The sequence below is a fragment of the Saccharibacillus deserti genome (genome assembly GCF_013618475.1).
Taxonomy (GTDB): domain Bacteria; phylum Bacillota; class Bacilli; order Paenibacillales; family Paenibacillaceae; genus Saccharibacillus; species Saccharibacillus deserti.
The window spans coordinates 57,672-115,342 of record NZ_JABJVN010000004.1 but is presented as its reverse complement, the minus strand read 5'-3'; the positions used below and the strand labels follow the sequence as shown (position 1 = coordinate 115,342).

The window sequence follows — 57,671 nt, the reverse complement described above, 5'->3', positions numbered from 1 at the left end:
AAGCGCGGTCACGTCTTCCGGCGTCAGCGTGAAGTCGAACAGATCGGCGTTTTCGATGATGCGGCTTTCTTTGACGGAGCGGGTCAGCACGACCACGCCTTTGTCGAGTACCCAGCGGAGCAGGATCTGCGCCGGGGATTTGCCGTATTTGTCGCCGAGGCCGGTCACGACTTCGTTGTCGAACAGCAGACCGCGTGCGAGCGGGGACCAGGCTTCGACCTGAATGCCTTTTTGCGCACAGTAGTTCAGCAGTTCGTTCTGGGTCAGCAGCGGGTGGAATTCCACCTGATTGACCGCAGGCACGACTTCCGCGTCCGCGAGCAGATCGTCCAGATGATGCGGCTGGAAGTTGCTGACGCCGATCGAACGGATCCGTCCGTCTTTGTACAGCTTTTCCATCGCGCGCCAAGTGTCTTTGTATTTGCCCTGTACCGGCCAGTGGATCAGATAGAGGTCGAGGACATCGAGTCCCAATTTCTCCATCGTGGCGTCGAAAGCGGCCAGCGTCTCCTCGTAGCCCTGGTCGCCGTTCCATACTTTGGACGTGATAAACAGATCGTCGCGGTTGGCGCCGGACTCCCGGATCGCTTCGCCCACGCTTTTCTCGTTCTTGTAAGCCGCCGCGGTGTCGATTCCGATATAACCGGCTTTGATTGCCGCTTTGACGGAATCCTTGGCTTCCTCGCCGTCTTGGACCTGCCATACACCCAGACCGAACCAAGGCATTTCCACGCCGTTGTTCAGTTTTACTTTTGCAGTCAAACTCGTCGTCATTTCAAATTCCTCCTCGTCGTCTATTCGGCGTATTCCGCAGGCAGCGGAACCGCTATACAGTTACTTATTATAACAAACTTTATTCTTTTAACAAAATCCGTGCCGTACGCAGGTGCCGACACTGGTTCGTCCACGTATAAAATACCCCCCGGGTACATATTCAATCGGATTCGGGCAAAAGAGATGCGAAAAAGCCGAAATCCGCAGCGAACCGGAGCGAATTTCGGCTTTTTCGAATACGTGAAACGATTGACGAAGAAGCAGGTTCGGCAGGCAAAGCTTCGAGCGTGGGCAATCCGGTTTTTCGTTCGCCGAACCGTTACGCTTCCGCTTCTTCCGAAGGTTTCGTGTACGGGACCCGCAGCAGCACGATCAATCCGATGGCGGCCATCACGACCAGTGACAGCAGCGCGGCCCGGCTCGCCAGCGTGCCGTAACCGGAGAGGGCCCAAGTCACGGAACCGTAGACGAGCGGCCCCAGTACGGAAGACAGTTTGCCGGAGAAAGCGAACAGTCCGAAGAACTGGCCTCTTTTGTCTTGGGGAGACAGTTCGACGATCATCGTGCGCGACGTCACCCAGAGCGAGCCCATCGCAACGCCGTACAGGCAGGCCGCAGCCCAGAAGACGGCATCGGAGAACGCGGCGGCGGCCAGAATCAGCGCAAGGATCAAGACGAGCGATACGAGTCCGGACGACTTTTTGCCGCCGATCCGCCGGGTGATCAAGCCGAACGCATACGAGCCGATGATCGCCCAGACCGTCGCCACCAGGTACAGCAGGATGAACTGTCCGGCACTGAAGCCCATGACGGCCGTAGCGTAGATGCTCATCATGGCGATGGCGGTCGCGACAGCGTCGTTGAAGAAGAAGTAGGCGACCATGAAGGTGAAGACGGCCCGGTGCCGCTTGGCTTCCTTGAACGTCGCGTAAATGTCCCGGTAGCCGCTGAAAAAGGACTTCTTCGCCCCCGCCGCCGAAGGAGCGGGCACCGGAGCTTTTTCTTTGTACAGAAGCATGATCGGCAGCGAGAAGAGCAGGAACAGCGCGGCGGTGAGCACAAAAGCGAGCGGGTAATCCCGGCTGCCCACGATCAGATAGACGACGAGGCCCATCAGCGTGCCGATATAACCGACCGCGACGCCGAATCCGGAGATCAGCGGCACCTGCGAACCGGTCGCGATATCGGGCAGCATATTATCGTAGAACAGCTGGCTGGAATTGTAGAAAAATTTGGCGGCCGTAAAGAAGATCAGGACGATCACGATCGACAGCGGCAGGCCGAGCAGCGACGACGGACTGTCCGTATACGCGGCAAAGCCCATCAAGAACGTGCAGGCAATCGCGGCCAGCGCAAACGGAACGAGAAACGCCTTTTTGCGGCCGGTCCGGTCCATCCAGACGCCGAGCAGCGGAGTGAAGATGACGAGCAGCAGGCCTGCCGCGGCGTTGGCGTAGCTGATAAACGTGCTTGCGATCTGATCCATGCGTGCGTCTCCGCCGAGGACCTGCTGCAAATACAGCGGGAAAAAGATGGTGACGATATTGGAGGAGAAGATTGTGTTCGCAAAATCGTACAGCGCCCAGGACAAAACCGGAAGCGACAGGAACAGCCCCGTGCCGGCTCCGCGTTTGCGGGTGCGGCGGGGCGGTTTGGAAGCGGCGAGCTGAGACATGGCAATCCCCTTTTCGATACAGAGTCTGAAGTCTTCTTAGACAGATCATACCATTATCGGAGCCCCGGCAAGAGGGGAAGCAGGCAAGATTTACGATCGGAAAATAATTTTGATCCTGGGTTTACGAAGCGCGCAAAGCGGCAGTCCATAAGATCGAATCCCTATCCGATAACTTGAGGTATTACCATTTATAGGATTTTTTCGAAAAGCGATGAAAGTCTTTGATCTCCGCGAAATTCGGTTTGCCGCGCAAATAGGCAGGGTATGTAACTACAGATTGGGTTCGAACGATTAAATGAAACTTAAACCGGGGAGGACGAAACGATGGAAAAGATGGCGATGGAAATGATGATGATGATGTGCATGGACGAAATGACGAGCAAGATGAATACGATGAAGATGTGTATGGAAAAAATGTCCGGCATGGAAGGCATGAACATGAAAGACATGGGTATGGATATGGACATGATGATGAGAAAAATGCAGGAGTGCGACGAGATGATGACTTCGTGCATGTCCATGATGCGCAAAGAAATGGAAATGTCCAAGTAAGATTTCCGAAGCGGGCTTAGGCAAGATCGGATCACAGAAAAGGCGGGCAGTTGAAGGCATGTTCGTACATGCCTTCAACTGCCCGCCTTTTCCCGCTGGAACGACGTAGACATCGGTAGAGGCTACACCCGCACATGACGGGAACGGATACGCTGCGAGATGATGATGCGTTCGATTTTGAGAGCCCAGACCTGCTCCTGCAGCCGATCCGCTTGAACGGAGCCGGTACGCATATCGATAAACAGGGTCTTCAGTTCTTCGTTGATCCGATCAAAACGTTCCCACAGCGCAGCCAAAGCGAGTTCTTCCTCGGACACGGGAGGGACGGCGAGCTTTTCGCTCAGGGAAGCGGCCAGGGACGCCTGCCACTGCGTATCGCCGAGCGAACCGGCGTAATTGTACAGATCCAGATAATCGTCTATCGACATTGAGAAAGTCAGCTCCTTCGATTTCCATTACCAAGTATTATACTGGGTTTTGTTTAATTTGCAATCCGTTTTTAATCTTATCGGTGTTTGAACGGGAGAAATGAACAGAAACAGCCGTGGGCGGTCTCGGTTTATCAAAAAAAGGCCCGGCGCTGAAGGCGCCGGGCCTGTCTTGCATGGGTCTGATCCAGAGCCGCGGAAGCGGCAATTTCACTTAAGGTTGAACGTTCTCTCCGCCTTCCGGCCGGAGGGTAAAGTTGTGGCTGCGCGAAGCTTCTTCGACCTCTTCGTAAGCCCAGTGGGAAGCCGGCACATCCGGCCAGCTTGGAGCCGAGACGCCGTAGAGCGGACCGCGGTCGAACAGGCGGTTGACGATCTTGACCGCTTCGCTGCGTGCCAGCTGGACATTCGGACGATAAGTGCCGTCGGTGTAGCCGTCCAGAAGGCCTGCCGTATAGGCTGCGGCGATCTCATTGGCTGCCCAGTGGCCTGCCGTGTCCTTGAATGATGCAGACGCTTTGGCGGAATCAAGCTTCTTGTAACGGGAAGCGATAGCCGCCATTTCTCCGCGGCTGATCGGAGCATCCGGGCGGAACAGGCCGTGTTGGTCACCGACCATCAGACCCGAGCTGCGGACGAAAGCGATCTCTCCCGCTGCCCAGTGCGAAGACTTGACGTCGGGATAACCGGAAGAAGCGCCGGCTGCCGAGTATCCGAGATTACGGGCCAAAATGGCGGCCATCTCGGAACGGCTGACGGTACGGTTCGGCTTGAACGTACCGTCGGTGAAGCCTTTGATATAAGCGGTGTGGGACTGAACGTTTCCGGCTGCGGAACCGTTCGATCCGTCCGCTGCCGTGCCGCCGGCAGGGCCGAGCAGGCTGTCCAGATCGGCGCCGTTCATATTCAGTACCGTAAACGTACTGAACTTGTTGACGCCGAATTCCAGACCTTTCAATCCCGGTTTGTAATCGACGACTTTGGCGCGGATCAGTTCTTTGTCTCCGTCGCTGTGTTCGATAAAGATCGCCAGATCGGCCAGGAATGATTCTCTTTCGGCGGCATTTGCCGGAAGAGTGACGCCGGTAAGCGGAAGTACAAGGGTAACCGGACGGCTCTGCATATTGGTCTCGATCGTCATCGGACGGGCGAGTACTTCAATCTGGTCGTTTTGGGCGACCTCACGGACGATCCGTTCCACTCGGGCCCGGTTCTCTACCGCAAGGCGTTCCGATTCGACTCTGATCGGAACCAGATGGAAGAAGACATCTTCGTCGAAAGCATCCATCGAAGTCTGCGGCACGATGATCTTGACGTTTTCCGTAAAGAGTTCCATATCTACGTCCGCACCGCCGAGTGCTTTGATCGCGGCTTTTGTCACGTTGAAACGCTGATCGGTGACTTCGTCCTTGTCATCGGGAATAACGACACGGGCGATTTTGCCGCCGGATTCGGCGAGCTTTTTCAAGGCTTCGGTGCTGTACTGCTCGTCGAGAGCTACGATGTCGCGGACGCTGCCCGCTTCTCTTGTACGATCGATCGGCAGTTGGGTCAGTACCGGCCCTTGATTCAAGACGCCGGTTTCTACCCGAACCGTGACTTTTTCCTTTACCGGAACCGGAGTCGGAACCGGGTTAGGTGCCGGAGCCAGAGCCGGAGTCGGGTCCGGGTTAGGCGTCGGAACCGGAGTCGGGTCCGGGTTAGGTGTCGGAACCGGCGCCGCGGCGCGGTTTACGACAAGGGTGTAGACTTTGATCGTCCCGTTTTCCGCCAGAACGACAATGTTGAATTCGCTTCTGCCTTCCGGCAGGCGGTCAAGCGACGCGCCGTCTTTGCCTACGATCTTGGATGCCGCAGTCTTGGGATCGGACAGTACCGCGTCCAATTCGATCGCTTCGACTTCATGGGCGACATCGAGCGTGTACTGCGTCTCTTCAGGCGTAAACCCTGGCTTCAGACTGCCCGTTCCCGGAGTCAACCGAATCAGATTGGCGTTCTTGGACGAGTAGTGGCGGAAAATATTCAGCGTGTAGAAACGCTCTGTTTTGCCATCCTGTGCCAATACGCGAATCTCGAACCGGTTGTCGCCTTCCGCCAGAAGGACTTCTTTTTCACCCGAAGCGGCAAGCCCGTTGATCGTCACTCTTGCCTGAAGATCGGTTGGCAGGGCTTCGATTACAGCTTTGGCTACCGGGTAAGGAACGTCTGCCCGGTACTCCTGCTGCTTGGCCGGGAACTCCGGTGCGAGCAGCTCGGTTCCGCGAACGGAGGTCACCTGAAGGGCATCCAGGGAAGCGTCTTTCGGCAGGACTTCGCGATATACGGTTACCGTGTAAGTCTTGGTTGTCAGGCCATCCGGCGCTGTAACGGTAACGACAAACTTGTTGTCGCCTTCCGCCAGTTCGGCGCTGTCGTTAACCGGCTGACCGTTTCTTGTAAGGGCATAAGCCGCTCCCGCAGCGTTGACTGTCGGGTTGAACACGAGATTCTCGATGTTATTGGCTACGTTTACCACATAATCGTCTGTATCCGGCGAGAAAGCCGGGGACAGGTCCGGAATATTCGGGCCGAGCTGCAGATTGCGCAGTGTAGCGTCCGTATTCGGATTTTTGATCAGATTGATCGTGTAGCGCTGCATGCTGCCATCCTGCGCAATCGCATACACTTCGATGACGTTCAATCCGATCTGCGGAGTCAGCACATAAGGTTTTTCAACCGGCATGCCGTTCACCAAGACGCTCTCTCCCGCATTTTCGTCCTGGACGGTTACGCCCAAGGTGACGGTGTTGACCCCGCTCTCAACCGAGGCGCCGTACAGGAAAGTATCCGGTGCGAAGTCCGGAGAAAGAGTGACCGTTTCTTCCTGGTCGTCCGTCAGCGACAGCTGAGCCAGATTTGCATTGCCGGAAGGGGCACGAACGATATTAACGGTATACGCCTTGCTCGTTTGGCCATCTTGGGCAAGGGTGACAAAGACGATCTCCGTCTTGCCGACGGCCAGATTGACCGGAGCCCGGCTGACCGATTGTCCGTCGATCGTGTAAGAGGCGTTCGGATCGGCGGTGACCGCCGAAGCGGACAGGGACGTGACGTTGTTGGCTACATATTCGTAGTAGGTCGAAGTGGACGGATCGAATCCTCCGCTCAGTGTTCGTCCGTTCAGGAAAATATTGGCCAGATCGGCATTGGACGAAGCTTTTCGTACAACCGTCACCGTGTACGTCTTGACCGTTCTTCCATCCTGGGCCGTGACGGTGACGTTGACCGTGTTGATGCCGGTTTGAAGTTGAACAGTCTGGACGGTGCCGTTTTCTACCGGCAGGCCGTTCAGGGAGAGCTGGGCATTGTCATCGTCGGCTGCCGGTATAAGACCCAGCTGCGACACTTCATTTTCCACCGTGACCGCGTATTGGGTCTGGCTGCGGTTGAATACAGGAGACAGGGTGCCTGCCGAGACATCCAGAGCTTTCAGATCGGCGTTGGAAGAAGCTTCCCGCATAATCGTGACCAGCGTCGTTTTCTCGCGGGTTTTGCTCTCCGAAGTGACTTTGACGGTGACCGTGTTCAAGCCGACCCGCAGCGTCTTGCCGTAAGGGGTACCGCTCTTATGCGGCGCTCCGTCGACGGTCAGAGAAGCCGAGGTATCGGACAGCATGGCGGTCAGATCGAGATGGGACACCGAATTCGGCACATGAACGCTGTAAGCCGTATTCGCATTCGTGAATGCGGGAGACAGTGTTCCCGGTTCGACGGCCAGGTTGGCCAGATCGGCGACGTCCGAAGGCGCTTTGACAATCAGCAGTTTGTACAGTCTCGAAGTGACGCCGTCCTGGGCCGTAACTTCGATATTGAAGTAATTGCTGCCGCTGATCAGATTCTCCGCCGTGAACGGCGTTCCGCTCGCATGCTCGATGCCGTTGACTCGGATCGAAGCTCCCTGCACGGCGGTCGGAGTGAAGACGGTACGAACCGAGCTGTAAGGCACACTCAGCGCGTAATCGCCTTTGTTGCTGTCAAAAGCGGGAGACAATCCTGCCGGCTGGGTCGTCAGGGAAGTCAGTCTCGCGTCGGCGGAAAGTTTGCGGATAACGATTACGGTATACGTCTTGACCGTTCTTCCGTCTTCCGCCGTGACTTGAACCGTCAGCGTGTTGCGGCCGGGCTTCAGCCCGACCGTTCCGCTCGCTTTGAGCTCGCCTGCCGAACCGATCGGGCTGCCGTTAAGCTGTACGCTTGAGAACGGGCCGGATTTTTCAATATCGACTTTGAGGCTTTCCACGCTGCCTTCGACTTCGGCCGTATAGTTCGGCGTATTGGCATTGTAGACCGGTGCCAGCGGAACGGGAATTGTTCCGTTGAACAGGGCAAGGCCATTTACGGTGGCAAGATCCGCATCATTGCCCGGGTAACGGATCAGATCCAGCACATATTCCTTGAAGCCCGAACCATTCTTGTCGGCCACGCGGATCGTGACCTTTTTGTACGTGCCGACGGCCAGACCGCTTACCGTGAAGGTCGGATAAGAACCGGTTACTTTCACGCCGCTGCCGTTAGCGGCGGAAGCCGTCACCCACACATCGTTCGGATTGGCCGCGGTTACGCCGACTGTAATATCGTTGTTGGGATTGCCGTTGGTTTTGTTGGGAACATGCACTTTGTTGTACGCGATCGTTCGGCTGAACGAAGGTTCCATGACACCGACCGAAGGCTTGACGGACAGCAGTTCGTATTTTCCGGCGACGACGTTGAATACGAAACTGCTTGTGCTTACGCTGTCTTTAAGTCCCCGGCCGTCGTCGAGGGTGACTATGATTTGCGCTGTACCGGACTTGTCGAGAGCCGGAGTCAGCAGCAGGCTTTTCTGCGGGCCGTCTCCGCTGATCGCCAGATTTCCGTCCGGGATCAACGTTTGATTCGAAGAAGCGATTTTAACGGTTACAGGTTCGCCGTCGACTTCGTTGGCCATGAAGATCTTGGTGACCGGCGCGTTCACTGTCGTAGCCACTCCGTAATTGAAGCCTTTGCTTGAATTCCATTTGCCGTTGATAATGCTGCCGTTTCTTCCGTTCGGGGAGTAATCCTTAGCGACAGCTTGGTCTGCCGGGTTATTGAACCGGTACAGCGCCGCAAGGTTCGACTCGCTGCCGCTCAGTTGAACGCCCATTTCGCCGGCGATTTCGCTTGCGCTCTTGGCTTTGTTCCAGAAGCGAACGTCTTTGATGCCGCCGGTATAGTTGGCATCCTGGCTCCAGGCGCTCTCGCCGATATAGTTGACCGGTCTCGGAGCTCCTCCGTTCTGGCTGGCGGCATTCGCCATTTGGGTCAGATCGGCCGGCCCCGAAGCTTTCAACACTCCGTCCCAATAAATGGAGGCCGTCTTCTGGACATGATTGTACACCAGGGATACATGCGTCCATTTGTTCAGGGAAAGGACTTCCTTGGTAATGACGTCGTACTGTTTCGTGCGTGTGCCTTTTTGGGGAAGAGCGGTAAAGATCACTCTGCCGCTGTTGCTTTCAAAACCGAAAAAGACGTTGAAGTTATCCGGGCCATAAGCACTTTCAAAAAAGCGCGCCCAGGTCGGGCTGCTGGTCGGATATACCCAGCTCTCGAACGTAAACGAATTGTCATACAGTCCGAGATCGGGAATGGTAGCGTAGCTGCCGCCGTCCAGATCGTAGTAGAACGAACCGCCGACTTCCGTTACGAACGGAGTGTCGTTGACCGGCGTGACCGTAATCTGCGCCGTTTTCACTTCGCTGCCGAAGTCGTTCGGCACCTGTTCGTACTTGGCATTTGGATCGGTCCAGTTCTGGTTGGTTCCGTCGGGATCGGCCAGCCAGTCCCGGTATTTGATCTGCGCCGTGCCGTTCCAATCGGCTTTCGGGACGAAGCGGATCGGGACATTACCGCCGAGCACGAAGATTGTATCCGGATTTTCGAGGGAATACCAGACTTGTCCGTTGAAATACTGCCACTGGCCGTTGGTATTGTCCATTTCCGTAACGCCGATTCCGCGAGCGTACAGATCGGAAGTCGGCTGCCCCGGAGATTCGAATTGGTCTTCCGCGATTGGATTAACGGAGTAGACGTTCTGCGTGACGCTCTGCGCCGAGAATCCGGGTTCGGAAGCTTTGGGTGCGGCTGCGGAAGATTCCGTTTCTTCCGCGCGAACGGAAGCCAAAGGGATATTCGAGGTACCCAACAGGAAAGAGAAGATTAATAGGCAGATCAATATTCTGGATAGTTTTGTTTGCTTCACGCGCTCATCTCCATTTTCTACGATGTCCGAACATTTGATACGAGGGTACTCGATCCGGCAAGTTCCGAGCGAAGGAACATGATCCGGCTTTCCGTTTATCCCAACCTCCCTTGAATTTGAATGGAATAAAATATTCACGTCGTCATTATCGTCAAAAAACAAGCAATTGTTTATGGGAATGCTTCAAGTCTTATTTATTTTTGCAGGAATGGGAGGTTTCGTGACACCATTTGAAGAGATTCGACAAATTCTGTCAATAATAATAGGATACGAAAGAGAATATACAAGAGGAGAGGATTCAAAATGGGATATGGAAGAGGCCCGAGCCGGTTCCGGCTTCGAACGGCCGGCACGGCGCTGCTGCTGGCGGGCAATCTGGCATCGCTGCTGTCAGGAGTCATTTACGGGTTTGCCGACGCTCCCGGAAGCGGATGGAATCTGTACGGAGTCCTGCTGCTGCTGACCCTGCTAGGAAATCTGCATATTGCAATGGGTCGGGGCGTACATAGAGGTTGGGAATACGGCTATCTGGCGCTGCACGTGCTTGGACTTGCGGCTGTGCCGGTATGGAATACGGTGTCTTCGTCTTCGCCGGGCGATACCGATTCGCGCAGCGTGATATCGACCGTGATTATGCTGGCGCTGTTCGCTTACGGAGCCGTCATCGCATTCCTGCGCCTGCAAAACGGAACTCTGGAAAAGGAAGACGGTCGTACGCGCGGATATTCGCCTTACGGAACCGGCGGAGGAGGCGGACGTCTGCGCCGTATACTCAAAGGCCTGCTGACCGTTTGGTTTCTGCTGAATCTTGTGCTTGGCCTGTATTTGTGCGCCATTTTGTTGGGCGGCGTCGATCCGGGCCTGCTGGAAGTCATTCTGCCGGAGTATGCCCTGTTCTTCGGATTGATGTTCCTGGGAGCGGCGGCGCTGCTGGTCAAGATGTACGGAAGCAAAAAAGGATTCTGGCGTTCGACATTTCGGGGCGCGGTCCGTCTTACAGGACTGCTGATTCTGCTCGTCTGTGCGCTTCCGCTCGCTTCCGCGCCCAAAATCGTCAACGAAGGGCAGGAAGCCTACACCCAGGCTTTCGGCGAAGATCCGACGAAGATGGAAGACGACGCAATGATGCGCAGTGCGTTTTTGCTGCCGGATTATTTCTATGGCGCCCGAACGGGCGATTACCGGGTGAAGACGGACATCGTCTACTATGAAGGAACCGAAGGCAAAGACGCCGGCAGGAAGCTGGCTTTCGACGTGTACATGCCGCCGGCCGACGCGAAGAATCTGCCGGGGCAAAACTCCGTGCTGATCCGCGTCCACGGCGGCGGCTGGACGATCGGAGATAAAGGGGCCGGCAACTATGCGCAGATGAACAAATACTTCGCCTCGCGCGGTTATGTCGTCTTCGACGTGCAGTACGGTCTGAGCAATACGAAGAAATTCGTGGAATCGGCGGTCGTGCCCGAGCAGGTGGTCGGCGATTTCGATATCGGCGACATGGTGCGGCATATCGGTCTGTTCACGACTTATATGGTTGAGCATGCGGACGAGTACGGAGCCAATACAAAGTCCGTGTTCTTCTCCGGAGGTTCGGCCGGCGGACAGCTCGCGGCCGCGGCGGGCCTCGCTCCGGCCAATCCGGAATTCAAAGCTCTGTTTGATCCCGGCATGACGGTCAAAGGCATCATTCCGTATTATCCGGCGAACGGACTGGCGAAAGATCTGGGCATTGGAGGAGCGGACGGATTGTCCGATCCGTCCCTGCTGGTGACTGCCGATAGTCCTCCCGCCCTGATCTACCAGGGTGTAAACGACGGGATCGTAGACGTCCAGGTGGCCCGCGATTTTGCCCAGGCTTACCGGGAAGCGGGCAGCGACAAGGTCGCCCTGGTCGAGATGCCGTTTGGTACCCACGGCAGCGATATATACTTCCCAAGCTACTACAACGAACCGTTTACGTATCTGATGGAGCGGTTTATGCGGCAGTATCGGTAAGCTGGAACATGCCGGTAGAAGATCCGACGCATAAAATAAACGATCAAACGCATATCAGCATGAATAAATATCAGCATGAATAAAAAAGCGTTCCGGGAACCAATCCCCGGAACGCTTTTTTGCAGCTGAAAAGCAAGAACGGGCCGCCCGGCGTGAATCGGCGGACGTGCCGGTGTCAGGAGCGGCCCGCTGCCGAATAAGGCCGTTCGGGCTGCGTGTTGTCGCCCGGAAGCCCGCTTGGCGATTCGGCGGCTGTGTCTGCCGGAGCTTCCGCGCCGGAGGCCGCTTCGAACGGATAGAGGATATCCGTCGGCACGACAAGTCCAAGGGTCTGCAGTTCGCCGAGAATACACGCGACGTGGTAGCGGTAGATAACCGCCTGCGACCCTGCGGACAAAGCGCTGTCGGCTTTCTGGTTCGAGGTCTGCAGCAGGCTCGTTCCGAGACTCGCCACGCCTTCCGGATCGTCATCGGTCAGCAGCCGGATCATGCGCATATGCGAATACGTATTGCGGTAAACGTCCAGTTCCTGTTCGATACGCGAGACCAGATTGTGATTTTTGTTTTGGACCAGATCGAATTCTTCTTTATAGGTGTCGCAAAATTTTTGCAGCTCGGCCAGGTCTTTTTTGAGCGGACTGATATGCACGCCTCCGCCCTGCCGCAGCAGTCGGTGCGCAAGGGTACTCAGATGCCGGCGTACCGCCAAGCGGGATCTTTCCAGATTGCGGTCGTGTTTGGGCGGAATCAGGAAATAGTTGACCAGAACCGCCACGCCGATCCCGAGCAGCGTATCGAGCACCCGGTGCAGCGCGTAGGCGAAAGCCGGTTCTCCGTCGCGCAGGTTCAGCATGATCGCCAGGAACACGATGCAGGCAATCGAGACGGATTTGTTCCATTTCAGCAGGTTGCAGACGGCGATGACGCAGACGATGCCAAGTGCCGACAGATAGGCGTTATGAGGCTCGATAAAAGCGAACAAAGCCCCGAAAGCGGCGCCGACCAGCGTGCCCATCGTGCGGTTTTTGCCTGCCGTGTAGGAGCTCGTGATCGAACTTTCCATGGCAATGACGGTGGCGATCGCCGCATAGAAAGGATATTCGAGTTTGAGGGCAAAAGAAATCAGTACGCAGAGAAGCACGGCAACGGCCGTTTTGATATTCCGCATCCCGATAGAAAATCTCATAAGGGTTTCAAGTCCTTCCCGATCGGATTTCAAATTTAAATAACCCATTTTCAAAACACTTACCCATGTGAAATATTATACGTACTGTATGGACCGAGGGCAATTGTCGAAACGATGAAGAATTTGCGAAAAGGGGAATCCCCGGTTAAGGTGGAAAGGAAGAGATGAGACGAGGAGGAGAAGAAGGATGATTGAAGCGTTTATTTTCGACATGGACGGCGTCATTATCGACAGCGAACCGCTGCATTTTGACGTAGACCGGCAGGTACTGGAGTATTACGGGTATTCGATTACGCAGGAACAGCTGGAAGGATACGTCGGGATGACCAATCCCGAATTCTGGTCTATCCTGCGCGGCGAATACGGGATGAGCCAGACGGTGGAAGAAATTATCGAATACCAGCTGGGGATCAAGATCGGTGTGCTGAAAGCCGCGCAGATGCAGCCGATCGAAGGGATCCGGGAGCTGATCGCCGAGCTTCAGAGCGGCGGCATTCCGCGCGCGATCGCGTCTTCTTCGCCGCGTGTGTTCATTGAAGCGGTGCTGGAGAAGTTCGGGCTGCAGGGCGAGTTCGACTTTGTCGTCAGCAGCGAAGAAGTGCCCCGGGGCAAGCCGTCGCCGGACGTCTATCTGCGTGCGGCCGAACTGCTCGGCGCCGATCCGTCGCGCTGCGTCGTGCTGGAAGATGCCCGGCACGGCATCGCCGCCGCGAAAGCGGCCGGTATGCACTGTATCGGATTCGTGAATCCGAATTCCGGCAACCAGGACCTGTCGCGCGCCGACTTGATCGTCAACGATATTCGGGATATCCGGCTGGCGGATCTGGCGAAAGTCGAAGAAAAGTAAGCGCAAAAGTGAGAGTGGAACAACATTCCGCCGCAGGGTAGGCAAAGCGCTGCGGGCGGCAAAAAGGTACAACAAAAAGCGGCAGGAACGCTAAGGCGTCCCTGCCGCTTTTTTTGTCGTAGTGTTTGCAGTTCTAAAAGGATACTTCAGGATATTTGGGCCTGGGATTCTTCCCTGCCGCCCAGACGGGTCAGATCGCGCAGCGCTTCGATCATGCCGTCGAGCTGCGTGACACTGTCGGAGATCTGCCGCACGGAATCGCGCTGGCGATAAACGCCGCTTGCGGCAAGTTCCACCGAGGCCGACGTCTGCTCGCTGATCGCCGAGAAGTCGGAGACCTGGCCGGCAATGCCTCCGTTGAATTCCTGCAGACTGTCGATATTGCCGCTGATTTCGGCCGATTTGGACAGCACGTTCGCCGCGTCCTGCGTGATCCGTTCGAACAGCTCGCCCGTCTCGTACGTCCGGCTCTCCAATTCTTCGATCGTCGATTCGTTCAGTCGGACAGAATCTGCTACGATGCCCGTCTGGCTGCGGATCTGCTGCAGCAGTCCGGCAATATCGGCAGCCGAAGTCTGCACGTTGCCCGACAGACTGCGGATTTCGCCGGCCACTACCGCAAAGCCCCGTCCCTGCTCGCCTGCACGAGCCGCTTCGATACTCGCGTTCAGCGACAAGAGATTGGTCTGGTTGGCAATTTCCGTGATAGCGGTCAGAATCGCCTGCGCTTCTTCGGCGTAGCGGTTCAGCAGACCGACCTGCGACGCCGTCTCGCTCATGCTGCCGCGCACACGCGACATGTCGCCCCGAAGTTCGTGGGCTTTGAGGCTGCCTTCTTCGGTCAGTCGGGTCGTGCTGAGCGACAATTCGTTCATTTCGTCCGTTTCCCGCCGGATCCGCGCGATATTGTCGCCCGACTGGATCATCGCTTCATTGATTTCCTGAATATTTTCGGCCTGGATTTCGATGCCTTTGGAGATTTCGGCGAAGCTGCCCGCGGCTTCTTCGGCGATCCGGCTCGTCTCGCCCGCTCCCGCTGCCACCGATTCGCCAAAGCTTTTCAATTCGTTCGAGGAACGGTCCACTTCGCCGAGCAGCTCTTCGATCATCCGCTGCTGCCGGGCCGATTCTTCCAGCATATTGCGGCCGAGCACGCATACCGCGTAGCTGCAGGCGCCGATCATGACCATGACGATATACATGACCGCATAATCGAACGCGCCGTAAGTCGGGACGTAAGGGTTAACGAACAGCTGGAATGTCAGAGATAGTACCCCGACAATCGTGGCCAGGACGACAACCGGTTTGGAGAGATAGACCAGCGACAGGGTCACATAGATAAACGGGGCCACCCAGATGACGCCGCTCGGGATAAAGAGGAACAGGATGCTGCCGACAACAAAGCAGCCCAGCACTAGCGTATATTTTCCCCATTCCCGTCCGGCCGTGCCTTTGTAGAGAGCGTAATAGGCGGGGATCAAAACAGAGTTGATTCCCAAGACGGCAAGCATGCTGGATAGGGACACAAGTCCGGTCAGCCACAGAATCACAAAGATCGGATACAAGGAGATAAGCAGCGATTCAAGCGTGTAAAAAATGAGCATGGAAGAATGTCTTTCGAATTTGGACGGCATAACAGTTTTTCCCTTCTTTCTCGGTGAGTGTAAAAAATCGCAAAGCGGTGAAGGCGCCGGAATTCCAGCTACCTATGTTATCGTCCGCTGCAGCGTTTTGTTTCACACCGATTAGGCGGGATTTGTGTTTTTCGCGTTTTCTTTTAGGGGGGATGAGGTAATGATTAGCGTGAAAAGGTCGACAAACGAAGGAGGATTTGGCGGATATGACGCAAAACGAACCAACCCCGCAGGAGCATACGCTGGATAACAGCCTCGCTCTGCTCAAAGACGGATACGACTTTATTTTCAAACGGCGCCGGGAAATGGACTCGGATATTTTCCAGACCCGACTGCTTGGGCAAAAAGCGATCTGCATCGGCGGCAAGGAAGCGGCCGAACTGTTCTACGATACTTCGAAATTCAAGCGTTCCGGCGCGATCCCCAAACGGATCCAGAAATCGCTGTTCGGCGTGGACGCGATCCAGACGCTGGACGGCGACGCGCACCGGCACCGCAAAGCGCTGTTCATGTCGCTGATGTCGCGGGAGCGCCTGGACGTCTTCATGGAGCTGTTGGCGCAGGAGTGGGAAGCGGCAGCCCACAGATGGGAACAGCTCGAAGAACTCGAACTGTTCGGCGAATCGCAGGAACTGCTGTACCGCGCGGCGTGCCGCTGGGCCGGGGTGCCGGTCGAAGAAGAGACGGCACGGCAGCGGGCCGACGATATGGGCGATATGGTGGAAGCGTTCGGAGCGGTCGGTCCCCGCCATGCGGCCGGACGCCGGGCGCGCAGGCGGACCGAAGACTGGCTCGAAGGCTACATTCTTGACCTGCGCGCCGGCGAGGTGAAGGCTCCGGAAGACACGGCCGCTTATGCGATGGCGTTCCACCGCGATCTGCAGGATCGCGAGCTGGACGCCCGGATGGCGGCGATCGAGCTGATTAACATCGTTCGTCCGATCGTGGCGATTGGACGCTACGTCGTGTTCAGCGCGATTGCGCTGCACGAACATCCGGAATACCGGGTCAAGCTTGCTGCGGACGAAGGGAAGTACCGGCAGTGGTTCGTGCAGGAAACGCGGCGGTATTATCCGTTTACGCCGTTCCTTGGCGCTTCGGTCATCCACGACTTTACGTGGCAGGGCCACGAGTTCGAGGAAGGCACGATGGTGCTGCTCGACATCTACGGTACGACGCATGATCCCAAGCTGTGGGAGGAGCCGGACACGTTCAGGCCGGAACGGTTCGAACATTGGAGCGGCAGCCCGTTCGATCTGATTCCGCAGGGCGGAGGCGACCACCGGGGCGGGCATCGCTGCGCGGGCGAATGGCTGACGATCGACGCCATGGCGGTAAGTCTGGAATTTATGGCGAACCGTCTGGAGTACGAGGTGCCGGAGCAGGATCTGGGCCTCAGCCTGTCACGGATGCCGGCCCTGCCGGAGAGCCGGTTCGTGATGAAGAATGTGCGGCGCAAACGCGGAGCGGGTGCCGTGTCGGGCGTGTGAGGATTGGGAAAAAGCTTCGGGCAAACAAGATGCCCGAAGCTTTTTGTTAGGCGCAAAGCAGGAGAAATATAGGGACAGGGAGAATTTCTTGAAGCTGCAAGAAAGTTAGCCAGTAAAATACGCAAAGGTATTAACGAGGGGAGAACCAGGATGAGAGCAAACGCAGGGGACAGGAAAGAACGGACCGGTAATCGGGGGATGATCGGCCGGAAATGGGCAGCGGCTCTCTTAGCGGCTCTGATCGCAGGAACGGCCGGCACGACGGCGTATCCGGTCAAGCCGGTATCGGCCGCCGAAATCCAGCAGGGGAGCTACACCCAAGATCAGCTGGACGGATTGGCTTACCTGAACGAGATTCGGGCAAAAGTGGGCGTAGGCCCGTTGGAATTGGATCCGAGACTGACCCAGGCATCGCAGTCGCATGCGGCCTACTACAATCGGCATCATTTTGAAGGCTTGTCGGCTCATAGCGAGACGCAGGGAACCGAGGGCTTCACGGGCAGTTCGTCCCAGGATCGTGCCAAGGCGGCCGGCTGGTCGGATGTGGGAATGTCATGGGGAATTGGAGAGGTTATGGCTTTCCAACAGGAGACGACCCGGGACGCGATCGACGCCTGGCTGGGTACCGCGTATCATCGCAAGATCATCTTGGACGGCAAATACAAAGTGGTCGGAATCGGTCTTCAGGAAGGCACGGCAGTCATGAACCCCGGATTTTCGGGATATCGCTCGGCCGATCCGGAAGTCAAAGTCTATCCGTACGACGGTATGACAGGTGCCGCCATCGGCTTCTACGGGCACGAAATTCCGAATCCGCTCGATCGTTTGGGAGTTGAATATTCCGGCGGCATCATCTCCGCTTCGTCCGGTCAGAAGATCGAGTCGTTCAAGGCGGATATTAGGAATTCCAAGGGACAAGAGGTTCCTTTTTACAGCGAACTTCAGTCCGACACGCTCTACCTGTATCCGAAAGATATTCTGGACGGGTACAGCCTCTACACCGTAAAGCTCGATTATACGGTGAAGGGCGAACCCCAGCCCCGCAGCGCAGCCTGGTCGTTCACAACCGGAAAAGGACGGACCATTGAAGGATTGTCGGCGCAGTACGACGAGCTGGTGCTTAATCCGGGCGGAAAGCTGCCTCTGCAGGTTACTGCCCGGTATAACGACGGAACATCCGGTTCGCCGAAGACTTCCGCTTCCTACTCCAGCAGTTCGCCTGCCGGGCTGAAAGTCTCTGCGGACGGCGTGCTTGAAGCGGTCAAACCCGGCAGCTATAAGGTGACACTGAGCTCGGGCTCGGTACGCGACACTGTGCCGGTCAAAGTATTCGAGCCGCTCAAAAGCAAAAGTTATCCGGCCATCGATCCGGTTAAAGTCAAAGACATTGCCGGACGCTCCGATCGGGAAGCGATCGAGTGGGCGCTGCGCAGGGGCGTTGCCTCGGCGGACGCAAACGGAAACTTCCGCCCGGAAGACTCCGTCACCGAAGCGCAGTTCCTGACCATGCTGATGCGCGCCTACAAAATCGACTACGAAGCGTATGCCTCCAAGAAGAAGACACACTGGGCAGAGGGAGCCTACCGGGTAGCGAAGGACCGCGGGCTGCTGCTGTTCAGCGCGCGTCCCGGCAAAAAGGATTTCCGGGACCAGCCGATCAACCGCTACCGTGCAGCCGGGTTGATCGCTTCGGGAGACGGAGTGAACTTCGATTTTCCTTATGCGGTGAACTACGTGCTGGTCCGGGATTACATGCGCGGAACGTTGGGCAATCAGAGCTGGAGCTTCGGCTCCAATGATCTTGTTACCCGCGCACAGGCGGCCGCCATTTTGATGAAGCTGCAGTCGGGAATGAAGCAGCTGACCGGCGCACCGTCTTCGGTCACGCCGAAGGAGAAACTGCCGGAAGATCTGTTCCCCGAAGTGTATGCGAAGCCGGAACTCGGCGAGAAAACGCTGATTGCCGAATTCCGGGCGGACGGGACGCTGCGGGTGGAAGGACAGTTCCGCGATCAAGCGAACCGGCAGTTGGACATTCAGGTAGACGAGCGCAGCGAAGAGGGGCAGAGCCTCGGCGAACTCGAGAAGATCCCGGTTCAAACCGATGAGACAGGCCGCTTCTCCGTAACGTCCTCGAGGATTTATACGGAAGAACAGCTTAATGTTTACTTCCGAACGGAAGGCGTATCCTACTTTATCCAAGTTAAAAAAGGTACCCTGAACGCGTCGGAGTTTTCGCATTGATTCGAAGATCCGGATGATATTTTCGTTTGGCCGAAACGCGGCGCAGAATGTCGATCAAGCTGCCGCCTCTGTGCAGAAAAAGCCTTTCCGATAATTCGGAAAGGCTTTTTTACTGCGAATCGGCGTCGGGGCTATAGGGACTCGACGCAAAACTTACTTCTTGCTCCGAAGCTCCGTTACCGCCGTTTTCAACTGCCCCATCGCCTGTTCCACGATCGAGCGCGAGCAGGCGACGTTCATGCGCATGAAGCCGGCGGCTTCGATGCCGAACATCGTGCCGTCGTTGAGGGCAAGGCCCGCTTCGTGCAGCAGGAACCGCATCAATTCTTTGGCATCCAGGTTCAGTCCGCGGAAGTCGATCCACAGCAGATAAGTCGCTTCCGGCAGATTAACCGACAGCTCGGGCAGGTGCTCCTGGATCTGGGCCTGTACGTATTCCATATTGCCGCGGACGTAGACCAGCAGTTCGTCGAGCCATTCGCCGCCGTGCGTGTAAGCCGCCTCGGTCGCGGTTGCGCCGAGTGTGCTGATCGATCCCAAGCCGTGCATCTTGGCGACCGTACGCTCGTACACCGTCCGAAGTTTGCGGTTCGGGATAATAATGTTCGACACCGACAATCCCGCCAGATTGAACGTCTTGCTCGGCGCGGTGCAGACGATACAGTTGTCGCGCGCAGCTTCGGATACCGAAGCGAACGGGATATGCGATTTCGGCTCGAAAATCAGATCGGCATGGATCTCGTCGGCCACCACCAGCACATCGTGCTTGAGGCAGATCTCCGCCAGCTTTTCCAGATCGGCGCGGGACCAGATCCGGCCGACCGGATTATGCGGGCTGCACAGGATCAACATTTTCACGTCGTCGGACAGCTTGCTCTCCAGATCGTCGAAGTCCATCGCATAATCGCCCGTTTCCGACAGGCTCAGCGGATTCGTGATCAGTTGGCGTCCGTTTTCGCGCACGATATTGTAGAACGGCGGATACACCGGGGTCTGGATCACGATCTTATCGCCCGGCTTGGTGAAAGCTTCTACGGCGAACGCCAGCGCGGGAACGACGCCCGGCGTGAATGTGATCCATTCGGGCTCGATCGTCCAGCCATGGCGGGTTTGCATCCAATTCACGACGGATTCGAAATACGCCGGCGTGCGGAACGTATAACCGAATATGCCGTGATCCACGCGTTTATGCAGCGCATCCAGCACTTCCTGAGGCGCGGCAAAATCCATATCGGCTACCCAAAGCGGCAAAGCGTTCGGCGCGCCGAAAATTTTTTCGCGACCGTCCCACTTTTCCGAAGCACTCTCCAATCGGTCGATTTGCGTATGGAAGTCGTAGCGGCTTTTTAGTGTCATATGAATAATTCCTCCTTGTTTCGGCAACCGGTTCTCTCGATTATTATCCGTTACGGCACCGTTTAAAGCAATGGCGGAAGAAGGTCTGACTGCGGGTAGATTTGTTCGTGCTTGGTCCGAAAACCGGGGGAAAACAAAGCCTCCGGTATAATCCGGTCACCGATTTTCGCTGCGGAAGAACGCCTGCTTGGCTGCTTTTGTGCAAGAAAGGGCGATCTTTCCTGTTTTGCATCCCAAGGCATTTTTTTGTAAGGTAATAGAGGGAATGATGGCTTTCTGGAGTGTACGCGAATGCGCCGATCCTATTCGGGCCCTGCGTATGCCCCGCAATCGACAGCCGCTTGATCCAACAGACTGAACGGCCCGTTGATCGAACCGGGCTGCACAAGGAGGAGAAATCGAACATGCACCAATCGACCACCCGCAAGGTACGCAAACGTATTCTGTTTCTCGCCGCGGCGGCACTGCTGCTCGCACCCTCGCTGAGCCTGCCAACCGCCAAGGCGGAAACAACCTCGGTATCCGGCACCGTGATAACGGCGGATCCCGCGCAGCCGGCTCCGCCCGCTTCGTCGCCGGCCCCGCAAACGCCGGCCGCTGCCGTGCCGGCTCCGCAGACCGGCATACCTACGCCTCCTGCTGCCGGACCGGAATCGCCGGACGGCGTTTCGTCCGCTTCGGAAGAACCGGTTGAATTCATCGGCGAACGACCGGCCGACTGGACGCCGGAGCAGGACGAAATGCCGGCAGACCCGGAACCGCCGGCCGATCCTGCCACTGCGGCTCCGGTACCGACGCAGCCCGGAACACCGACCAAACCCGGTACGCCAGCCAAGCCTCCCGTTCCCGCTGCCCCGGATCCGTTCTACGATATCGTAAAAGATCCGAACCGGGAAGCGATCTTGACCCTGTACAACGAGAAGATCGTCAAGCCGTCCAAAGACCGCAAGTTCCGTCCGTTGGCCGAAATCGGCCGTGCCGACTTCACGGTCATTCTCGGCCGTTCCATGAACGCGAACGGAAGCATATTCGACGTCTATTTCACGGATCCGATTCCCGATTGGGCGATTCGTTATGTCGGCGGCCTGTCCGCAGCAGGTATCTTTGACGGGTATCTGGAAGGCGAGATTTTCGGAGCGAAGAAACCGGTGACCCGCGCCGAAGCCGCGGCTATGGTTGCGCGCGCCGCGCATCTGGAATCGCAGCCGCTGCCCGAAGGACTGGGCGGCGTAGGCAATATTCCGACCTGGGCGCTCGACGACGTGGGCGCCGCGTATGCGGCGGGTCTGATCGAAGCGACAAATACCGGCACCTTGAATCCGAACAAAAAGGTCACTCGCAGCGAGATGGCCGCCATGATCGCACCGCTGCTTGAAGCGGATGCTTTCCTGACGCCGTTCGAAGTCGAAGAAGATATTACGCTGCCTTAACCGGGAGCTTGGACGCAAGGCCGCCTCTTCCGGAGGCGGTTTTTGCTTGCGCGTAGCTTTTTCCGAAAAGGTTTTATATAATGGACGCAGTGATTGAATGCGGTTACATGGTTGTCGGCTTAAGGCTTATTATCCAAAGGGGGCTCACCACCGAATGACGTACAAAGACGCATCCAGACCGACCGCGGAACGCCTGAACGATCTGATCGATCAGATGACGCTGGAGGAGAAGATCGCCCAGCTCACTTCCGCAAGAACCGGCAGCATGATCTCCGACGTGCAGAACTTTATTTTTTCCGCGGAACTGACGAACCGTAATGTTCCGCACGGGTGCGGCTATATCAGCCGGATCGGCGGGGCGACCGACCTGCTGCCGGCAGAGATGGCCCGCGCGATGAACACGATCCAGAAACATTTCGTGGAAGAGACGCGGCTCGGCATTCCGGTGCTGTTCATGACCGAAGCGACATCGGGCGTACTCAGCCGCAATCATACGCTGTTCCCGCAGAATATCGGAGCCGGCGCCATGTTCGACGAAGAACCGATCCGCCGGATGGCCGATGCCATGCGCCGCGAGATGATCGCGACCGGCGAACGTTGGGCGCTCGGTCCGGTTGTCGACGTGATCCGGGACCACCGCTACGGCCGCTACGAAGAATCGTTCGGCGAAGATGCGTATCTGGTCAGCCAATACGGAACGGCCTACGTGCAGGGGCTGCAGTCGGACGATCTGACGCAGGGCATTATCGCGACGCTCAAGCATTTCGTGGCCCAGGGGATCAGCGACGGCGGCCGCAACTGCGGACCCGTGCATGTGACGGCCCGCGAGCTGCTGGACGAATACGCGGTACCGTTCGAAGCGGCGATCCGCGATGCGGGGGCGCTGTCGGTCATGGCGGCGTATCACGAAATCGACCAGGTTCCGGTGCACGCGTCGGCTCCTATTTTGCGCGAGATGCTCCAGGGCCGATTGGGCTTCGAAGGCTTGACGGTCTCGGACGGCAACGGGATCCAGCTGATCCAGTCGTTCCAGGAATACTGCGAGACCCAGGAAGAAGCCGTGCGGCTTGCCCTGGAAGCGGGGATCGAATGCGAGCTGGACTTCATGTTCGAGAAATATCTGCGGGGACTGGTGGAAAAAGGCGAAGTGGATCAGGAGCTTGTCGATTCGGCGGTGCGCAAAGTGCTGGATCTCAAATTCCGCCTGGGTCTGTTCGACCGCCCTTACGTGGATGAGACCGCCGTGGATTCGTCCGTCTGCACGCCGGATATGGTGGAGCTGTCCAAAGAAATGGCGCTGCGCACGATGACGCTGCTGAAAAATGAAGACGGCATTCTGCCGCTGGATCCTTCCCTGCGCAGAGTCGCCGTGATCGGACCGCTCGCCCACGTCAAGGAATTCGGCTCCAGCGATTATTCGTATCCGGCCCATATCGAAGACATGTACTACCACTCCGAAGGGCTGACCGAAGAAGAAGTGCTGGCCCGGACGCTCTTTTTCAAGAAAAAAGAGACCCGTTACGAAGATTTGTACCATCCGGATATGCCGACCGTATACGAAGCTTTGCAAAGCGCGCTGCCAAACGCCGAAGTGGTCTATAAGACCGGTATCAAGGATACGACCGATTATAACGGCGACGCCGACTTCGACCAGATCGAAGAAGCGGTCGCGGCGGCGCGGGACGCCGACGTCATCATCGCCGTCTGCGGCGACACGAGCGGCATGGGACGCGAGAACGACAGCGGCGAATCGACGGACCGCGTAGAGATCTGCTTGTCGCACGAACAGAAGAAGCTGCTGCGTGCGCTGCGGGCAACCGGCCGTCCGGTCGTGCTGGTGCTGTGCAACGCGCGTCCGCTTGAACTGCTGGAAGAAAGCCAGTCGATGAACGCCATCCTCGAAGCGTGGAAACCGGGGATGCGCGGAGCCGAAGCGATCGCGGAGACGCTCACCGGCGCGTACAACCCGGGCGGCAAACTCTCGGTTACGCTGCCCAAAGCGCTCGGCCAACTGCCGGTGCATTACTCGCAGCTTGCGACCGGACACAAGCAGTTCTGGCGCGGCAAATATCTGGAGATGGATCTGGCGCCGCTGTATCCGTTCGGCTACGGCTTGAGCTATACGAGCTTCGAAGCGGAAAACGTCCGGTTCGAACAGACCGCGGACGGCATCTCGGTGACGGCGGACGTGGTGAATACGGGACAGCGCGCGGGCGATCAGGTCGTGCAGGTGTACGTCCGCAAGAAATACGCCAGCGTCCTGCAGGCGGAGCGCGAACTGAAAGCATACAAACGGGTAAGCGTCCCGGCCGGCGAACGGGTGACGCTCGCGCTTGAGATCGCTTACGATTCGATCGGCTACCACGACCGCGATCTGAAGCTTGTCCTCGAGAACGTGCAGCTCGACGTGATGCTCGGATTCTCGTCGCAGGAGATCAAGGCGGAAGAGACGTTCAAGCTTGCTTTTGACGGTGGAAAGCGGGAGATTGGACGGCGGGTGTTCGGGAATCCCGTGACGATCCGCTAGATAGGCGCGACGCGCCAAAAACGATGCCCCGTTATTCGGAGGCATCGTTTTTGTTGTCGGTCTGGTGACCCAAGCCGGACAGGCATCCGCTCTTCGGCAGGCCTGCGCCGCCACCGCCCGCAGGAGCCGGGCGGGCCGAACTCGCAGGCAGCCGCTGCCTGTCAGCCTACAAACAGCGATTCCGCTCCGTCGATATGCACCACGGCGCCGCTGATATGGTCGGATTCTTCCGACGAGAGGAACAGCACCAGATTCGCGACTTGTTCCGGCTTGCCGCTGCCTTCGGGAAGAGGAACGGTGCCTTCCGGATATTCGACAGGCTTGGTGTTCATCTTGTCGGTTTCCTTGTCTTCGCTGCTGAAAATATTCGTGTCGATCGTGCCCGGCGCGACGACGTTGACCCGGATATTGGAAGCGGCCAGCTCGAACGCGGCCATCTGTCCGAACGCGGCGATCGACGCTTTGGACGTACTGTAGGCGGAGAAGCCTTTTTGCGAAAAGACGCGGGTTCCGCTGAGCGAACTGGTGAGCACGATACTGCCTTTTCCGGCTTCTTTCAGATAGGGAATCGCGTATTTGACGCTTGTGAACGTGCCTTTGACGTTGTTCGTGATCGTCTCGTCCCACTCGTCGTCTTCGATGGACTCGATCGGTCCGACGACGCCGAGAATGCCCGCGTTGGCAAACAGCGTGTCGATCCGCCCGTATTCGGACACGATCTGCTGCAGCGCTTCGCGGTATTGGGCGGGCGCGGAGATATCGACCGTCAGCGCGATCGCCTTCCCGCCGGCAGCTTCGATCTCGGCCCGTACGCCTTCGACGAACTGCGAATCGCGGTCGATCAGCGCGACGCGGGCCCCTTCTTCGGCCAGGCGCAGCGCGGCGGCCCGTCCGATTCCCGAACCGGCTCCCGTGACGACAGAGACTTTTCCGTTCATTCTTGCAGAGTTGGACATGGGATACACTCCTTTTGACGGATTTCTTGATCTTTTTAAAAGTTACCCGTTCAAAAAAAGGTCAATCACGTATAAATATACAAAATTTTAGCTTTCTGCCTCGAAGTCAGTTATTCCGTCTAAGGGAAGGGTAAATAATTTTTAACATATGCCATAGGTAAGGGAATACGCAGATATTTGTAAAAAGGTTAACGATGATCGGGGGGAATACCGGCCCAATCCGGTATACTGGAACCGATGCCCGTGGGGTTGTCCGCCGGAATAGGCCGTTTCGTTTTTTGCCATTACTGCTGTACAGGTCGGAGGAATGATCATGTCGTTGGTTTTTGCTTTTCTCAAAAAGTACCGTGCCGCTTCCCTCTTGGCTCTCTTGATGATGGTGATCGAGCTTGCCGTCGAGCTGGCACAGCCTTATCTGATCTCGAAGATCATCGATGACGGAATCGCCAATTCGGATCTCGGCGTCGTCTGGATGTGGGGCGGCATTCTGATCGTAGGCGCGGTCTTTGCGTTTGCGGCCGGGATCGCAAGTTCGTTCTTCGCTTCGTTCGCCAGCCAGGGCTTCGCCAGCGATCTGCGGGAGACGCTGTACGATAAAGTGCAATCGTTTTCTTATTCCGTCTTCAGCCGCTTCGCCACCTCGTCGCTGATCACGCGGATGACCGGCGACGTGACGCAGCTGCAGGACACCATCTTCATGAGCCTGCGGTTCATGACGCGCGTTCCGCTTGTCGTCGTCGGCAGTGTCGTGATGGCGATGGTCGTCAACTTCAAGCTCGGGCTGCTGCTCGCGCTGACCGTGCCTCTGCTGCTGGTGTTCGTGTTGTGGATCATGCGTCGGGCGGGGTCCATGTTCAAGAACGTGCAGAAGCGCCTCGACAAAGTTAACGGCGTGATTCAGGAAAATCTGACCGGTATCCGCCTGATCCGCGTATTCGTGCGCATGAAGCACGAGAACGGACGCTTCGCCGCTTCCAGCGGCAAGCTGATGAAGAACACGGTCTCCGCGCTGCGGCTGACCGAGACGACGATGCCGTTTATCATGCTGGTGATGAACGCCGCGATTGTCGCCGTGCTGTGGTTCGGCCGCGCGGATATCGCCGCGGGCGGCGCAACCGTCGGCGAAGTGGTCGCGGTCGCCAACTACGCCCTGCGTACGATCGGCGCATTGTCCGCGTTCTCCTGGATCGCGGTAACCTTCTCGCGTGCCGGCGCTTCGGCGCAGCGCGTCAAGGAAGTGCTCGATACGCAGAACGGGGAATTCGAACAGAACCGCGCGTACGGGCAGGAGAACGGAGCTTCGGCTGCGGCATTCGCCGCATCCCGGGCCGAGCGGAGCCATCGGGCTGCCGGCGGTACCGGCAACGCGGTTGTCGAAGGAGCCGTCGAGTTCCGCAGTGTCGCCTTCAAATACCCGACCAGCGACATCAAAGTGCTGGAAGACATTTCATTCCGGATCGGCGCGGGCAAGCGGGTCGCCATTATGGGCGCTACCGGTTCGGGCAAGTCTTCGCTTGTACAGCTGATTCCGCATTTGTACGACCGCGACAAAGGAGAGATCCGGATCGACGGCCGGAGCATCGACGAATGGGATACGAATCTGCTGCGCCGAAGTATCGGTTACGTGCCGCAGGAAGTGCTGCTTTTTACCGGTTCCATCCGGGAAAATATCGCCTGGGGCCGCGAAGAAGCATCGTTCGAAGAGATCGAAGAAGCGGCGAAGATCGCCCAGATTCATGAAACGGTCGAGAAGCTGCCGAACGGGTACGAGACCCTGCTCGGGCAGCGCGGCGTGAATCTGTCCGGCGGCCAGAAGCAGCGGCTGTCGATCGCCCGCGCTCTGGTGCGCCGTCCCGCGATCCTGATCCTCGACGACAGTACAAGCGCCCTGGATCTGGCGACCGAAAGCCGTCTGCTCGAAGCGCTGGAAGACATCTCGTGCACCACGTTCCTCATTACGCAGAAGATCAGTTCGACCCGGGCGGCGGATCTGATTCTGCTGCTGGACGAAGGGCGTCTGATTGCCGGAGGTACGCACGACGAATTGATGCGCACTTCGGAGCTGTACCGCCATATCCACGAATCCCAATATGAACAGGGGGAAGCCCTGCATGCCTAATGCACTGACCGAAGCTTTCCGGCAGCCGCGGCCGCCGGTCATCGCGGACCCGACGAAAGCAAGCGGCGAATACAAGAAGAAAAAGCGGGCGAAGAATATGTCCGGGACGCTCGTTCGGATCTGGAAATACCTGGCCCGCCGCAAACTCAAACTGGGGCTTGTCCTGTTCATGGTCCTGATCAGCTCGATTCTGTCGCTGCTCGGTCCCTACATGATCGGAGTGGCGGTCGACGATTATCTGGGCGGCGACGGGACATTTTGGGGACTCGGCTGGGGACTTTTCCTGGTCGTGCTCGGCGCCGTCTATCTGCTCAGTCCGCTGACCATGTTCCTGCAGAGCATCTGGATGATCGAGATCGCGCAGGAGACGGTCTACCGGATGCGGGTCGATCTGTTTTCCCATCTGCACAAGCTTCCGATTCCGTTCTTCGGCAAACGCCAACAGGGCGAGCTGATGAGCCGGGTCACGAACGATATGGAAAATGTCAGCGGAACGCTGAACAGTTCGGCGATCCAGATCTTCTCCAGCATTCTGATCCTGTTCGGGACTCTTGGCGTGATGCTGGCGCTCAGCCCGCTGCTGACGCTGCTGACTTTTATCGTCGTCCCGCTCATGGCGATCGGCATGCGCTGGATCACGCGGCGGACCGGTCCTTTGTTCAAGGAGCGCCAGAGCAATCTGGGCGATCTGAACGGTTATATCGAAGAAACGCTGTCGGGCCAGCGGATTATCAAAGCCTTTTCCCAGGAAGACCGGGTCAAGCGCGAATTTGCGCAGCGCAATGAACGAATCCGCCTGTCGGGCTTCTGGGCGCAGACGATCTCCGGCATGATTCCGAAACTGATGAACAGTCTGAACAATCTAAGCTTCGCGCTCGTCGCGGGGATCGGCGGCATTCTGGCCATCAACGGTCAGGTCACGATCGGCGTCATCATCGTGTTCGTGGAATACGCGCGCCAGTTCACCCGGCCGCTGAACGATCTGGCGAACCAGTGGAATACCCTGCTGTCGGCGATTGCCGGCGCGGAGCGGGTCTTCGAGATCATGGACGAAGAAGTCGAGAACAAAGACGAAGGCCAGGCATCCAAGCTCGACAAGATCGAAGGCGCCGTCAAGTTCGAAGACGTCTCGTTCGGTTACGACGAAGGACAGACGACGCTGTCGGATATCTCGTTCGAAGCGAAACCCGGCGAGACGATCGCTCTGGTCGGACCGACCGGCGCGGGCAAGACGACGCTGATCCAGCTGCTGTCGCGCTTCTACGATGCCAGCGGCGGCCGGATTACGATCGACGGCCGCGAGATCGGCAGTATCCAGCGGGAGAATCTGCGCTCGCATATGGCGTTCGTGCTGCAGGATACGTTCCTGTTCGAAGGCACGATCCGAGAGAATATCCGCTACGGCCGGCTGGATGCGACGGATGAAGAGATCGAAGAAGCGGCCAAGCTGGCCAATGCCCATTCGTTTATCGTCCGGCTGCAGGATGGCTACGACAAGATTCTTAACAACGGAGGCGGCGGCATCAGCCAAGGGCAGAAGCAGCTGCTGGCGATTGCCCGGGCGATGCTGGCCGATCCGGCCATTCTTGTCCTCGACGAGGCAACGAGCAGTATCGATACGGTGACGGAGATCAAGATCCAGCAGGGGCTGCAGCGCCTGATGAAAGGACGGACCAGCTTCGTCATCGCCCACCGGCTGAACACGATCCGCCAGGCCGACCAGATTCTCGTCCTCAAAGACGGCGGTCTGCTCGAACACGGTTCGCATGACGAGCTGCTCGCACTGGGCGGCTTCTACAGCGGATTGTACAACGGCCAGGGCATGCAGGAAGAAGCGGGAGACTGAGCCAAACCGAAAGAGATCGGCCGTTTGTCCATCGGGAAGATGGGCAGGCGGCTTTTTGATCGAGAGGCCTTCTACGGGGCGCTGTCACAAAAAGGTTCCGTTAATCGTTTCATGGGCAGACTGGCGGCAAAGGAGAGATTGTCCATGAACAACCCAAACGAAATTCCGGTAATCGTCGTGATCGGCGGCGGATACGCGGGCCTGCAAACCCTTTTGAGGTTAAAAAAGGAACTGAGGGTCCACGCGTTGAAAACAGGGGAGAGACAGACGGTGCCAAACGCGGCAGAAGTTCCGGGGCGGGGAACGACCCCGGAGCGAAAAGGAAAAGCCGCCCAGGCCAAACTGATTCTGATCGACCGGAACGCGGCCCATTTGCGCAAAGTACTGTTGTTTCGAGGAGCCGTTCATCCGGAGAAAACGAAGATTCCGTTTGCCAATCTGGCACGGAGCGATATCGGGTTCCTGCAGGCGGACGTGCTCGGCATCCACGCTTCGGAGCGGCAGTTGGAGTTGAAGCGGCCGGACGGGCGCTGCGAGACGCTGGCTTACGATCGGCTGGTCGTTGCCACGGGAAGCGTTCCCCGATCCGGCGGAGAAGAACGCGGCGGATTCGATTTATCGAATCCCGAAGAAACCGACAAGATCCGCGAAGCGCTCGAAGCCCTGGAGGTCGGCGGGATTCGGGGAATCGAGGGCGAAGAAAAACCGGCAGGGCAGCGCTCTGCGCTTGAAGCAGGCAGCCGCTCTCCGCAGATTATCGTGGTGGGCGGGGGACTGTCCGGCATCGAGATGGCGGCCGAGTTGGCCGACGAGCTGCGCCGCCGCCTGCGCGAGCGCGGACTGGCGGCGGAACATCCCGCCGTGACGCTGATCGACAGCGGAGAGCGGCTGCTGCCGCAGGCGTCGGCGGAGGTGGGCGAGCGTCTGGAGCGGGAGCTGCGCGCGGCGGGTGTGAGCCTGCTGCACGGACGCCGGGCTGTGCGTTTCGCAGGCGGACGGCTGGAGCTTGAAGACGGCGAGAGCCTGCCGGCGGATCTGTGCGTATGGGCCCTTGGGCTGCAGGCGAGTCCCGCGGCGGCGAAATGGGGGCTTCCGGTCGACGAAGTCGGCCGGATCGTCGTCGACGCTTCGCTGCGAATCGGCGGACTTGACGGCTGCTACGCCGTCGGAGACTGCGCCCGGATTGTCGATCCCGCGACCGGCCGGATCGAGGGAATGAGCTGCCGGGAAGGGACGTCCCAAGCCAAATGGCTGGCGAAAGCGATCCGCGCCGGCCTGGAAGGGCGCGCCGAACCGGCTTACCGTTCTGCGCCGCTTGTGCTCTGCGCATCGCTCGGGCCCGCACGGGGGTTCGCCTGGACGCGCCTGCAGGGCCGCGATATCGTGCTGACCGGATCGCTGGGTCTGCTGGCGCGGCGGTACACGTGGAAGTTGGTAGACCTGCTGCCGGATTAAAGCCGTTTAGAAAAGGAGGGGTAGGCATGGTTATTTCCGTAGATCGGGAGAAGCTGTACGGCGAATACCGTCCGCTGCTGTTCTCGTTGGCTTATCGGATGCTCGGGACGGCTTCGGATGCCGAAGACGTCGTTCAAGACGTCTTCCTGCGTCTGGAGGAGAAACCGCCCGGAGACAAAGAACATATGAAAGCCTATTTATGCAAAATGGCGGTCAACCGCTGCCTGGATATCCTGAAAAGGCTGCGGCTGCAGCGAGAACTTTATATCGGCCCGTGGCTGCCCGAGCCGATTGCGATCGAAGCGGATGATCCGGCGGCGGCTTATCTGCAGGGAGAAGGCGTGTCTTTTGCGATTCTGCTGCTGCTGGAGACGCTCGATCCGGTAGAACGTGCCGTCTACATTTTGCGGGAAGCTTTCGCTTTCGATTACAAAGCGATCGCCGAAGCGACAGGCCGTTCGGAAGCGGCCTGCCGGCAGACGATGAGCCGCCTGCGGCCGAAGATCGCAGCGGCGCAGCCGCCTGAGGGGCTTATGCCTACCGCCGACGCCGAACCGCTGGTGCTGCAGTTTCTGCACGCGGCGCGCACCGGCGATCTGACCGGCATGCTGGAACTGCTGCATCCGGATGCGTCGCTGCGTTCCGACGGAGGAGGCAAAGTCTCGGCGGCGGTTCGTCCGATTGTCGGAGCGAAGGCGGTAGCGGCTTTCCTGGGCGGATTGGCGCGGAAGTTCGCCGGAGCGGCCGATTCGGCGGGAACGCCGGAACTCTCGCAAAAGCCGGGGATATCGGAGATAGCGGCAAGTCCTGCGTCCGGGCCGGTAGCGGAGTTCGCGCTTCTGCCGATGAACGACCAGCCCGGTCTTTTGCTGACGGTAGACGGGCAGCCCGATACGGCCCTGCTGATCGAATCTTCGGCCGGGCGAATTCACGCCGTGTATATCGTGCGCAATCCCGATAAGCTGGAGAAAATCGGCCGGGCCGGCAGCTGACGAAATCCGCTTCTTCGCTCCGAAATACTCTATAATGAACGGTATAGACGGCGGGGAGGGAATGAAGGTTGCTCATTTATGCCATGCTCGGGTTGATGCTGCTCTCGGCGGGATTTGTGGCTTACCGTTTGAAGCGCGACGGAGCGGAATATTATTTTGTGGAAAATGCGGGTCTGATGATCGTCGTGCTGGTGGCGGTCTCGGCGCTTGCCGGAATGGCCGCAGCCGGGGATTGGTTGGATTATGCGAGAATGGCGTACGCAATCCTGACGGTCGCCTATATCGCTTACGCGGCCTACGCGAAGTACCGCGGCGGCACGGACGGATACGGACAGTGAAGAAAAGACATCTCATGTACGCCGCAGGCCATCTTTAAGGAGCCGGTCCCATCCAATGTCGAACGGAACGATATCGAAGCCCTGGATCGCGGAGCGTATTTCCGAAGACGCGGAATCCGAGATTCGCAAGCGTTCAGCCCAAGCTGGGGAACGCGCTTGAAAGTTCGGACGCTCTAGGCGCGGTTAATCTTCCGATATCTGGATCAAGGTCCTAGAGAATAATTTAGAGGACCGGTTCATCAAAAGAGACCGCCTTTGCATCGGCAAAGGCGGTCTCTTTTTGCGAATCGGCAGAAGTCAGCCGTTTTTTGGCAAAGTCAAAGCTGGATTCGGCTCGTATTCACTCTTTCGTATTCACTCTTCAGCATCGAATAAGCCGCAAGGTCCACGTAACGGCCTTTCTCGTATTCGTGCTGGCGCAGCAGGCCTTCCCGGACGAAGCCGAGTTTGTCCATCAGGCGGATCGAAGCGGCGTTGCCGGGGTCGACCCGGGCTTCGATCTTGTTCGCACCGAGCGGACCGAATCCGAACCCTAGGGCGGCATGCACCGCTTCCGGCATCAGACCCCTGCCCCAGAAAGCGGGCGCCGGATCGTAGCCGATCTCCATCCGTTTATGTTCGCGCTCAATGCCGAGGAAGCCGCAGGTGCCGACGAATGCGCCGGAGTCGCGGTCTGCCGGCCTCGCTTCGCGCAGCGGCAGCCGGGGAGAATTCCGCTTGCGCCAGAGCCGCTTCCTTCTTATGTTCGCTCATTGCTTCAATTCCTCCAATGTTTCTTCCCAGCGTTCGACAACCGCCTGCGGATCATGCAGTTTGATCGTGATGCCGCTGGTCAGATCCGCGTATTTGGCGGCGTCCGCGCGGACGTCCAGCACGTCCGCGGTAAATCGCGCGCGCGGATGCCTAGCGTTCGCAAGCTCCGGCAGCGCTTCGGCGCGCAGACGCACCGTGTACGATAGGCCTTCGTATACGACCGCGAGCAGCGCCCGGCCGCTGCGCCGCAGATTGGCCGTCGTGCCGGTGCCGATCCACAGCGCGATGCGCAGGCGGCTGCGTTCTTCGGCCCACACTTCGCCGGCGCTGACCATCGCCTGATGGGGGTAGCCTTCTTCGTCGACCGTATGCAGCGTCATCGCGATATGCGTTTTTTCGCCGAGATCCGTTCCGCCCAGCAGCGCATACAGCGCATCGTTCAATCGGGGGAGACTGCCGGTGTTCATGTCGTCACTTCTTTCCTGTCTATTTTCGAAAATAACGTCCTCATGACCGTTGTTTTCTCCTCTACGTGGGCAAATGACAAAATAACGTTCTCCGAACAGTTAATTTCAGCTTTTCCTGCCTAATCATGCCCTGATTCGCCGAATAACGGTTCTGACGCATTTATTCGGCGAAACAAGAGGTATCAGAAGGAGAATAGATGCCTCTATGCAGTTATTTCCGGCGGCACCGGCAGCGGCTTCCCGGAGCCGTCGATCTCCGCACCCGATTCCCCTAGGCCGGTTTCCCGCGTCTGCCTATCCGGGCGTCAGGCTCCCCGCTTCCGGTTTCCCGCGCCCGCCGGCGTTCGCCTATACCGGATCCACCTGCACCGCCGCCTGCTTGCCGCTGACCTGGATACCGGTTTTTTTCGTGCCGGTTCCCTGCAGATCGCGAAGCAGTTCTTCCAGCAGTTCTTTGGCTTTTGTGCCTTCCTTGCCGTAGACTTTGACGACGAACTGGACCGAATCTCCGCCTTCGAGAATGCGCTGCGCCTGGTTCTTTTTGGTCTCGTAGTCGTGTTCTTCGATGTTGGCGGTCAGCCGGATTTCTTTGGTTTTGGACGGGCGGGACGCTTTTTTCTCCTGCTGCTTGGCTTCTTTGGCTTTGCCGGAAGAGATCAGGGAGCAGGGAGGAGGACTGGAATAGAGCGAGGTGCAGACGAGGTCCACGCCAAGCTCTTTGGCCAGTTTGAGCGCTGCGCCTGTTGCCATAATGCCGAGCGCTTCACCGTTTACGCCGGTCACGTCGACTTCGGCGGCTTTGATTTTTTCGTTTTTGATCATGGAAGAGGGCTCCGTTTCATTGAAGGTTTGTTCGGCCTGTCTGAACGTTTCGAAGAGTGAACGCAGCCCGGCCTCGGAAAGTTACGGCCGAAGTGTCACGCCCCTCGCGGACCGCCCGCCGTCGATTCCCGGAAAATCGGTTGGGTGTATAAGTGGGTGACCTGATGAGGCTGCCGCGAATTGCGGATACGGGACAGCAGCATCTCGCCGGCTTTGACGCCCATATCGCTGCTGTAGATATGCACCGTCGTCAGATGCGGCTCCACGATCCGCGATTCGGGCGAATCGTCGAAGCCGCAGACGCGCACGTCGGCCGGGACGTTCAGGCCGCTGTTCTTGAGCGCGCGCATCACGCGGACGGCGATAAAATCGTTGGCGCAGACGAACGCCTGCGGAAGCTTGTCGATCTGCCGCAGCCGCTGCTCCATCCAATCGCTCTCAAACAGGAAGAAGCGGTCTTCGTCGAGGATCGACTGTTCGCGCGGAACGTCAAGGCCCGCATCCGCCAGGGCGCGTCCGTAACCGATCCAGCGTTCGCGGAAGCTTTTGCAGTGGTTGAAGTCGCCGACGAATCCGATTTCGGTCAAGCCGTCTTCAATCAATCCGCACGTCATGCGATAGGTACTGTGTTCATTCTCCATCAGCAGGACGTCGGCCGCAAAGTCCGGATAAGCCGCGTCCGCCGCGCAGTCGATAAAGATGACCGGAATATCGAGTTCGGTCAGCAGGCGGCTGTAGGCAAGGTCGAACAGCTCGATGCAGACAATTCCGTCCACGCCGGAAGCATCGAAGTTGACCGGCAGCGCCCGTTCGCCCCGTTCGTCGTCCCGCACGATATGGATCGACAGATTGTACCCTTCCATACTGATCTTTTTCTCCAGTCCGCTGATGACCTGGGAACCGAAGTGGGACGTATTCGGCAGATTGGTCGTCAGCAGCGCGATATTGCCCGTTTTTTTGGGCAGAAACCCTTCGCTTTCCATATAGGCGAATTGTTTGTATTTCAGTTCGATCGCTTTTTTGATCACGCGGGCACGGGTTTCTTCGGGGATGCCTCCGCTGTCGTTCAGCGCTTTGGAAGCCGTGTTGCGGGAGATGCCCAGTGCGTCCGCAATCTGTTGAATCGTCACTTTCTCTTTGGCCATGGATGCGGTCCACCTTTATCAGTTCGGTTGAGTAGGAAAGTTTCGGCCGCACGCGGCGCGAAGATAAGGCTTACATAGTCAAATGTATCGTAATAAGGGCTGAATAGCAATCCGAAGTTTACAAATGTAAAGTTATAAAAGAGTTAATACCTAATATCGATCAAACAAATGTAAAAAATATTTTGACAAAATAAGTTGACATATGAACTATTACTCTGGTAAATTGTAAACGCGGAAGAGGTCAAATGTTAAATGTAAGCCCTTACGACTTACCGCGACCAAATCGATCGGCAAGGAATGGAGGAAGCGGAATGGAAAATTCGGCGGAGAGCGGAAAAGGCAGCCGATTGGTGCAGCGCAAAAAGGCGGCCCGAAGCGGTCTGGGCACGTTCAAAAAGAACGGCTTTCTGTACCTTTTGCTTGCACCGGCGCTTTTATTGACTCTGATTTTCAAATACGTACCCATGTACGGCGCCATTATCGCGTTCAAGGAGTTCAGCCCGATCCGGGGCATCATGAACAGCGAGTGGGCGGGATTGAAGTACTTCGAGAAGTTCCTCTACTCGCCCAACTTCGAAGTCATTTTTATGAACACGCTTAAATTGAGCTTTTACGGACTGCTGTTCGGCTTTCCGATTCCAATCCTGCTTGCCCTGATGCTCAATCAGGTGCGCAAAGCCGGAGCCAAGAAAAATATCCAACTGTTCCTCTACGCGCCGAACTTCGTGTCGGTCGTCGTCATCGCCGGTATGCTGTTCATCTTCTTGTCGCCGACGGGACCGATCAACGCGATCGCAACCTGGGTGTTCGGCCAGCCGCTGATGTTCATGACCGATCCCGCTTACTTCCGCTGGGTGTACATCCTGTCGGACATCTGGGCGACCGCGGGCTGGGCTTCGATCATCTACGTGGCGGCGCTGGCCGGCGTCGACCCGGAGCTGCACAACGCGGCCAGCCTCGACGGGGCGAGCCTCATGCGGCGCATCTGGCATATCGATCTGCCGACGATCAAACCGATCATGGCGATCGTGTTCATCCTGGCGGCGGGCGGCATCATGTCGATCGGCTTCGAGAAAGCCTACCTGCTGCAGACGTCGATGAACCTGCCGTCTTCGGAGATCATCGCGACCTACGTCTACAAAGTCGGCCTGCAGTCCGGGGATTACCCGTACTCGGCGGCCGTCGGATTGTTCAATTCCCTCATTAACGTGATCCTGCTGCTCACCGTGAATTTCGTCGTCAAAAAACTCAACGACAATCAGGGTCTTTACTAAATCTTGCCGGAAAGGAGAGAACCGCGATGACTGTCAAAAATACGCCGTTCGACCGGTTTCTGCTCGTCTTGAACGGATTGTTCCTCACGCTGGCCGTACTGGTCGTCGTTGTCCCGTTCGTGTATATCATCGTCGCTTCATTTATGGATCCTACCGTACTGCTCAATCGGGGGCTGTCGCTTAACCCGTCCGATTGGAGCCTGGAAGGGTATCGCAAAATTTTGGGCAATGACGCCATGATCCGCGGCTTCTTCAACTCGCTGCTGTATGCCGGAGCGTTCGCGGTCTTCACCGTGCTTGTCTCGGTCTGCGCCGGATATGCGCTGGCCGACGAGACGCTGGCCGGACGCAAGCTCGTCATGACGCTGTTCCTGATCACGATGTTCTTCGGCGGCGGGCTTATTCCGACCTACCTGCTGATCCGTCAGCTCGGCATGCTCGACACGCCGTGGGCGCTCATCATTCCCGGGGCGGTCAACGTGTGGAACATCATCCTGGCCCGGACTTTCTTCAAAAGCATTCCCAAAGAACTCAAAGAAGCCGCGAACGTCGACGGCGCTTCCGAATTCAAGATTTTCATGCGCATCGTCATTCCGCTCTCCAAGCCGATCATGTTCGTGCTGGCGCTCTACGCGTTCGTGGGGCAGTGGAATTCGTACTTCGACGCCATGATCTATCTGGAAAACTCCAAGCTGTTCCCGCTCCAGCTCGTGCTGCGTTCGATCCTGATCCAGAACCAGGCGGCGCCCGGCATGATCGGCGACCAGCAGGCGATGGCGGAACTCAAACGGCTGTCGGAAATGATCAAATACTCGTCTATCGTCGTCTCCAGCCTGCCGCTGATCGTGATGTATCCGTTCTTCCAAAAATATTTCGAAAAAGGCGTCATGGTCGGTTCCCTCAAATAAAACCGCCCGACGAAACGCCGTTCCCGTGTTCGATGTCCGATCAGCCGCTCACCGAGGTTCATCATCCCAAGGAGGAATCCCCTATGAAAAAGCTTCGCCTGCCGCATTGGAAAAAAGCACTCTCCGCGTCCGCCTTGTCCACCGTGCTGCTCGTGACCGCCTGCGGAGGCGGTTCGTCCGAGCCGCAGCAGACTGCCGACGGCAAACCGATTTTGCGCGTGCTGACTTCAAGTTCGCCGCTTGCCCCTCCCGATCCGAACGAGAAGCTGGTCGTCAAGCGGCTGGAAGAGAAGACCGGCGTGCATATCGACTGGACCAGCTATACGAGCGACGTGTTTGCGGAGAAGCGCAACCTGGCGATGGCCAGCGGCGATCTGCCGGATGCGGTCTTCGCCGCCGAATACAGCGACTATGACCTGCTGAAGCTGGCCAAGGACGGAGCGATCGTGCCGCTGGAAGACGCGATCGACCGGCATATGCCGAATTTCAAAAAAGTGCTTGACGAACACCCGGAATACCGCTCGATGATCACCGCGCCGGACGGCCATATCTACGCGTTCCCGTGGATCGAAGAATTGGGTTCGGGCAAAGAGCGTATCCAGTCGGTCGACGATATGCCGTGGATCAACGTGGAATGGCTGAAGAAGCTGGGCCTCGAGATGCCGAAGACGACGGATGAGCTCAAGGAAGTACTGACCGCGTTCAAAACGAAGGACCCGAACGGAAACGGCAAAGCCGACGAGATTCCGCTGTCGTTTATCGACAAACCGGGCGGCGAGAATCTGACCTTCCTGTTCGCGGCGTTCGGCCTGGGGGAAAATCCCGAGCATCTGGTCGTGACGGACGAAGGCAAAGTGGTGTTCACCGGCACGGAGCCCGGCTACAAGGATGCGGTCAATTATGTATACGATCTGTACAAAAACAAGCTGGTCGATATCGAATCGTTCCAGCAGGACTGGAATACGTACGTCGCCAAAGGCAAAGACGACCGCTACGGCCTGTATTTCACCTGGGACAAAGCGAACATTACCGGCATGAACGACAAATACGACCTGATGCCTCCGGTCGCCGGACCGAGCGGCGAAGTCAACGTCACGCGCAATAACGGCATGGGCTTTTTCCGCGGCTCGATGGTCGTAACCAGCACGAACAAGCAGCTGGAGACGACGGCGAAATGGGTCGATCAGCTGTATGATCCGCTGCAATCCGTGCAGAACAACTGGGGCACTTACGGCGACGAGACCCAGCAGAACATTTTCGAATTCGACGAAGCCAAAAAAATGCTGAAGCATCTGCCGCTCGAAGGCTCCGCGCCGGTCGAACTGCGCCAGAAGACCAGTATCGGCGGACCGCTCGCGATTCTTGACGAATACTTCGGCAAGTACACGACGATGCCGGACGACGCCAAATGGCGGATGGACCTGATGGAGAAAGTGCTCGTTCCGCATATGAAGGCAGAGAACACGTACCCGAATGTCTTTTTCAGTATCGAAGAACTGGACCGGCTCTCCACGATCGAAGCCGATCTCTTTCCGTACATGCTGCGCAAACGCACGGAATGGTACCAAAACGGCAAAGCGGATCAGGAATGGGACGCTTACCTGGCGGAACTCGATCGGCTCGGCCTGCAGGAATGGCTGAAGATCCGGCAGGACGGTTACGACCGGAGCGCCGTGAAGTCTTAAGTAGAAGAACGTACGCATAGAGAAAGTATAGGAGGCAGACAAACCATGACGATGCAAGTCACGAAGCCCGATCACCGGGGCGCATACCATTTTTCCCCGCAGCAGAAATGGATGAACGATCCCAACGGAATGGTGTATTTCGACGGCGAATACCATTTGTTTTTTCAGCATCATCCGTTCGGCGATACCTGGGGACCCATGCACTGGGGACATGCGGTCACGCGCGACCTGACGAACTGGGAAGAACTCCCGATTGCGCTGGAACCCGACGAGCACGGCACGATTTTCTCGGGCAGCGCGGTAGTGGATTGGCACAATACGACCGGGTTTTTCCCCGACGAGCCGGGGTTGGTCGCCATTTTCACCCATCATCTGGAGCGCCCGGACGCGCCGGTCGTGCAGACCCAGAGTCTGGCTTACAGCACGGACAAAGGCCGCACCTGGATCAAATACGCAGGCAATCCGGTGCTTGAACGCGCCGACCTTCCCGATTTCCGCGATCCCAAAGTATTCCGGCACGAACCGAGCGGGCAGTGGATCATGGTCGTCGCCTGCGGACAGACCGTTTCGCTGTACCGCTCGCCCGATCTCAAACAATGGACATGGGGCAGCGATTTCGGTGAAGGAATCGGCTCGCATGAAGGCGTATGGGAATGCCCGGATCTGTTCGAACTGCATGTCGACGGCGACCCGGCCAAGAGCCGCTGGGTGATGCTGGTCAGTATCGGTGACGGGGGAAGCAGTACGGAAGGCTCGCGGACGCAGTATTTCATCGGTGATTTCGACGGCAGCACGTTCACGCCGGACGAAGCTTCGCAGCAGGTTCGCTGGCTCGATCACGGACGGGACAACTATGCGGGCGTGAGCTGGTCGGATGTGCCCGAAGAAGACGGCAGACGGCTGTACCTCGGCTGGATGAGCAACTGGCGCTACGCGAACCAGACGCCGACCGACGGCTGGCGCGGCGCGATGACGATCGCACGGGAGCTGACGCTCGAGACGGTAGAAGGCGCCATGACGCTGATGCAGCGTCCGGCCCGGGAACTGGAAGCCGCACGGACACCGGTGCTGGAACTTGCGGATGTTACGCTGGCCGAGCTGCGTCAGGAGCTGGAAGCGCTGCGTCTGGACACCTTCGAGCTGGAAGTTCGGGCGGAAGGCGGACTTTCGTTCGAATTCCGGCTGCGTCAGGGAGAAGAATGCGGAACACCGGTCGGCTTCGACGCGGAAGCGGGCGAGCTGTATATCGACCGGACACAATCGGGCGAAAGCGAATTCCACGCGGACTTCGCGGGGCGGCATACGGCGAAGACGGGACCGGAATCCGATACGCAGCTGCGGATTTTCGTCGACCGTTCTTCGGTCGAAGTATTCGAAGGCGGCGGCCGGCTCGTCATGACGGATCTGATCTTCCCGAAGGCAGAAGCGGATCGGCTGTCGGTATTCTCGGCGGACGAATCGTTGAAGTTCCGCTTCGTGCGGATCTGCCGGATTGCGGGTTCCTCCAAGGAGGCGTAAGGGATGACGCACAGAGAAGACAAACGGACGCCGCTCCCTGGCGATTCCGCGGTGATCGGAGCGATCGAAGCCGGCGGGACCAAATTCGTCTGCGGAATCGGAAGTCCGGACGGCGAGATTCATGACACGATCAGTTTCCCGACCGGGAAGCCGGAAGAGACGCTGGCGCAGGCGATCGATTACTTCGCCGGCCGCGGCGTGCAGGCGATCGGCGTCGGTTCCTTCGGACCGATCGACCTGCGCCTTGGCAGCGGCACGTACGGTTTCGTCACGACGACGCCCAAAGCGGGCTGGGCGAACTTCGACTTTCTCGGCACGCTGCGCCGCTCCTTCGATGTACCGTACGGCTGGGATACCGACGTGAACGCCGCCGCTTACGGCGAAGCGATCTGGGGCGCGGCCCGCGGCCTGGACAGCTGCGTGTATTACACGATCGGCACGGGCGTCGGCGTCGGCGTGTATGCCGAAGGGCGGCTGCTGCACGGTCTGCTGCATTCCGAAGGCGGACATCTGCGGCTGCGCCGGCATCCGGACGATCCGTTCGCAGGGTCCTGCCCTTACCACGGCGACTGCCTGGAAGGGATGGCTTCCGGTCCGGCGCTTCAGGCGCGCTGGGGCGTTCCCGGACATGAACTGGCTCCCGATCATCCCGCCTGGGAGATCGAAGCGCATTATATCGCCGAGTCGGTCGCGGCGGCGGTCCTGCTGCTGTCGCCGCGCCGGATCATTCTCGGCGGTGGCGTCATGCAGCAGGAGCATCTGCTGCCGCTGATCCGGCAGCGCGCGGCGGCGAGCCTAAACGGCTACGTCGCGGCGTCGGAGCTTGCCGAAGGGCTAGGCGAGTATATCGTCGCGCCGGGACTCGGCACGCAGTCCGGTCTGCGCGGCGCGCTGGCGCTGGGCATCCGGGCGCTGGAGCGGGAACCAGCCGGTCTGCTGCCGCAAAGCGGCTTATAGAACCGGGCAAGGAGACACCCGGCTATTCAAGCCCGTCTTCCATGACTTGACCCGTTTTTTCAATCCGAACAATTCGAATAAAGTTCCTCCACATGCCCGCCGACGGATACGGGATCCGTCGGCGGGCACATTTGGAAGGAAAGCACGAAGATCGCAAGGTCAAGCGCAAAACGAAGACCGACCATCAATCCATTCAACGTGTCGAGAAAGTCTGATTCCGAGCAAAGCGAGGAGGCGAAGGGAGAAATTCAGTGTAGGAACTAAAGCATTTTCCGCTAAATTTCAATCCTTTTTCCCGATTTCGACACGCGACCGGAACGAATTTCTCCCGCAGCCGACGAGCTTCTACACCGAATAGGACTTTCTCGAAAACTTGATAAATCTATTAAAGGAGGGAAAGAGAATGAAAACATACAAGCCGGCGTCTTCTCTGCTGTGCGCGGTACTGCTGCTGGGCGTTCTGCCGACAGGAGGGCTTCAGGCGGCCGAATCGGCCGAGAACGAATCCGTGAATCCCGCGCTGCGAAAATCGGAAGCCCAGCAGGCGGAATCGCTGCCAAATCCTACGGCTGCAGCGGCACTGTCGGATCTTTCCGCGCAAACCGTGCAGGAACCGATTTGGAACCATAATTTTGATAGCGTTATCATTCGGGAAGGGAACTGGACCGCCGACGACCGCGGAATCCGGGGGACGGCAGAGAACGGCTCCGCCGCAGTGCGGATGCATGCCGTCTCCCCTTCCGAGCGAATGGTGTTCAGGGGCGATATTTCGCCCGGTTCGGCGGATACTTCCGCCGGTCTGGTCTTTCTCGCAGGCAGCGGCGGAACGGACGGTTATACCGCGCTGCTGGACCGCGGGCAGGGCCGCGTACGGGCCCGGCTGCTCGGACCCGGCGGAGCGAATATGGCCGAGTCGGCCGGTACGTATCCGAGCGAAGACGGCGTGAAACATCGGCTGGAGATCGTCGTCGAAGACGGACGGGCTCGTCTCTACGTCGACGGCTATGCGGAAGCGGCGATCGAAGCGGGCGGAATATCCCCGGGTATGCCGCCAGGCGGACTGTCCGCCGGACTGACGGCCGTGCGCGGCACGGCCGTTTTCCAAGATACGTATTTGACGCCGACAGCCGATTATTACGGCGAGACGTACCGCCCCGCCTACCATTATTCGCCGCCGCGCGGTTCGGCCAGCGACCCCAACGGCATGATCTACTACCAAGGCGAATATCATCTGTTCCATCAGGACGGCGGACGCTGGGCGCATGCGGTCAGCCCTGATATGCTGCATTGGAAAAGCCTGCCGCTCGCCTTGGAATGGAATGATCTCGGCCATATTTGGTCCGGGTCCGCGGTCGCCGATCCGGATAATCGCTCGGGTCTGTTCGACGGATCGCCGGACGGCGGCGGCCTGATCGCCTATTATACGTCCTATAATCCCGAAGCGCCGGGGGGCAATCAGCGGATCGGCATCGCCTACAGTGCCGACCGGGGCCGGACCTGGCATTATCCGCAGGACCGCCCGATCGTCATCGAGAATCCCGGCAAGAACGGCGACGATCCGGGAAGTTGGGATTTCCGCGATCCCAAGGTTGTCCGCGACGAAGCCCGCGGCCGCTGGGTCATGGTCGTGTCGGGCGGCGACCATATCCGGTTCTTCACGTCGACGAATCTGACCGACTGGACGCTGACGGACAATTTCGGCTATGGCGGATACGTGCGCGGCGGAGTATGGGAGTGTCCGGATCTGTTCCCGCTGCCGGTAGACGGCACGGGCGAGACCCGGTGGGTGCTGATGATCAGCACGGGCGCCAATCCGGCAACCGAAGGCTCCGACGCCGAATATTTCGTCGGGCAGCTGACGGATGACGGCAAATTCGTCAACGATCATGCGGCCGGGCAGGTGCTGAAGACCGATTGGGGCAAAGAATTCTATGCCTCGTCTTCGTTTACCGATGCGCCGAACGGTCGGGTTGTTACGATGGCGTGGATGACCAATTGGGATTATCCGTTCGCTTTCCCGACATTCGGCTGGCAGGGAGTACTGAGTCTGCCGAGAGAGCTGTCGCTGACACGGACGGGGGAAGGCGTGCGGCTTGTCCAGCGGCCGATCGGCGAATTGGATTCTCTGCGCCGTGAGCTGCGCACGGTCGGCAGGGCGACCGTCGCGGCCGGTTCGCCGAACCCGCTGCAGGGACTGTCCGCGGGCGCGTACGAGATCGAAGCCGAGCTTGAACTGCCTGCAGAGGGGGCGGCGGATTCGTTCGGCTTCCGTGTCCGCGAAGGAGGCGGGCAGCATACGGATATTGCGTATTCCGTAGAAGAAGCCAAGCTTTCGGTCGACCGTTCGGCTTCGGGGGCGACCGATTTCTCGCCGCTGCTCGATCTTCGCCAGGAAGCGCAGCTTCGGCCGGAGAACGGGATTCTCAAGCTGCGGATTTTCGTGGACGAGTCGTCGGCCGAAGTGTTCGCGGGCGAAGGGAGAACCGTCTTCTCCGACTTGATTTTCCCGGATGCGGCCAGTCGGGGAATGAGCTTCTACGCGCAGGGCGGCGAGGTAAAGATCCGCTCGATCCGGGTGCATGCGCTGGATTCCGTATGGAAAAAGCAGGCGGGCGAGGAACTGGTGCTGAATGCGTCGGAAGTGGAGTTGGGTCCGAATGAAGAGCGCGCCCTGTCGGCCGCCGCGCGTACCTCTTCGTCGGTCGAAGGTTCCCTGAATTGGACAAGTTCCGACCCTTCCGTCGTTTCGGTAAGCGCAGCGGAAGAAGGATCGGCGGTTCTGCGGGCTGTCGGTGCGGGCGAAGCATCGGTCACGGTGTCGGCAGCGAACGGAGCGTCCGGCACTGCCCGGGTCGTCGTGCATGGAGGAACGTTCGTATCGGATCTCGGTAAGCTGAGCCCGACGCCTTCCTCGGCGTCCTGGATCGTTACGGAAGACGGGATGCGCGGAAAGCATATCGGCGATACGGCGGCGATGTCCGCGCGGACGGCAGGCGACTTCACGTACGAATCGACCGTAAAGCTCGGCAGTGGGGGCGGAGCGGCTTCGCTGCTGTTTCGCGCGGATGCCGCCGGAGGCAGCGGATATTATCTCAATCTGGACCCGAATATGGATGCGGTGCGTCTGTTCTACAAAATGAACGGAAGTTTCGCGGAGCGGCAGGTGCTCGGGACCTCTCCGGCTTCCGTTGTACCCGGAGGCACGTATCGGCTGAAAGTGCAAGCCAAAGGTCCGCGGATCCGCGCCTGGCTGGACGGCAAAGCGGTCATCGACGTACAGGACGGGACGTTTGCCTCGGGACAGTTCGGGCTGCATGCATTCGGCGGCCAAGCTTCGTTCCAGAACGCGCGCATCACCCATGCTTCCGCGGCCAAACTGGAATCTTTTGCGCTGATCAACCGCGAATCGGCACGGGTACTTGCGGTTTCGGCCCCTGCGCGGGGTTCAGCGGTTGACCTGCGGCAGGCGGAGAAGCGGGGCAATCCGCTCTGGACCGCCGTGCCAACCGGGCTGGCCGACGGATCGGTGTCGCTGCGCACGCCCGAAGGGCAGGCGCTTGATCTGGATACCGGACGCGGCACGCTGCAAATTTACGATTATCTGGGTTACGACAACCAGCGCTGGATCATTCGCAAAAAAGGCGGACAAACCTTCCTGCTGAATGCCGCGAACGGCTTGGCTCTCACCTCCGGCAGCGGCGGCGGGCCGAGCCTGAGCGCCTACGATCCCGACAATCGGGCGCAGCAGTGGAAGCTCAAGAAGTAATATCGAACAGGCAGTGCGAAAAAGCTTCTTTCTTCCGGCAGCGAAGCCGGTTGGAAGAAGTTTTTTTGATAGGGAGATTCGATGTTCAAATATAACCGGCTATTAGGCAGCGCGGCCGAAGTCGGCCGGGAAGCCGTATTGGATACCGTCCGCGCCGGCATGGCGAAGATCTTCATCGGGATCGGGTAGACGAGAGATCTTCGACCTATAGGCAGCAGGGAGTCGTAAAGTTCGATATTTCTTTGGCTTTCAGGAAAACTCACCCTAAATGCTCATGAATTATGCTACATTATTAGCAGCCGAACAAGCAACGAGGGGCCCTGGTCCCAGACCGTTTGTTCCAAGACCATACGAAATGTTTAGTTACGGGAGGGGTCCTGAATGTACTGCAACAACTGCGGGGCGCAGCAGCCGGAACAGGCCGTGTTTTGTTCCGAATGCGGGACGCGTCTGCGCCTTGCCGGAAACGAAGCGGATACCGCTTCGAGTGAAACGCCTTTTGCCCAACCTGCCGCCGAGCTGCCGACGGCGCCGCTTTCGGAAGAGCCGAATGCGCTGAATAAAAAGAAATCGCGAAGCGGGCGCCGCAGCGCGGTTCGCCATTTCATGTGGATGGTTCCGGTGGTGCTGCTGGGGATCGGAATAGGCGGAGTCTATGGGCTGTACGAACGCGAGAGCGGCATTAATGAACAGGTGTCGACGCTTCACGGAGAAGCCGGGAAGCTGGCGCTTGCGGGGAAATACGCCGAAGCATTGGCCCGATTGGATCAAGCGGAAGCGTTAAGACCCGATTACGAAGCGCTTGACACCGACCGGGAATTGGTCGGGACGGCGCAGCGGGTTCATGGGAAGCTGGACAAAGTCTCGTCCCAGTTGAAGCAGAATCAGCTGGAAGCGGCGGAGAAGTCTCTCGGGGTTCTGGAAGCTTCGCTGAACAAGCGGGCCGAGCCGCTGTTCGAGCGCGAGAAGAAGGCGGCTGCCGAGAATCGGGACCGGCTGTCCGTGCTTGCGGTCAAGCAGGAATTGGACAAGTTGGACACTGTCGATGCCCTGGTGTACAAGCTGCGCGAAGTGGAAAAGCTCAAGACGGAAGAAGCCGAAGAAGTCAACGGTTTGATCGTAAGCCGGATTGTCTCGATCAGTACGAAGAATGCGGAAGAACTGCTGCAAGACAAAAGTTTCGATCAAGCGTTCGAAGAAGTCAATCAAGGACTCCTGTACGCATCCGAAGACGAGAGTCTGTTGGCGCTGCAGGATCGGATCGAATCCGAACAAACGGCGTTCGAAGCGGCGGAACAGGCCCGAATCGAGCGGGCGGCGCAGCAGGCGCAGGCCGACGATCTCAGGAACCGAACTGCGGCGGTCGAAGTCGACAATCTGAACGTAGCGGTCTCGGAATATGGAGATATCACGACGACCGGAACCGTAACCAATACGGGAACACGTTCGATTTACGGAATCGAAATCGAATACTCGGCGTACGACGCTTCCGGTTCCTATCTGTTTTCTTCAACGACATTTGCGTCGCCTTACAGTCTTGCGCCAGGAACGGTCGGCAGCTTCACCGCATACGATTACGGCTGGTACGATTACGTCGAGATTCGGGTGGACAACGTGTACTGGTACCTGGACTAAAGGAGGATTCATATGGGAAAAGGATGGATATTCAGCGGGATCGCCTCCCTGGTCATTGCGGCGGGAACAGGGGCCGCTTCCTGGTACGTGCTGGACAAGGTACCCGGGCAAATGGACGGAGCGCCTCTGCTCGCCGCATCGGCCGCGAAACCGGAACAGGCACAGCAAAAAACCGCCAAGCAGGAAGCGAAAACCAGGGCACTCAAAGACATTATTGCCGAGACGCAAAAAAAGGTCGTTATGATCGAGTTGGACAACGGATCGCTCGGTTCGGGATTTTTATACAATGAGCAGGGCGATGTCGTTACCAACGCGCATGTCGTGGAAGGCGCGCGTACGGTCAAAGTGAAAACGACCGATGCGCGCACGCTGGACGGCGAAGTGATAGGAACGGGTACGGATACCGATGTCGCGGTTGTGCGGGTCCCGGGGCTGGCCGGGGAGAAGCCGCTGCAGCTGGCTGCCCAAGAGGCGGAGCTCGGCGACGAAGTGCTGGCACTGGGCAGTCCGCTCGGACTGCAAAATACGGTGACCACCGGAATCGTCAGCGGAACGGATCGCGATTTGACCATCGAACCTTATATCTACCGCAATCTGTATCAGATTTCCGCGCCGATCGCGCCGGGGAACAGCGGTGGGCCGCTTGTTAATGCGAGCACCGGAGAGGTCCTCGGAATCAATTCTGCCAAAGTGACGGAAGAAGCCGCAATCGGATTCAGTATTCCGGTCACGGATATTCGGAGCATGGTAGAAAAATGGTCCAAAAACCCGGGAAGCGATCTGCCGGAACCGAGTGCCGCCGCGACTGAAATGTCAGGAGACGCGTGGGAAGCGGCGGACGAAGCCGAGTATCTGGTTGAAGCCTATTACGACAGTCTGTCCGCCAAAGATTATGTAACGGCGTATGCGATGCTGGGCAGCAGTTGGCAGGCCGGAACCGATTACAACGGTTTCCGCGACGGATACCTCGATACCGGAAGCATCCGGGTCGACTCGATCTCTTCGGAGCCAAGCGGAGACGGTTTTACGGTGACTCTGACTATTACGGCCGAAGAACGGATGGAGTCGGGTACCGATTCTACGTCCTATAACCTCACTTATGCAGTCGGATACGAGAACGGTACGTTGAAAATTTTGAGCGGTACGGGCAAGAAGGCGTCCTGATCCGTCGATAAGGTTTCACTCGTCAAGACGGCTTCCTGTGGAAGCCGTTTTTGGTTTGTCTTGTATCCCTTTACATTTCGGCTCTTTACAAATTCCGAACCGCAGGAGTAAGATGAACCTGTAAGTTGTATACAGGTATACCAGTTCGATAGTATGATTTATATCTTATCCAGGAAAGAGAGAGTGGACAGCATGAAAATCGGAATGATCGGGCTCGGGAAAATGGGATACAACCTGGTTCTGAATCTGCTTGCAAACAAACATGAAGTGGTGGTCAACGACGTGAATCCGCAGCCGGGACAAGAACTTGCCGGCAAAGGCGCGATCGCGGCGGAATCCGTGGCCGAACTGGTCGGACAGCTGGCGAAACCCCGCGTCGTCTGGGTGATGGTACCGGCCGGAGCGATCGTGGACGGCGTACTGGAGGGCTTGTCGGAACTGCTCGAAGAAGGCGATATCGTCATTGACGGCGGTAACTCGCAGTACAAAGATTCGATCCGCCGTTCGGAGACGCTGGGACGCAAAGGGATCTTCTTCTTCGACGCGGGGACGAGCGGCGGCATGTCGGGCGCGCAAAACGGAGGCTGCTTCATGATCGGCGGCGACAAAGACGCATTTGCGACGATCGAACCGCTGTTCCGGGATCTGGCGGTCGAGAACGGCTACCTGTACACCGGACCGAGCGGAAGCGGACATTATCTCAAAATGGTGCATAACGGTATCGAATACGGGATGATGCAGGCGATCGGCGAAGGATTCGAAGTGCTGGAGAAAAGCGCGTTCGATTACGACCACGAAGCGGTGGCCCGCGTCTGGTCGAACGGCTCGGTGATCCGCAGCTGGCTCATGGAATTGACGCAGAACGCTTTTTCCAAAGACCCGAATCTCGACGAAATCCGCGGCGTCATGCAGAGTTCCGGCGAAGGCAAATGGACGGTGCAGGAAGCGCTCGACCTTGAAGTCAGCACGCCGGTCATCGCCTTGTCGCTGCTGATGCGCTACCGTTCGCTCGAGAACGATACGTTCCACGGCAAAGTGGTCGCGGCGCTGCGGAATGAATTCGGCGGTCACGCGGTCGTAAAAGAAGACTGAGCCAAAATCCAGCAGCGGGGGAGTCGTTCACTATGCAATATCCTTCGGCCTGGCTGCAGGGTTCTTCGCTCGGCGAGTCGATTGCGAGCCGGCTGCGGCTGCAGATTATCAGCGAAGAAATCAGGCGCGGCGAGATCATCTCGGAAAACCGTATCGCCGAAACATTCGGTACCAGCCGGTCGCCTGTACGAGAAGCGCTCAAACTGCTGGCCGGCGAGGGACTGATCCGCCTGGAACGAATGGGTGCGGTTGTGGTGGGATTGGACCTTGAAGATGTAAAAGAGTTGTACGACGTACGCTACCTGATCGAAAGTTTCGCCCAGCAGCGGCTGGCGGATCGCGACAATTCGGTGCTGGTCTCGCAGCTCGAACATACGATCGACCGGATGAAGCTGGCGATCAAGCACAGCGATTATGTGGAATTCGCCTACCAGGACTTTTCGTTCCACGAACGGATCGTTACGGAAGCAAATCATACACGTATCCGGCATTTATGGAACAGCATTCGACCCATCGTCATGACGGTTATTCTGCTGACTACGGAAAAAGGGTTCAGACAGGGCGAGGAGCGGATGGAATGGGTCGCCGAAAAGCACCGGACGGTGATCGAAGGACTGCGTTCGGGCAGCGCCGACAAGATCCGCGAAGTTGTAAAAACCTATTTTGACGATTCGGGCGAAACATTGGATCGCAGTCTTCCTTAAAAGGAAGATTGCGTTTGGGTGCCGCTTAAGTTGTCGACAAGTATACCAAGTTAAAAAGAATGCATAAACTTCACGAAGGACACGGGTTTCATGATTTACTGTGTCGGATTTTATGTAAGCGTTACGAAACGAAATCGCGGTATCCATAGACGGAGCCGCCACTCATGAAGGAGGACTTTATGGAAAGCTTATTCGGACTCAGTCATAACACGACGCTGCTTGTATGGACGGCGGTCGCTATCGTTTTTCTCGTACTGTTGATTGCCAAGTATAAATGGAACCCTTTTGTGACGCTCTTGATGTCGGCGCTGATGCTCGGTCTGCTGTCTGGAATGGAAGCGCAGACATTGATCAAATCGGTCACCGGAGGTCTTGGAGGAACGCTCGGAACGATCGCGATCGTAATCGGCCTCGGCACGATGCTCGGCAAAATGATGGCTGAATCGGGCGGTGCCGAACGAATCGCCAATACACTGATCGACAAGTTTGGCGTGAAGCGGGTGCACTGGGCGATGGTCATCGTCGGCTTTATCGTCGGCATCCCGGTCTTTTTCGAAGTCGGCGTCATTCTGCTGATCCCGATTATTTTCCTGGTCGCCCGCAAGACGGGCATGTCACTGCTGCATGTCGGTATTCCGATCCTTGCCGGTCTGTCGACCGTGCACGGCCTTGTCCCGCCGCATCCGGCACCGATGATTGCTATTGATGCGTTTGACGCCAACTTGGGCAAAACGATCCTTTATGCGATGATTGTCGGTATTCCGACCGCAATTATCGCCGGTCCGGTGTTCGGCAAATTTATCGGCAAACGGATTCTCGTTGCGCCGCCGTCCGAACTGGCCGACCAATTCTCGGCCAAAAGTTCGGACAATCTGCCCGGTTTCGGCATTACGCTGTTTACGATTCTGCTGCCGGTACTGCTGATGCTGATCGGATCGGTCGCCGGTATCGTTGATCCGGCAGGGACGAGCGGTTTTACGCACTTTGCGGAGTTTATAGGGCACGAAGTCATTGCGCTGCTGATTTCGGCGGTCTTCTCGTTCTACTCGCTAGGCTTCGCCCGCGGCTTCACCAAATCAGACATTTCCAAATTCACAAGCGAATGTCTGGCACCGACCGCTTCGATCATTTTGATTATCGGCGGCGGCGGCGCGTTTAAGCAGGTGCTGATCGACAGCGGAGTCGGAGGCGCCATCGCGGCGCTGGCGAGCCAGTCGCATATCAACGTCATCCTGTTCTCCTGGCTCGTCGCTGCACTGATTCGCGTCGCGACGGGTTCGGCTACGGTGGCCATGACAACGGCAGCCGGTATCGTCGCTCCGGTACTTGCGGTATCGACCGGCGTCAATATCGAGCTGGTCGTGCTGGCGACAGGAGCGGGTTCGCTTGTCCTGTCGCACGTCAATGATGCCGGCTTCTGGATGATCAAGGAATTTTTCGGCATGACCGTCATTCAAACCCTAAAATCCTGGACGGCGATGGAGACCATCTTGTCGGTCGTCGCATTAATCTTTATTCTTATCTTGAGCGTGTTCGTTTAATAGAGAAGGGAAGCCGAAAAATAAGCAGGCAAAAGCGGGCCGGAACTTCCGGCCTGCTCTGCCGCATCCGAAAGGAAGGGTCGCCACAATATGAGCGAAAAGTTGATGATCGGCGTCGATATCGGCACGACCAGCACCAAAGCGGTAGTCTTTACGGAAAAAGGAGAAGTGGTTGCCCAGGAGAATGTCGGGTATCCGCTGCATACCCCGTCGCCTTCGGTGGCGGAACAGGATCCCGACGAGATCTATAGAGCCGTCACTTTGTCGATCGCGGGCGCGGTGCGCACGGCCCAGGCACGGCCGGAGCAGATCCTGCTGCTGTCGTTCAGTTCCGCGATGCACAGTCTGATCGGTGTCGATGCGGACGGAATCCCGGTTACCCGCTGCATCACGTGGGCGGACAACCGCAGCGCGGCCTGGACGAAGAAGCTCAAGCACGAGCTGAACGGAGACGGGATCTACGCCCGGACCGGTACGCCGATCCATCCGATGTCTCCGCTGTCGAAGCTGCTCTGGCTGCGTCATGATGAGCCCGAGTGGTTCAACCGCTCCGCCAAGTTTATATCGATCAAGGAATACGTCTTTTTCCGGTTGTTCGGCGAGTATGTCATTGATCATTCCATCGCTTCCGCCACCGGGCTGTTCAATCTGGAGCGTCTGGATTGGGACGAGGAAGCGCTGCAGACAGCCGGCGTGACGCCGGAGCGGCTGTCCCGGCTCGTTCCGACGACGCATGTCATGCACGGTTTGCAGCCGGCGGCGGCCAGCGAATTGGGGCTTGCCGTGGATACGCCGTTTGTCGTGGGCGCAAGCGACGGCGTGCTGTCCAATCTGGGCGTAGGCGCGATCCGTCCGGGGGTCGTCGCGGCAACGATCGGAACAAGCGGCGCGATCCGCACCGTCGTAAACCGTCCCGTTACCGATCCCAAAGGCCGCTTTTTCTGCTACGCGCTGGCGGACGGATTGTGGGTGATCGGCGGTCCGGTCAACAACGGCGGCATGCTGTTCCGCTGGGTACGCGACGAATTCGCGGCTTCGGAAGTCGAGACCGCCAAGCGGCTTGGCATCGATCCCTACGAAGTCCTGACCCGGATCGCCGAACAGGTGCGTCCGGGCAGCGAGGGGCTGCTGTTCCATCCGTATCTGACCGGAGAACGGGCGCCGCTGTGGAATCCCGATGCGCGGGGATCGTTTTTCGGCTTGACGATGAACCATCGCAAAGAGCATATGATCCGCTCCGTGCTGGAAGGCGTCATTTTCAATCTGTATACGGTCATGCTGGCCATGGAGGAGCAGATCGGCCGCCCGCAGAAGATCCATGCGACCGGCGGATTTGCCCGTTCGCCGCTGTGGCGGCAGATGATGGCGGACATCTTCGATCAGGAAGTCGTCGTCCCGGAGAGTTTCGAAAGTTCCTGTCTCGGCGCCGCGGTGCTGGGCTTGTACGCACTTGGGCGCGTCGATTCGCTGGATGTCGTCGAAGGGATGATCGGCGGTACGCACCGGCATGAACCGATCGACGAGAATGCCAGAATCTACAAGCACCTGCTGCCGATCTTTATCTCCGTTTCGCGCAGCCTGGAGCAGGAATACGAAGCGATCGCCCGCTTCCAGCGGGAGATGGCGGGAGAGCTCTGAGTCTCCGGACGCGGGACCCGCGGCTGCAGCGGATCCTTTCATGCAAAAAAGCCGCTTTTCCGTTTGGCATAGGCCATGGAAAAGCGGTTTTTGGCATGTTTTGGTTTGCCGAGCGAAAGATGCGGCCTGCGGGTGCATCCGGAAACTGCGCTCAGCGTGCCCGGCTCGGCGAATGGTCGATCGAGGCGGCCATCACGTCGCCGTACGCCCAATAGGACGGGGGAACGTCGCTCCAGGTCATCGGAAGCCCCTTGTCCGCGGGACGTTCGATCAGGCGGTTGACCAGGGCGGCGGTCTCGGCTCTCGTCACCGGCCGATCGGGGCGGAACCTGCCGTCCGGATAGCCGTCCATGGCGCCGTGCGAAGCGGCAGCCGCAATCGCGGCGGCGGCCCAGTGTCCTTCGGTATCGCCAAAGGCCTTATCCGATCCGTCCGGCCATCCGTATACGTTCGCCAGGATTTGCGCCATTTCCGCCCGGGTTACGGCACGTTCGGGTTCAAAGCGGGCGCCTCCCGTACCCTGCATCCAGCCTTTGGCCGCAGCCACGGATACGCCGGTCGTAAGCCACTTGCCGGAATCGATATCCCGGAAATCCGGATCCGAAGCAGCGGGTTCCCCGCTCATTGTCCGCTGCAAGATGACCGCCAGCTCCGCCCGGATCACAGGCTGTTCGGGGCGGAAAGTTCCGTCCGTGTAACCGTTCATATAGGCGGGATACTTATGCTTTTCCGGCGTCAGCGCAAAGGCGTAAAGCGAGGATACGGCTTCGCCGGCATGCAGAATGCCTGCGGCTCCGGCGTTTCGGCTGTCATAAGGCAGATAGCCTTCTTTTTCGCCGACGATGTAATAATCGCCTTCCGGCTGAACCTGGCGAAGGCCCATTCCGTTTTCGCCTGGGGCGACCGCAGCCGATACAGGCTGACCGGCAAGGCGTCCGCCCGCACGGTTGGCGGCCGTGTCGGCCCAGTACAGTGTGATCTTCACCTCTTCGAGAGGCAGACCGGTAACCGCATCGGTGACGCTGATCCGCACAGGCGTCGTGACGCCGGTTTCCAGGGCGGAAGCGGGCACCGGAGAAGCTTCGGAAGCGGCCGGGAGCAGAACTCCGGCAGCCAGCAGCAGAGCGACAAAGGACGAACCGACGCGTTTGGGGACGGGCGTGCCGATGTTCATGGAAATCGCCTCCGTATCGGAATGGGACCAGCGGGCACTCGAATGGCGGACGGAGTCATGGGGGTCTTACTTTATACATAAACCTTTAAAAATCGGGAGAATCCGATCGGGGTCTCCATAAATGGAAAAAGTTAAGGGCAAGGAGGCCCACACGGAAAAAAAGCCTGCCGAGCCGCATGCCGGAAAGGCTTGCGGTCTCGATAGACTTCTATTCCTGAAGCGCCGGCGGTCCGGATGATTGCATTTGAGGATGGAATCATACGCAGATTGCAGCCGGGATCGAAAAAAGCATGCGACCCGGACAAGCGGCCGGCGCGGGACTCGAACGACGTTGCGGCGGCCGGAACGGAAACCGGTCCGGCTGGCGAAGACTTCGCAGGATGCGGCGCGAAGCTTCGCGGTATAAGAACCGGCGCAAACCGGACTTACGCAGTGGAACGAAGAGACGTCAAAAAGCCTCTTCCCATAAAGACAAGAAGAGGCTTGAACAAGCGGAATCTCTTCTTATCTCTCCGTTCATTCAACGTTCCGCCAAGCGGACAAATATGAATAAACGTGCAAGAATTAGCACCGTGCCCCCAATGGGGTCGGTTGCCGGGCTTCATCGGGCTGGTCCCTCCGCCTGCTCTTGATAAGATGTTTCAGGGTCTGACTTATAGAGAATACATATGTTTGAATTATCGCATGACCCGCCGAAAACTGTCAACGGACCTTTGGAAGGTTTCCTGCTTCTTGGCTTCCGCCGCTTGCAATTCCGGCCGGCGATCCTATAGGCTGGATAGAAATATAGAAAGCTGGGCCGAAGAACGGAGGATGCGCGATGACCAAATGGAAAGTAACCTGTATCCAGCACGATGTGATCTTCGGAGACCCCGAAGCCAATTATGTACGCATGGAAGAACGGATTGACCGGGCAATGCACTCGAATCCCGATGTTGTGGTGCTGCCCGAATTGTGGACGACCGGCTACGACTTGGCGCGGCTGGACGAGATCGCGGACAAGGAAGCGCGGCGCACGAAAGCTTTTCTTGCAGACATCTCACGCAGATACGGGGTACATCTGGTCGGCGGGTCGATAGCCCAGCGTACGCCGGCAGGCGTATTCAATACGCTGCTCGTGTACGACCGCGAAGGCCTGGCGGCTGCGGAGTACCGCAAAGCCCATCTGTTCAAGCTGATGGACGAACATCTGTATCTTCAGGCGGGTGAGCAAAAAGGGCTGTTCGAACTGGGCGGTGTCCGCGGAGCGGGAGTCATCTGCTACGATATCCGTTTCCCCGAATGGATCCGGGTTCATGCCGCTTCCGGTGCCGACATTCTGTTCGTTGCCGCCGAATGGCCGCTCTCCAGGCTGGCTCACTGGCGCGCGCTGTTGATCGCCCGGGCGATCGAGAATCAATGCTGGGTGGTCGCCTGCAACCGAAGCGGCAGCGATCCTTCGAACGTATTCGCGGGGCATTCGATGATTGTAGGGCCGTGGGGAGAGGTCGTCGCCGAAGCGGGAGAAGAAGACGGGTTTTTGACCGCAGAACTCGATATGGACGAAGTCGCGAGAGCGAGAGGGCGAATTCCGGTATTTGAAGACCGGAGACCGGAACTGTACCGCTAGCCGCTTGTCCCGATAGACAAAAAGCGCGCGGGCGGCTCCGGCGGCCGGTGCCAAATGGAGCGGTTGGAATCGACGGTATTCAGACCTTGATCTTGCGACCTTTCCAGCTTACAGAGTGAAACACATTCACTCTGATGAACGAATACAAATAGATGCCTACGAAAAACGAGAACCAGATCGGATGAATCGCAAAAACCGCTTTTTTGAAATTGCCGATCCGGCCGGCAAACCGGGCGGTCTGCGCCGCATACAGGATATACAAGCCTCCGCTGAAGGCGATAGCGGCCGGATTCCAGGCGATCAGGGCAGAGATCAGGGCGGCCGCGGCAATGAAACTGCCGGAGATCCAGAAGATGACCATGAGCATGACAACCGGATGCGTCGATTTGGAACCGACGGCGAAACTTTTGCACCAGCCCTCGATCAGGCTGCCGACGCCTTCCGGGTACATGCGGAAAGACAAGATGCCTTTGCCGCCCAGGCAGCGAACGGGAAGATCCTGCTCCAGAAACGCTTCGCCCAGCGCCAGATCGTCCATGATCGCGCCTTCGATTTTTTTGTGCCCGCCGGACAAAAAGTAATCGTCGCGGCTGCACAAAATGCACGGACCGAACGAACCGGCCGTTCTAAACCGCGAACCCCAAAGGGTGAACAGATTCATGCCGACCACGACGATGATATTGAAAACGATAGAGATGTATTCGTACAAACGCTCTACGGTATGGAAAGGCTGCAGGGCCGTAATGCCCCGTGCTCCTTTTCCTTGGTAGAAATGCAGCAGATGGCTTAATCCGTCCACGCTTTCAAACTTGGTATCGGCGTCCAAAAACAATAACCAGCTTCCTTTGGCCTGCTCGGCTCCATACCAGCAGGCCGAAGATTTGCCCGACCCGTCGTTTCGAAGCACCTTTGCCCCGAAGCTTTCCGCAACGGCGGCAGTCTTGTCCGATGAATCGTCGTCCACCACCAGAATTTCGTAGGCCGTGAACCGCTGCTCCTGCAGCGACTTCAGCAGAGGCAGGATTCTGCGCTCTTCGTTTCTGGCCGGAATAATGATGGACAGAAACGGCAGGCCGGCCGCGGATCCGGAAGAGGAGACAGGGATCGGCAGCGACCAGAATGCAAGGAAGCCGGCGATCACGGCCGCAAGCCCGATCGCCAGTTTAATGAAGTCCAAAGCCGTTATAACATCCGCCACCTTTTTTAGTTGATTTTTCTTCCGCTCATTTCACCGAATAATCGAACGGTTCCCCAGTATCGTCCTGGATTAACTCCTGGGCGGCAATTCGGGCCGACAAGAGCACGATCGGGACGCCTGCGCCGGGATGCGTACTGCTTCCGGTGAAGTACAATTGTCCGCAGTGGCTCGCTTTGCTTTGCGGGCGATAGTGGTTGCTTTGTTTGAGAATAGGCTGCAAACCGAACGCGGCGCCGTTATACGCATTGAACTTCGAACTGAAATCAAGCGGCGTCGTATGCGTTTCGGCCACGATTTCATTGTCGATGTTTTCAAAGCCGCGAATCTTCTTCAACTCGTTCAAAATGTACCCGCGATAATAAGAAACCGTCTCCTCGTTCCATTCGTAATTGGATTCGGCGGCGTTCGATACGGGCATCAGAATATATAACCCGTCTTTTCCTTCAGGGGCCAGGGACGGGTCGATTTTGGAAGCGATATAAACATAAAAAGAAGCGTGGGTCAGTTTTTTGCCG

Annotated in this window: 40 protein-coding genes and 1 riboswitch (2 of these 41 cut by a window edge); of the genes, 25 read left to right on the top strand and 15 right to left on the bottom strand. The window is 57.9% G+C overall.

The annotated features are described in order from the left end of the window. A protein-coding gene (locus HOP44_RS12380) for an aldo/keto reductase (protein ID WP_172253772.1) crosses the window boundary here: on the bottom strand, positions 1-774 show its 5' portion. 57 nt of this gene lie to the left of the window's left edge; the window shows 774 of its 831 coding nt (coding positions 1-774); it begins with the start codon at positions 772-774; its stop codon lies off the left edge, out of view. Positions 775-1,093: 319 nt separating this feature from the next. Then, positions 1,094-2,449, bottom strand: coding sequence for an MFS transporter (locus tag HOP44_RS12375; RefSeq protein WP_172253770.1), 1,356 nt, complete (start codon positions 2,447-2,449; stop codon positions 1,094-1,096). A gap of 324 nt (positions 2,450-2,773) precedes the next feature. Here HOP44_RS12375 and HOP44_RS12370 point away from each other — a divergent pair, with 324 nt between their 5' ends. Continuing rightward, positions 2,774-3,001: a hypothetical protein gene (locus HOP44_RS12370; RefSeq protein WP_172199814.1), complete on the top strand. Its 228-nt coding sequence runs from the start codon at positions 2,774-2,776 to the stop codon at positions 2,999-3,001. 122 nt (positions 3,002-3,123) lie between these two features. Here HOP44_RS12370 and HOP44_RS12365 read toward each other — a convergent pair whose 3' ends face one another. After that, entirely contained in the window at positions 3,124-3,429 is a 306-nt protein-coding gene (locus HOP44_RS12365; RefSeq protein WP_172253768.1) for a hypothetical protein, read from the bottom strand. 214 nt (positions 3,430-3,643) lie between these two features. Beyond that, positions 3,644-9,691: a cadherin-like beta sandwich domain-containing protein gene (locus HOP44_RS12360; RefSeq protein ID WP_172253766.1), complete on the bottom strand. Its 6,048-nt coding sequence runs from the start codon at positions 9,689-9,691 to the stop codon at positions 3,644-3,646. A gap of 303 nt (positions 9,692-9,994) precedes the next feature. On the opposite strand from HOP44_RS12360, the gene HOP44_RS12355 reads away from it, so the two are divergent. Continuing rightward, positions 9,995-11,686: an alpha/beta hydrolase gene (locus tag HOP44_RS12355; RefSeq protein WP_172253764.1), complete on the top strand. Its 1,692-nt coding sequence runs from the start codon at positions 9,995-9,997 to the stop codon at positions 11,684-11,686. 175 nt (positions 11,687-11,861) lie between these two features. On the opposite strand, the gene HOP44_RS12350 is transcribed toward HOP44_RS12355, so the two are convergent. Further along, positions 11,862-12,872 (bottom strand): FUSC family protein, encoded by a 1,011-nt coding sequence (locus HOP44_RS12350; RefSeq protein WP_172253762.1) that lies wholly within the window; start codon positions 12,870-12,872, stop codon positions 11,862-11,864. Positions 12,873-13,059: 187 nt separating this feature from the next. On the opposite strand from HOP44_RS12350, the gene HOP44_RS12345 reads away from it, so the two are divergent. Then, positions 13,060-13,719, top strand: a complete 660-nt coding sequence (locus tag HOP44_RS12345) for an HAD family hydrolase (protein ID WP_172253760.1) — start codon at positions 13,060-13,062, stop codon at positions 13,717-13,719. Positions 13,720-13,865: 146 nt separating this feature from the next. Here the strand turns inward: HOP44_RS12345 and HOP44_RS12340 are convergent, their stop codons facing one another. Next, positions 13,866-15,353: a methyl-accepting chemotaxis protein gene (locus HOP44_RS12340; protein ID WP_172253759.1), complete on the bottom strand. Its 1,488-nt coding sequence runs from the start codon at positions 15,351-15,353 to the stop codon at positions 13,866-13,868. A 206-nt stretch (positions 15,354-15,559) separates the two neighbouring features. Here HOP44_RS12340 and cypC point away from each other — a divergent pair, with 206 nt between their 5' ends. Beyond that, a complete protein-coding gene (cypC, locus tag HOP44_RS12335; protein WP_172253757.1) occupies positions 15,560-16,843 on the top strand; it encodes a CYP152 family fatty-acid peroxygenase CypC in 1,284 nt (427 codons plus the stop codon). Between the two features lie 150 nt (positions 16,844-16,993). Next, entirely contained in the window at positions 16,994-19,087 is a 2,094-nt protein-coding gene (locus tag HOP44_RS12330) for a CAP and S-layer homology domain-containing protein (RefSeq protein WP_172253755.1), read from the top strand. A gap of 153 nt (positions 19,088-19,240) precedes the next feature. Here the strand turns inward: HOP44_RS12330 and HOP44_RS12325 are convergent, their stop codons facing one another. Beyond that, positions 19,241-20,443: a MalY/PatB family protein gene (locus HOP44_RS12325; RefSeq protein WP_172253753.1), complete on the bottom strand. Its 1,203-nt coding sequence runs from the start codon at positions 20,441-20,443 to the stop codon at positions 19,241-19,243. Positions 20,444-20,847: 404 nt separating this feature from the next. Between HOP44_RS12325 and HOP44_RS12320 the strand changes: the two genes are divergently transcribed. Together HOP44_RS12320 and HOP44_RS12315 are read left to right on the top strand one after the other, a co-directional pair. After that, positions 20,848-21,873 (top strand): S-layer homology domain-containing protein, encoded by a 1,026-nt coding sequence (locus tag HOP44_RS12320; protein ID WP_172253751.1) that lies wholly within the window; start codon positions 20,848-20,850, stop codon positions 21,871-21,873. Between the two features lie 154 nt (positions 21,874-22,027). Continuing rightward, positions 22,028-24,400, top strand: coding sequence for a glycoside hydrolase family 3 N-terminal domain-containing protein (locus HOP44_RS12315; RefSeq protein ID WP_172253749.1), 2,373 nt, complete (start codon positions 22,028-22,030; stop codon positions 24,398-24,400). Positions 24,401-24,561: 161 nt separating this feature from the next. On the opposite strand, the gene HOP44_RS12310 is transcribed toward HOP44_RS12315, so the two are convergent. Continuing rightward, the gene (locus HOP44_RS12310; protein ID WP_172253747.1) at positions 24,562-25,356 is read right to left on the bottom strand and encodes an SDR family oxidoreductase; all 795 of its coding nucleotides are present in this window, start codon (positions 25,354-25,356) and stop codon (positions 24,562-24,564) included. A gap of 313 nt (positions 25,357-25,669) precedes the next feature. Between HOP44_RS12310 and HOP44_RS12305 the strand changes: the two genes are divergently transcribed. From HOP44_RS12305 to HOP44_RS12285, 5 genes are all read left to right on the top strand, one after another. Further along, complete coding sequence (locus HOP44_RS12305; protein WP_172253745.1) at positions 25,670-27,475, top strand: ABC transporter ATP-binding protein; 1,806 nt, start codon at positions 25,670-25,672, stop codon at positions 27,473-27,475. Continuing rightward, positions 27,468-29,321, top strand: a complete 1,854-nt coding sequence (locus HOP44_RS12300; protein WP_172253743.1) for an ABC transporter ATP-binding protein — start codon at positions 27,468-27,470, stop codon at positions 29,319-29,321. The genes HOP44_RS12305 and HOP44_RS12300 overlap by 8 nt, the downstream gene beginning before the upstream one ends. 144 nt (positions 29,322-29,465) lie before the next feature. Continuing rightward, positions 29,466-30,776, top strand: a complete 1,311-nt coding sequence (locus HOP44_RS12295) for an NAD(P)/FAD-dependent oxidoreductase (RefSeq protein ID WP_172253741.1) — start codon at positions 29,466-29,468, stop codon at positions 30,774-30,776. Between the two features lie 26 nt (positions 30,777-30,802). Beyond that, the gene (sigJ, locus tag HOP44_RS12290; protein WP_172253739.1) at positions 30,803-31,768 is read left to right on the top strand and encodes an RNA polymerase sigma factor SigJ; all 966 of its coding nucleotides are present in this window, start codon (positions 30,803-30,805) and stop codon (positions 31,766-31,768) included. Positions 31,769-31,836: 68 nt separating this feature from the next. Beyond that, the gene (locus HOP44_RS12285; protein ID WP_172253737.1) at positions 31,837-32,106 is read left to right on the top strand and encodes a hypothetical protein; all 270 of its coding nucleotides are present in this window, start codon (positions 31,837-31,839) and stop codon (positions 32,104-32,106) included. Between the two features lie 317 nt (positions 32,107-32,423). On the opposite strand, the gene HOP44_RS12280 is transcribed toward HOP44_RS12285, so the two are convergent. The 4 genes from HOP44_RS12280 to HOP44_RS12265 all read right to left on the bottom strand — a co-directional run bounded on the left by HOP44_RS12280 (position 32,424) and on the right by HOP44_RS12265 (position 35,293). After that, positions 32,424-32,801: a GNAT family N-acetyltransferase gene (locus HOP44_RS12280; protein WP_246369791.1), complete on the bottom strand. Its 378-nt coding sequence runs from the start codon at positions 32,799-32,801 to the stop codon at positions 32,424-32,426. Between the two features lie 54 nt (positions 32,802-32,855). Further along, positions 32,856-33,326: a pyridoxamine 5'-phosphate oxidase family protein gene (locus HOP44_RS12275; protein WP_172253735.1), complete on the bottom strand. Its 471-nt coding sequence runs from the start codon at positions 33,324-33,326 to the stop codon at positions 32,856-32,858. Between the two features lie 348 nt (positions 33,327-33,674). Continuing rightward, positions 33,675-34,148, bottom strand: coding sequence for a translation initiation factor IF-3 (gene infC, locus HOP44_RS12270; protein WP_172253733.1), 474 nt, complete (start codon positions 34,146-34,148; stop codon positions 33,675-33,677). Positions 34,149-34,243: 95 nt separating this feature from the next. Then, positions 34,244-35,293, bottom strand: a complete 1,050-nt coding sequence (locus HOP44_RS12265; protein ID WP_172253731.1) for a LacI family DNA-binding transcriptional regulator — start codon at positions 35,291-35,293, stop codon at positions 34,244-34,246. A gap of 311 nt (positions 35,294-35,604) precedes the next feature. Between HOP44_RS12265 and HOP44_RS12260 the strand changes: the two genes are divergently transcribed. The 12 genes from HOP44_RS12260 to gntK all read left to right on the top strand — a co-directional run bounded on the left by HOP44_RS12260 (position 35,605) and on the right by gntK (position 53,175). Then, a complete protein-coding gene (locus HOP44_RS12260; RefSeq protein WP_172253729.1) occupies positions 35,605-36,567 on the top strand; it encodes an ABC transporter permease in 963 nt (320 codons plus the stop codon). A gap of 26 nt (positions 36,568-36,593) precedes the next feature. Next, the gene (locus HOP44_RS12255; RefSeq protein ID WP_172253727.1) at positions 36,594-37,475 is read left to right on the top strand and encodes a carbohydrate ABC transporter permease; all 882 of its coding nucleotides are present in this window, start codon (positions 36,594-36,596) and stop codon (positions 37,473-37,475) included. A gap of 83 nt (positions 37,476-37,558) precedes the next feature. Further along, positions 37,559-39,160, top strand: coding sequence for an ABC transporter substrate-binding protein (locus HOP44_RS12250; protein WP_172253725.1), 1,602 nt, complete (start codon positions 37,559-37,561; stop codon positions 39,158-39,160). A gap of 45 nt (positions 39,161-39,205) precedes the next feature. Then, complete coding sequence (locus HOP44_RS12245; protein ID WP_246369771.1) at positions 39,206-40,678, top strand: glycoside hydrolase family 32 protein; 1,473 nt, start codon at positions 39,206-39,208, stop codon at positions 40,676-40,678. A 3-nt stretch (positions 40,679-40,681) separates the two neighbouring features. After that, positions 40,682-41,635 carry an ROK family protein gene (locus HOP44_RS12240; RefSeq protein WP_216667575.1) on the top strand — a complete coding sequence of 318 codons (954 nt, stop codon included), beginning with the start codon at positions 40,682-40,684 and terminating at the stop codon, positions 41,633-41,635. Positions 41,636-42,038: 403 nt separating this feature from the next. Then, positions 42,039-45,401 (top strand): GH32 C-terminal domain-containing protein, encoded by a 3,363-nt coding sequence (locus HOP44_RS12235; protein ID WP_172253723.1) that lies wholly within the window; start codon positions 42,039-42,041, stop codon positions 45,399-45,401. Positions 45,402-45,782: 381 nt separating this feature from the next. Then, entirely contained in the window at positions 45,783-47,036 is a 1,254-nt protein-coding gene (locus HOP44_RS12230; protein ID WP_172253721.1) for an FxLYD domain-containing protein, read from the top strand. Between the two features lie 12 nt (positions 47,037-47,048). Beyond that, positions 47,049-48,200 carry a S1C family serine protease gene (locus tag HOP44_RS12225; protein ID WP_172253719.1) on the top strand — a complete coding sequence of 384 codons (1,152 nt, stop codon included), beginning with the start codon at positions 47,049-47,051 and terminating at the stop codon, positions 48,198-48,200. 192 nt (positions 48,201-48,392) lie between these two features. Beyond that, on the top strand, positions 48,393-49,292 hold the full coding sequence (gnd, locus tag HOP44_RS12220) for a phosphogluconate dehydrogenase (NAD(+)-dependent, decarboxylating) (protein ID WP_172253717.1): 900 nt from the start codon (positions 48,393-48,395) through the stop codon (positions 49,290-49,292). Between the two features lie 32 nt (positions 49,293-49,324). Beyond that, complete coding sequence (locus tag HOP44_RS12215; protein ID WP_172253715.1) at positions 49,325-49,996, top strand: GntR family transcriptional regulator; 672 nt, start codon at positions 49,325-49,327, stop codon at positions 49,994-49,996. Between the two features lie 179 nt (positions 49,997-50,175). After that, positions 50,176-51,537 carry a GntT/GntP/DsdX family permease gene (locus tag HOP44_RS12210; RefSeq protein WP_172253713.1) on the top strand — a complete coding sequence of 454 codons (1,362 nt, stop codon included), beginning with the start codon at positions 50,176-50,178 and terminating at the stop codon, positions 51,535-51,537. Positions 51,538-51,627: 90 nt separating this feature from the next. Continuing rightward, entirely contained in the window at positions 51,628-53,175 is a 1,548-nt protein-coding gene (gntK, locus tag HOP44_RS12205; protein ID WP_172253701.1) for a gluconokinase, read from the top strand. A gap of 151 nt (positions 53,176-53,326) precedes the next feature. Here the strand turns inward: gntK and HOP44_RS12200 are convergent, their stop codons facing one another. Then, a complete protein-coding gene (locus tag HOP44_RS12200) occupies positions 53,327-54,349 on the bottom strand; it encodes an S-layer homology domain-containing protein (RefSeq protein WP_172253699.1) in 1,023 nt (340 codons plus the stop codon). Positions 54,350-54,850: 501 nt separating this feature from the next. Beyond that, positions 54,851-54,987, bottom strand: a riboswitch (SAM riboswitch). Positions 54,988-55,169: 182 nt separating this feature from the next. Between HOP44_RS12200 and HOP44_RS12195 the strand changes: the two genes are divergently transcribed. Beyond that, positions 55,170-55,958, top strand: a complete 789-nt coding sequence (locus HOP44_RS12195) for a carbon-nitrogen family hydrolase (RefSeq protein ID WP_172253697.1) — start codon at positions 55,170-55,172, stop codon at positions 55,956-55,958. Positions 55,959-56,037: 79 nt separating this feature from the next. On the opposite strand, the gene HOP44_RS12190 is transcribed toward HOP44_RS12195, so the two are convergent. Further along, positions 56,038-57,135, bottom strand: coding sequence for a glycosyltransferase (locus HOP44_RS12190; RefSeq protein WP_216667574.1), 1,098 nt, complete (start codon positions 57,133-57,135; stop codon positions 56,038-56,040). Positions 57,136-57,181: 46 nt separating this feature from the next. Continuing rightward, a protein-coding gene (locus HOP44_RS12185) for a phytoene desaturase family protein (protein ID WP_172253695.1) crosses the window boundary here: on the bottom strand, positions 57,182-57,671 show its final stretch. The gene runs 1,040 nt beyond the window's last position; only the last 490 of its 1,530 coding nucleotides appear in the window; its start codon lies off the right edge, out of view; the stop codon is at positions 57,182-57,184.

Coding starts and splice junctions, on each gene's coding strand:
- sigJ (WP_172253739.1), top strand. CDS start 30,803: ATGGTTATTTCCGTAGATCGGGAGAAGCTGTACGGCGAATACCGTCCG.
- cypC (WP_172253757.1), top strand. CDS start 15,560: ATGACGCAAAACGAACCAACCCCGCAGGAGCATACGCTGGATAACAGC.
- gnd (WP_172253717.1), top strand. CDS start 48,393: ATGAAAATCGGAATGATCGGGCTCGGGAAAATGGGATACAACCTGGTT.
- HOP44_RS12245 (WP_246369771.1), top strand. CDS start 39,206: ATGACGATGCAAGTCACGAAGCCCGATCACCGGGGCGCATACCATTTT.
- HOP44_RS12315 (WP_172253749.1), top strand. CDS start 22,028: ATGACGTACAAAGACGCATCCAGACCGACCGCGGAACGCCTGAACGAT.
- HOP44_RS12300 (WP_172253743.1), top strand. CDS start 27,468: ATGCCTAATGCACTGACCGAAGCTTTCCGGCAGCCGCGGCCGCCGGTC.
- HOP44_RS12330 (WP_172253755.1), top strand. CDS start 16,994: ATGAGAGCAAACGCAGGGGACAGGAAAGAACGGACCGGTAATCGGGGG.
- HOP44_RS12260 (WP_172253729.1), top strand. CDS start 35,605: ATGGAAAATTCGGCGGAGAGCGGAAAAGGCAGCCGATTGGTGCAGCGC.
- HOP44_RS12215 (WP_172253715.1), top strand. CDS start 49,325: ATGCAATATCCTTCGGCCTGGCTGCAGGGTTCTTCGCTCGGCGAGTCG.
- HOP44_RS12235 (WP_172253723.1), top strand. CDS start 42,039: ATGAAAACATACAAGCCGGCGTCTTCTCTGCTGTGCGCGGTACTGCTG.
- HOP44_RS12210 (WP_172253713.1), top strand. CDS start 50,176: ATGGAAAGCTTATTCGGACTCAGTCATAACACGACGCTGCTTGTATGG.
- HOP44_RS12355 (WP_172253764.1), top strand. CDS start 9,995: ATGGGATATGGAAGAGGCCCGAGCCGGTTCCGGCTTCGAACGGCCGGC.
- HOP44_RS12320 (WP_172253751.1), top strand. CDS start 20,848: ATGCACCAATCGACCACCCGCAAGGTACGCAAACGTATTCTGTTTCTC.
- HOP44_RS12375 (WP_172253770.1), bottom strand. CDS start 2,449: ATGTCTCAGCTCGCCGCTTCCAAACCGCCCCGCCGCACCCGCAAACGC.
- HOP44_RS12195 (WP_172253697.1), top strand. CDS start 55,170: ATGACCAAATGGAAAGTAACCTGTATCCAGCACGATGTGATCTTCGGA.
- HOP44_RS12275 (WP_172253735.1), bottom strand. CDS start 33,326: ATGAACACCGGCAGTCTCCCCCGATTGAACGATGCGCTGTATGCGCTG.
- HOP44_RS12370 (WP_172199814.1), top strand. CDS start 2,774: ATGGAAAAGATGGCGATGGAAATGATGATGATGATGTGCATGGACGAA.
- HOP44_RS12265 (WP_172253731.1), bottom strand. CDS start 35,293: ATGGCCAAAGAGAAAGTGACGATTCAACAGATTGCGGACGCACTGGGC.
- HOP44_RS12350 (WP_172253762.1), bottom strand. CDS start 12,872: ATGAGATTTTCTATCGGGATGCGGAATATCAAAACGGCCGTTGCCGTG.
- HOP44_RS12255 (WP_172253727.1), top strand. CDS start 36,594: ATGACTGTCAAAAATACGCCGTTCGACCGGTTTCTGCTCGTCTTGAAC.
- HOP44_RS12200 (WP_172253699.1), bottom strand. CDS start 54,349: ATGAACATCGGCACGCCCGTCCCCAAACGCGTCGGTTCGTCCTTTGTC.
- HOP44_RS12240 (WP_216667575.1), top strand. CDS start 40,682: ATGACGCACAGAGAAGACAAACGGACGCCGCTCCCTGGCGATTCCGCG.
- HOP44_RS12295 (WP_172253741.1), top strand. CDS start 29,466: ATGAACAACCCAAACGAAATTCCGGTAATCGTCGTGATCGGCGGCGGA.
- HOP44_RS12230 (WP_172253721.1), top strand. CDS start 45,783: ATGTACTGCAACAACTGCGGGGCGCAGCAGCCGGAACAGGCCGTGTTT.
- HOP44_RS12345 (WP_172253760.1), top strand. CDS start 13,060: ATGATTGAAGCGTTTATTTTCGACATGGACGGCGTCATTATCGACAGC.
- HOP44_RS12340 (WP_172253759.1), bottom strand. CDS start 15,353: ATGCCGTCCAAATTCGAAAGACATTCTTCCATGCTCATTTTTTACACG.
- HOP44_RS12305 (WP_172253745.1), top strand. CDS start 25,670: ATGTCGTTGGTTTTTGCTTTTCTCAAAAAGTACCGTGCCGCTTCCCTC.
- gntK (WP_172253701.1), top strand. CDS start 51,628: ATGAGCGAAAAGTTGATGATCGGCGTCGATATCGGCACGACCAGCACC.
- HOP44_RS12310 (WP_172253747.1), bottom strand. CDS start 25,356: ATGTCCAACTCTGCAAGAATGAACGGAAAAGTCTCTGTCGTCACGGGA.
- infC (WP_172253733.1), bottom strand. CDS start 34,148: ATGATCAAAAACGAAAAAATCAAAGCCGCCGAAGTCGACGTGACCGGC.
- HOP44_RS12365 (WP_172253768.1), bottom strand. CDS start 3,429: ATGTCGATAGACGATTATCTGGATCTGTACAATTACGCCGGTTCGCTC.
- HOP44_RS12225 (WP_172253719.1), top strand. CDS start 47,049: ATGGGAAAAGGATGGATATTCAGCGGGATCGCCTCCCTGGTCATTGCG.
- HOP44_RS12325 (WP_172253753.1), bottom strand. CDS start 20,443: ATGACACTAAAAAGCCGCTACGACTTCCATACGCAAATCGACCGATTG.
- HOP44_RS12250 (WP_172253725.1), top strand. CDS start 37,559: ATGAAAAAGCTTCGCCTGCCGCATTGGAAAAAAGCACTCTCCGCGTCC.